Genomic DNA, 44,793 nt, shown 5'->3' with positions numbered 1-44,793 from the left:
AGATCATGACAAACCCCCAAAATATAACCCACAGGGGATTCTTTTTCCAGATTATAAATAAATCACTTCACAATTGCCTCTAACCTAATATTCTTAAAGAAGAAAAAATTATTTAGGACAGCATTGATATCTGGTCGGCCAGTATTTGCATTCTTGTTGTTCAACTGCATTTCGGGTCATGCCATGCTTTTCCACAAAAGCTTACTGGCAAAGGCTATCCCCTTTCCAGCTGTTGGTTTTTACGACCAATGGCTTGCTTTGAATGCTGCTGCTATGGGTCAAATCGAAAATACCAAAGAAGTCTTGGTTAGGTATAGACAGCATGCCAACAATCAGACAGATTTGGAAGGCAAGAGAAGGCGGATTACAGGTTTCCAGCGGGCGAAAATGAGGATTTCAAGAGAAAACATTTGGCTAATTGCTTGCAAACCGATATTTCAAAATCAAAAAGCTGAGTGTTTTCCAAAAATAATCGACTTGGCAAACTCAAGGGAAAACAGCTATTTTTCTTTTGGTTTTGGTCTGGAGATATGGAGAAATAGAAACCTTTACCTATCAATAACAAGCAAAGGCTTTTTTTCGGATTTAGCTTTTGCTAGTAGGTACAGCTGGGGATTAAAACTAAAAAAATTATTTCATGTTTAGATAATTGAAAAATCAGGAAATCAGATCAGCAAGCTAAACGCTGCTGATCCTTAAATATATCTATACCCAAATCTTTACCAAATCCAGTCTTGAAAAGATATTTTTCTTTTTGGGATTGGAACTTTAGCAAAAAATTTTATTGAGCTATGAGCAATAACCAACCGCTTGTTTCTGTAATTATTCCTTGTTTCAACCATCAAAATTATATTGTTGAAACAGTAAATTCTGTCTTGGGTTCAATACATAAAAACCTCGAAATTATAATTGTCAATGATGGGTCTGAGGACAATTCATGGGACATTATCCAGTCACTTGAAAAAATGGATAAGCGCATCAAAGGGATAAACCAAAACAACCAAGGCCCTTCCAATGCAAGAAACAATGGGATTTCTAGTGCCAAAGGTGAAATCATTTTGCCACTCGATGGGGATGACTTAATTTCCGAAAACTATATATCCGAGGCGGTAGCTGTGCTTCAAGGCTCAAATGACGTCAAGCTTGTCTATTGCTTAGCAGAAAAATTCGGCATGAAGAGTGGTTTTTGGAAACTTAAGCCTTTTTCTCTCTCATCCCTAGCAAAAGATAACATGATCTTTATCAGTGCAATCTTTAGAAAAGAAGACTGGAAAGCTGTTGGAGGGTTTGATGCCAATATGAGCAAAGGTTGGGAAGACTGGGAATTCTGGATCTCACTTTTGAAAAATGGAGGTAACGTAGTCCAGCTGCCTTTCATAGGATTCTATTACAGAATATTAGCACAATCAAGAAGGAAATGTTTTAGAAAGAGTGACAAGTATTTAATGATAGATTACTTGAATTCAAAGCACTATGATTTCTTTAAAAAATACCATGGCGGACCCTTACACTACCAAAGGGGCTTGTCAAAACTTATCAATCGATGGGCAGGTATCTTTAAAATGAAACTTTCCTTTTTTTAATGTAGGCTTTGGTCAATGAATAATACATTTTCAAGTAGGTAAAATAATCATACTCCTTTAAGACAGTCATCTTCAATATTTTGACAGCAGTGCTTATTGGAAGTCTTGTACTGCAAAATTTTGCCAGAAACCTAAAGCTTCCTTTTTACAACATGACCAATTTGGCTCTAAGCATAATTTATTTCCTTTGAATTTTGTAGACCAATGCAATGTCATTTGGGAAGTCTGCTGGGGGCTCAATGCTTAGCATATTGTCACTAATTTTCCACTTTACTTTTTCGGAACTTCCCAAAAGTTCAACTTTTTTGATTTTTCCAAAACCAGAAGCACGAGATCCCAAGCTTTTGATTTGGACAGTTTCAGATGGAAGGCCTAAAATAGTAGCATAAAGTAGCTTTCCCTTTTGGTTGAATCTGATATCTTTCTCGGTAAACTTCATTTTACCTTCATTGAAACCTTGGGCATTGATGGGGTTTTTGATTTCGACAGATGGTCCTTCGCCGAATACTTCCCAAGGTCTGGTAGAGAAAATACTTTCTTTGTTGATTTCCATCCATTTGCCTATATTTTCTACGATTTGGATTTCCTTATCATCTATACTTCCATCTCCCTTGATCGGAACGTTCAACAAAAGGTTGCCATTTTTACTGACCACATCCACAAGCATATGAATGACATCGTTGGCAGACTTATATCTATCCTGATTGTAGACATCTTCACTATAATGCCAATTTCCAATACATGTACATGTTTGCCATGGTTTTTGTTGCAGTTCTGCAGGAGCACCTCTTTCCACATCCCAAACGAGTGCTTCCTTTTGGCTCTCAGAAAGAATCTTTCCAAATAATACTGCTTCCAGTTTCCCATCATTATTTGCCATATTGCTATTGTAAAAATGCGCGGCTATCTTCAGTCCTGCATCAGATATTGGGTAAAGTGGCAATCCGGTATCATCAAAATACAACAAATCGGGATTGAATTTATTGATCAGATCTATAGACCTGTTGTAAAAGTTTTCACTATACTCTACAGATGGCACTTCAGCACCATTTTCCCAATCCCACTGGGAATGGATTTTATTGATATCCTCACTTCCTTCACTCAGCTTATGATTTTGTGCATAGAGATTTTGGGGATCCAGTCCCTCCCACCATTTCCCTTTGCCATCTTCCTTTTTCAAGTTTCCATCATATGGCACACCTTTGAAAGGCCCATTTTCATCAGCTAACTGAGAGGATTCATACCATCTCCAAGCATGGGCTGAATGCACACTTAATCCCAAAGGAAGCTTATTTGCTTTAGCTGCATTAGCCCACTCCAAAATAATGTTTCGCTTAGGGCCTACACTTACTGAATTCCACTCATGATGTTCACTGTCCCACAAATCCAAATTGTCATGGTGGTTGGCCATAGCGAAAAAATACTGGGCACCAGCTTTTTTGTAGAGGGCCACCAACTTTTCAGGATCCCATCTTTCCGCTTTCCAGCTGCGGATTACTTCCATGAAACCAGCTTCTGAAGGGTGTCCATAGTTGTCAACATGCCAATTGTAAGTTTTACTTCCTTCATCATACATATTTCTAGCATACCAATCACCCTGCCCAGGTTGACATTGAGGCCCCCAATGTGCCCATATTCCAAATTTTGCATCTCGAAACCACTCTGGAGTATTGTATTGGCTGAGGGATTCCCAGTTTGGCTCAAACTTCCCTGTGTGTTGGGGTTCATTATTGGGTCCTATAGGTGATAAAAATTCTTCTTGACCAAAAGAATACATATTTAGGCATAAACTGAGCGACATGCCAAACAGAATCGATTTAGTGACAGTTTTCATTTATTTTGGTGTTTAGTTAATTTTCTTTAAGTATTTCTCCTTTTTTAGAAGCAATTGCGACAAGACAACCCCGCGATCGAAAGTCACATATCACTATTTGATTCATCATGTGAAGACAAATGAAAAATCCTATCCATTAGTACCCACTTTTGACCTTCTTTTGCCCAAGGAAGTCTCTTTTGATACTTGTCCATCAAAGTCTCCCATTCTTGAACTTTGGGGTTTGAAGCGTCCATTCTTGATTTTTGGTCAAAGCTAAAATCCTCACCTACTTCCATGACCATCAAGAGTCTATTTCCTGTCCTGTAAATCTCCATTCCGATTATTCCAGCATTAAATATGCTTTCTTTGATTTCCGGCCAGACGTTTTGATGCCATTTTTCATAGGATGCTATAGATTCCATTTGCTCTACAAGATCAAGAACCAAATAATATGTATTCATTCTATCAATTTTACCAAAGGTAATGTTAGCTTTTATTTATATTAAATTCCAGTCAAACGTTTGCCTAATAGTTGAAAGTCATCCCTTTTGGGAAAAATGCTTTAGCATCATATCAACCTGATTTTAAAGATGAAATAGAGAGGGTTTCATACCTTTGAAATATGCGTTTTGGATGAATTTCGGATGAAATGATATAGGCAAAGGTAAAAACACACCATCCACTATGGGAACAAATTGAATAGATGGGGTAATGTTTGTACCTTGAGACGTGAATAGATTATGAAAAAGAAAAAAGTAAGTATCACTGATTTGGCAAAAGAGCTCAATGTAACACCTTCAACGGTCTCTAGAGCTCTGAATGGATTGGGAAATATCAGCACGAAGCGTAAGGAGCAAATTGTCAATCTTGCACAAAAATATGGCTATAGACCAAACCACATTGCAAAAAGTATGGTATCAAATAAGACTTTCAACATTGGTCTTATTCTACCTGAGTTTACCCATAATTATTTCAACAATATTTTAGCAGGAATAGAAAGCATCACCTACCAAAAAGGCTATCAGCTCTTGATATGTACTTCGGATGCTCTGAAAGAGAAAGAAGAAAAATCATGTATGACACTTCTGGATGCAAGGGTAGATGGAATTTTGGCCGCAGCCGGAAATAGTTCGGACAATCTAGATCATTTTTCCAAAATCATAGATTATGGTACGCCATTGGTCTTACTAGACAGAATATGCGAAGACCTCAATACCTCTTACGTAATCACAAATGACTTTGATGGTGCCTTTGAAGCAGTTCAATACTTGATAGATAGCGGTTGTCACAACATAGTTCATATCAAAGGCCCTGATTACATCTCTACAAGCTTCAACAGATTTCTGGGGTATCAGCAAGCACTAAAAAAAAACAGCCTAAATTATCGAGAAGAATTGGTAATTGCCGGAGATAGTGAATTTTTTCTGGATGATGTAAATAATATTTTGAATACATTTCCAATAGATGGCTTTTTCGCTTTTAGCGATTACAATGCCTATGAAGTAGTGAAAGTTCTGAAACAAAGGGATTGCAAAATCCCAGAGGATATTTCTGTGATTGGATATGCAGATGAACCATTGGCTCAATATATCAGCCCGCAGCTATCCACAGTCAAACAGCCTGCCTACGAAATAGGAAAACGTGCAGCAGAAATTTTATTGAAAATCATTGAAGAAAATATTGAAGTGCCCATGACTGAGCAACTCAAAACTTCATTGGTACATCGAGAAACAACGAAAAATAAATTTATTTCAATCTAGAATTTGCAACCAGAGGCTTCGCCCATATTCCTATCGATAGAATAAAAGCAAGTGGCAAAACAAGCACAAGTAAACTATATCTCAGGCCAACTTGATCTGCTAACTGACCAATGATCAATGGAAATATTGCCCCTCCGATAATCCCACTACACAATATTCCTGCAAACGTACCATGGGCATATGAAAGGGAATTGAGCGCTAAAGAGATAATAACAGACCACATTACAGATAAAAAAAATCCTGTCATGGGAAATGCGTACAAGGCCATCTCTTGACTTCCGTTCAATGCAAGGACTAATGATACAATTGCCCCAATGCTAAAAACAACCAATACTAGTTTGCTATCCAAAACCTTTAACAGTAAGAGCCCAAGCAAACAACCTATGGTCAACAATCCCCAAAAATATGAAATCGTCAAGGCTCCAGTCGTGGCTGGATCCACATAATGATAGTCATAAAGGAATTTTGATAGCCAATTTGCAATACCTTGCTCACATCCCACGTAACAAAAAACGCCAAGAAAGTACAGCCAAACGATTTTTGTTTTGAGTAACTTTTTCAGGTTATAGCCCAACTGAATTTTTTCAGCTTCTTTTAGAGCAACTTTGGAGAACTTGAAAAAAGAAATTATGCATATCATTAAAATCGCAATGAAGGCAAAAACCCAATAAACCGAGATCCAAGTGAGCTCTTTTGGTACTATTGTATTCATCCATTCCAATTGTCCATTTCCTGAATCAGTATGGATATTTCTTACCAAATAACTATACAATTGTGGACTCAAGAAAGATGCCGCTCCAAAAGCAAATTGTCCCAAAACTGAATAAAAAGCAAAGTTTTCTTCTCCTCCTGTCGTCCTTAACAATGGATTAATCACTACTTGTAGCATAGCCATACCTATCCCAATGATAAACAGAGAAATCAATGCTGTGGTAAATGTTGTATTAATTGCAAAAATCAATGCACCAAAAGCAGCCAATCCAAATGATAAAACCAAGATATTCTTTTCCCTATATTTCTCCACCAACAACCCCGCGGGCAAAGACATAACCCCATAGGCTACAAAAAAAGAAAATGGAAGAAATCCTGCCAATCCCATGCTGAGCGAAAAACTATTAATAATGGCTGGGATTATTGGCCCCAAAATATTGGTAAGCAAGGATATAACAAAAAATATTAAGAAAATAAGGATAAGTATTAGACGATTCTTGTTCATTTTGAGCTTTACTTCTTTTTAAACATCGTTTTGGAAATATTCCCAAAACTGGATCATATTTATATTTTCGGGATTGACCGCTTGAACTGAACAGCTGTTTCGTCGATTTCATAATTATGCTTGTTCAACAATGAAATCATTTCAGCTCCTGCCAACATCACTGGACCATAACTATGAGCTGCATATAGATTGGTAGGTCGATGATAGTAGAACGCAGGATCGAATCCCATACCTGTACCTACACAGGTTCCTTCAACCTGCCCTCTTTCGTTGACCTTACTGGCCACCGCGTTCCAAGCCAAAAGTGTCAATGGAGCATAAACCCTATAGTCTAGCCACCCTTCATTGATCCCTTTTGCAAACCCATATGTGAAAATTGCCGTTGCAGAAGTTTCTAAATAAGAATCGCTACGATCCAACAGCTGATGCCAAAAACCAGTATTGGATTGAAAAGAAGACAAGCCAGCAGCATGTGCTTGATAGAGAGACAATACCTTTGTGTATTCTGGGTGATTTTTTGGCAAAACAGACAAGAGTTCAACCATCGCCATAAATGCCCATCCATTTGCCCTTGCCCAATGATAACTCGGAGCATTTCCAGAATTTTCTACCCATCCATGACGAAAAATCCCAGTTTGTGTATTAAACATTCTCTCCGAAAAATGCAAAACTTGCGAAACTGCATCGTCCATGTATTTGGTATCTCCTGATTGATCAGCATATAATGCCAAAGCTGGAACACTCATAAATAAATCATCCAACCAAAGTGTGTTTTTCAATGGTCTGTTTCTTGCAAAAGTACCATCATCCAACCGATACTCACGAGAATATATGTATGAAACAAAATTTTCAATAATTGGATCTAATTCAGATTGAAACCCTGATTTTTGGGCTTTAATCATCGCTGCACATAAAGCTCCTGCATCATCCAAAGCATGGGGACTAATCATCGATTTCAGAGGAAAATCAGCTTGGGGATCTTTCATGAAAACCCCTTTTGATTCAGGAAAAAGACCAGAAAGAAATCCCAACCTTTCGTATGTATAATCAGCAAATCGAACATCCCCAGTGGATTGTGTAGCAAGCATCATACCTGCATAAGTCACACCCCATTCGTAACTAGTGAGTCTAAAATCACCCTTTTCAAATCTCGTTTGGCCGTCAGCTAACTGAGATGGCTTGAGTGGTGATCCAGAAGCTTTATCCACCAATCTTGGCGGTGTTACTTCGTTGAGGTACTGATAGACTTTTTCCAACACACCTTCAATATCATTGATTTGAGTGAGCCCATAAGGAATTGGATAATCAGGCTGTAACAAATGCAATGGCGTATTGGAATCTGTAATTTTGTTTTGAGCAGTTACTTGAGAAAAACCCAAAAGGAGAAACAACGAAAAGAGCAAATACCTTGTAAGCATAATTTTTTAATTCAAAACTGTGATTTTCACTTCTGCACCTAAACCTTCAGCAATTGTTTTTAGATAATTTTTAAAATACAATTCATCTCTAAAATTTTCATCAGCAAGCTCCCACGCTGCTACAGCAAAGTATGACAATTGATGATCATTATTGATTATCATTCTAGCTAAGTAAGTATTTGAAAGAGATCCTTCAGTAGGCGCTTCGATATATCCCAAGTATTTGTCCTTAGGGACTATTAGGGCAAGACCCAAATACCATTCTTTTTCATAAGTCTGAAGGTCATGTGTGTACAATACTTGAAAATTACCAATTTCAAATGTTGCAAGAGGCTTGTCAGTTCTGGAGTTTACCAATCCTATCACCAATTCTTCATCACCTTTGATCCCAGTGACACGAACCTCATTTTGGTATCCATGGATTCCTGGCCAAATCGATGTATGTTCCTGAACTTGATAAGTTCGATCCAAGACTTCAGGTTTCCAATCATGATAATCAAATCGCATCAATCCTCGAATAAATCCATTGGAAAGAATGGTATAGTCTGTTTCCGAAACATTGTTTAATGAATCTTGCTCTGTAACCCCCAATCGAGCCAAGGTATCACCAACCTTCAAACCAAACCCTCCTATTCCTACAGAATTGCCAACTGACAAAATATCCCGACCCCAATCCTCCATCACATGATAATCGTCTTCAGTCACTCCCTCATCATTGATACCAACATTATCTGGAGACATGTATTTCACCTTTTTTCCAAATACATCTTTTGAATTCCTACCGTCCAAATAATGTCTAAATCCAACACAATCATTCTCCCAAGAAGGGCCATCCGTCTGATAAGGCTGATAACCCATCACTCCTGGAAGTTGGTGTGGATAAAATGTATGGCTAGTAGCAGGTTTAACGATGTCATTTTCTGAAGCACGTACACCGAACCTAATATTGACTCGTTTCTCAAAATCTATCTTTTTGTCTAAAAGCACCAAGCTACAGTTGATCAGCTCACCCGATTTTATGTTTGCAAGAAAAAACAACTCATCCCAAACACCATCACCGTTTTTATCATCAAATTGTACTGGTAATGTGTCATTTTGATCTGTAACGATTATAGGATAAAAATCCCCTTCGGTTATTTCAGAAAATTCACTTCGCTGCAATATCACAGCCTTATCAGAAAGATCTCTACTTCCCAAATTTTCAATCCGAAATTCAACACTCTTGAATTGACCTGGTGTTTGACAAGAGGCAAATCCAATGGTAAAAATTAAGGATGATATTACTAAGATTTTTGAAAGATTCATGGTTGGAAAATGTTTACTGGAGAGAAAGCGTATGTTTAAAAGGAGTAATTCCAGTAAGGTATACATGGTCCCCATCAGTCCTCAATGTTCCAAAGTGAACGGTGTACATTTCACCATCTAGCCGATAGATACTCTCATGCTTCTTGATTCCTGGCCCAAATGAAATTTCGTCATTACCAACTTTGTATTTTCCCACCCCATTTTCCAAAAACCTGTTCCCATTAGAATCTACAGGCTCTCCAACACCATCAAATTCTCCACCAGCTGCAAAACATAGTTCCACTGTCACAGGTACTCCTTCCAAGCCAGTGACTTCTATAGACAAATCAGCTTTCCCATCATTTTCTACAATTGTAATTTTACTTTCTAGGCTTTTTACATTGCTTACCGGTCGATCTGCAAAAGTCATTTTACTCCAGAATCTTCCATCCACACTAGGGCTCAGTTGATAATCACCAGCTTCATTTCGGAGGTTTTGAGGAAGTGGTTGGTAATATGGAGCTTGCAGTTTTTTGTATAAAATATACTTTCCATCTTTTACTTCCAGTCCTTCACTTCTAAAATGTCCCATGCTGAAAAAAGAAGAAGACATTCTGATATGTTTCAGTACAGCCGTCCCTTTCCTATAAGAAAAGAAATTGGGACTGATCGACCTTCCAGAAGCAATAATCAGAGGCCAATCAACCCCACCAAAAATCGTCATTGTGGTGTCATTCATCCTGATTCTAGCCAGACTGCTTGTTGGAAACACCTTCTTATATTCCTTAGGAAGTGGTGCTGAAAGTGGCATTTCGTTTTGGAGAATCTCATGTTCCATGAAATAGTATAACCCTCCACTTACTATCTTCTCTACAAAACCTTCAAATCCTTCTATTTCCCTAGCTATACCTGCAAACAATGAATTCTTATCTTTGATTGACAAGTATCGATAGTTTAAATATTGTGCTACGATATTATGTTGGGAATATTGATCTTGACGTCTAGAATCGAAGGTGACCAAATCACCATTTGGTTCCATATAATAGTAAGTCATTTCAAGATTTTTCCTTACCGGAACTAGAAGCTCTTCTTTATCCAAGAGCTTGGCCATGGTGATAAACGCTTCATTTTCCACGGCTGAATAATTCATACTCCGCTCAGGATAATGTCCATCTTCATCAATAAAGATCCCCTCTCCCAACCAGTCATTCACACGGTTCACATATCTTTGATCAGGATATACATGGTTGATCTTGGCTAAGGCTGCACTCAGAACCCATCGGTGGTTTGGCGTGTGGATCCCTCCTGTGACCAAAGCTTCTCCAGCACTGACGACAAATCTCTTGAGATCTGTTTTCACATTTTCCAAAGCAGGGTTTTTGTGATCAATCAAGATCTTGGCAGCAGCACAAAGCGGCTCCATTACAAAGGCTGTATCCGGTGGTGATTCAAGGTTGCCTGTATTCATGGTACCGTCAGAACGCTGTTGTGACAAGAGAAAAACCATAAGGCTTTCCATTCTTTGCAAGACCTTCTCACTATTGTGAAAAGTAGATTCCTGATGACAATAACTTGCCGAAAGCACCGCAAAATCATATCCTTGTTGTCGAATGTAAAATTTCGGATTACTGTTTTCAGGTAAGAGAAGCTTAATGACAAGTTCATCATTTGCTTTGATTAACCGCTTCAATATTTTGGAATCTTTGAAGCCGTTTTTTGATCCCACTGCCCATACATGCGCTGTGAACGGTATCATTGCGGTCATTAAGCCCAAACTAGCCGATTGTTTGATAAATGTTTTTCTCGAGATCTTTTTCATTTCTGATTAAATTTTATTGGATTACCCACTTCATTTCCAGCAAACTCAAGTACTAGTATAAATTTTGGCATTTGATCAATATCTACAAATATCTAATATCAACCATTATCAAAATAAATCCGGAAGTAGGAAAATATAATACTAATGGTATCATTCTGTATAAAACAAAATTTTATCTAACGATTGTGGTATCATATAGAACCTCACCTGAATGGGAAATAGCAAAAACCTGTATTTTTTGGGAAGTAACGGAAAAGACCAAGAAACCAAAAGCTTGTGCAGCAAATTTGGTAAATGGAAGCATCCCAACTTCTGTGGCTTCCGAAGCCGATCCAGATACAAAATGATGCATGCCACCTTCTGGCAACAAATGTTGCAAACTATGATCATGACCAGCTATGTAAGCATCTACTTTGTGGGATTCCAATATTCCTCTCAAACTACTCCTGATTGACCGTGTATCATAACCTTCCCTTCTTTTTTCACTACCAGTAAACATCGGGTGGTGTCCGACTACCAATTTCCAAGCTTTATCATCTCTTGATATTGTTTCTTTCAACCATCCTATCTGGGCAACCGTGTCTTGTGTCATGACATTTGGCCCATACTCCTTGTTGTTGTAAAACTCAGGAATCAGTGGATTGGTATCGATAAAGGTAATCTGGAGTAGTTCATCTTGACCTTTGAGTTTGAAATCTTTGGTATAATATCTACCCGGCATTACCCAACGCCTACTGATGTTGGTGTATTCTACTTGTGCATCTGGATTCCCCATATAATCATGGTTTCCCAAGATTCCATACCACTCTTTTTGATGTGCAAAATCCTTATAAATATCTTCAAAGGAATAATGCCAATGTGCATCATGAATACTCGCCACTCCTTTGGGATAAAAATTATCCCCTACACTGATAAAAAACTGGGCATGGATTTCCTTTGAGGTTTTTGCAAGTTGCTGTGCCACTTGTAGCTGATGATCATCTCCATACCTTCCCCAATCACCCAAGACGATAAAGTTGAGTGCATCTGGAGATAATTTGCTGCTTAGATTTTCATTTTGAGCCAATGATCCACTGACAAAACCCAAGGAGACAAAAAGAGTTATTAATTTGTATTTCAAATAGTTATATTTGATAATTCTAGCGAAACTTACTTTTTTTCTTTTGAAATGCATGCGTTGTTTAAATTAGATAAAATGGCTAGCCACTTTCTTGCATAAAGCCAAACAATAGATTATTAGATAAACGAATTCAAGTCCTGTTGACTACGTCACAGCGCAGAAGTATGGGCTGTTGTCTACGTCTCAGGCGTTCAAGCTGGTGACAAATGTCCGTAATAATCAAGACCACATGTAACCCGATGTGCCACATTTCGGATACTCAAATTAGATAAAGTGAATTTATCCCGCATTTAGATAAGATCCCAAACACAGAATAAATTCACATTTTTCCCAAACTCAAAACTCAAAACTTAAATTAATTGTATTGAGGGTTTTGTTCCAAGACACCACCAGTCACATCTATTTCGCTTTGAGGTATAGGCCTAAGAAGGTGAAATGGTCTGATGGCATTGTTCAGTGCTGCGTGGGGATTATGTGCAAGCACTCTTTCAATCAATCTGCCTGTTCTTTTGAGATCCATCCAGCGACTTACTTCCCCAGCAAGCTCTTTTGCACTTTCGTCCAAGATCAAATCAATTGTAACTTGAGCAGGGGTAATTGGCTGAATGAGCCCTGCTCGTAATCTAATTGCATTCAAGTGTTCTGCAGCTTTGGCAGCATTGTTTAGCTGTAAATATGCTTCAGCAGCCAAAAGTCTTGTTTCACCTGATCTCATGATTATAGCGTCTCTTTCACCGTCAGGATTGATTCCGGGATTGGTATAAGGTACACCTGGGTCATCAAATTTCTTGAACATAGGATACTGAACTTGTGTAAATCCATTTGGAATAAAATAGTTTGAAGGGTTCACAACCACATAAGGCTTGCTTTCGATCATACTAGCACTCCATGCAGATTTGGGGAAAAACACAGAAGTATCTCCTGATACGATACCCGCTGAAGCATTGCTTACCTCTGCCAATAACAACCTCCTAACGGTGGCTGCTTCTCTTTGGTCATTTTCCTGAAACAGGCTAAAGAAATATGGTGTCGGAGCTGGCCCAAGACCTCGATGGTACAAGGTAGATCTCGTTTGCCCCGGATACACATCATAGACAAATTTGAACAACAAATGTCTGCTGTTTCCCACGCCCCTTGAGACTGGATTGGAACCGTAAAGGATCGAAAACACAACCTCACTGTTTCTTTGATTTTCTTTTGAAACAAGCGTAGAATAGTTATTAACTAATGGATGGGCAGCAATTACCGTTTCAGCCAAAGATGCTGCTTGGGTGAAGTCTTCAGAAGAACCAAAATCCTTGTAGCCTCTTGTCAGCAAAACTTTGGAATAAAGGTGTCTTACCGCGTTTTTGGAAACCCTACCATATACAGTGGGAGTTTCAGGAGCGCCGTTCAAAGCATCTGTCAAATCTAAAACAATCTGATTGTAAACCTCTGCTTCTGTATTCCTGGTGAAATCTACAGTCGAAGTTCTCAATTCATTCAAGACCAAAGGTACTCCTCCAAAATGTTCTACCAAGTTAAAGTATGCATAAGCCCTAAAGAATTTTGCTTCCGCAAGTCCGATTTGCTTTGCAGCATCAGTTAGGCCCATAATCTCATTAGATCTATCGATTGCTGCATTGGAAGCGGCAATTACTCTATAATTGACAAACCACTGATTGGACACTGATCCATTGACCGGTCTTAGATTCACATAATCGTTTATTTCGTTTATCCCTGCGATGATATCGCCCCTAGTGAAAATATCCGTTCCCAAAAAATCCAGATCATATGAAGAAGTTACTGCCCGCATCCGGTTGTAAACCTCTGCTACCAATTGGTCAAAAAAAGCAGGGTTTGAACTTGCCACAATATCCGTTTCCCTAGACTTATTTTCTTCTTCAAGAAAATCACTACATCCTAGCACCGCAAAGGAAAGCAAAGCGATGCAAAGCAAATTGAAATTTTTATATATAGTTTTCATCTTTAATTCAATTAAAATTTGACATTAATTCCACCCATCAAGATTCTAGAAAGATTGGCAGATCCCCAGCTGTTTCTAGCAGCAGTTTCTGGATCCCAACCATCATATGAAGTGAATGTGAATGGATTTTGGGCAGTAAAATACACTCTTAGACTACTCACTTTCAAAGGGTCAATAATCGATTTTCCAAAATTATAGCCAAGTGTAATGTAACCAACTTTGACAAAAGACACATCTCTATAAACCAATGGTTCTGCAAATGGTCCATCATTGCTAGGCTGGTGCCATTCATTGGAGGGGTTGTCAGGAGTCCAATAGTTAGTTTTCAAGCTATTGAATCTGGCCAATACATTGTAATAACCCGAATGCGAAATATGGAAATAACTTGCTGATTTGGCCCCTTGTAGGGTATGGACAAAGAAAGTAAAGTCGAAATTCCTGTAGTTGAAAGTATTGGAGATTCCTCCTGTCCATTTTGGGAGATTATTTCCTATGACATCTCTATCATCTGCATCTATCACACCGTCATTATTGATGTCTTTTACTTTCACTTGACCAGGAAGCTGTCCAAAAGCTTGAGCTTGCTCCAACTCATCGAGTTGCCAAATCCCATCGAAAACCCAAGTATAGATAGACCCTATGGATTCCCCTACTCTGTGAATATAAGAACCTGCCTGTACACCAAACAAAATCTCGTCCGTTTGACCAGTGAGTTTGGTAATCCTATTTCTATTGCTGGCAAAGTTGAGTGAGGAACTCCATTTGAAATTTCCGTTATCAAAATTCACTGAGTTTAGAGTTAATTCTATACCTCTGTTAGTTGCATTACCAATATTTTCATAAACACCAGTGTAGCCAGTCAAAATTGGGGTAGGTCTGAAAAATATGATCCCCGTATTTTGTCTTTCATACAAATCCAAAGAACCATACAACCTATTTTTGAAAAACCCAAAATCAAGACCTAAGTTAAACTCTTTTGTCCTTTCCCAAGTCAAGTCTCTATTGATAAGACTGGTCATAAAAGCAGACTGAACAGGTTGGTCACCCAAATTGACGAAATTGGAATTGTTTACAAGTGATTGAGCTAATAAAGGACCCAGACCTCCACCAGAACCATTATTGCCTGTTTCACCATAACTAAGTCTCATCTTAAGATCTTCCACTAGTGACTGTCCTTTCATAAATGACTCATCAGAAATCCTCCAACCAATAGCCGCAGAAGGGAAAAATGCCCATTTATTGCCATCTGCAAGAATGGACGCACCATCATATCTCCCTGTCAATGTTAACAAGTATTTATCTTTCAAATTATAATTTACCCTGGCAGTGTAAGACTCAAGTGTTTGTTTCGACAATCCACTGGTGACATCACGAATATCTGGACCAGCTTGCATATTGTAGAATAAAAATTGATCTGTAGAATATCCTCTTCTTTGCATTCTGTAATTTTCGTATCTATCAGAAAACATGGAATAGACGAAGGTAGCATTGAACACATGATCCTTACCAAATTGAGTATTGTAATTGATGATATTATCCCATGTATATGAAATCCTATTTCCGTTAGTGACGTCAGCTCTTGTATTTTGGATGATGCCATTGGTAGATTTATTGAACCTACCCCTGTATTCTCCGAATCTCATAAATTCTATATTTGGAGAAAAATTTGAGGTAAATTTTAAGTTTTTTATTGGACTTACAGAAAGGGAAAGATTACTCAAATAATTGAGCGTCCTAGTCTCCATGGTCATTGACTCAGGTTCAAATAATGGATTCGTGATAAATGTTTCTCCTTCTATTGGGAAAAATTTAGGTTCGCCATTCTCTTCAAAAGGAGAGCCTGTTGGTCTTAATCTGTAAGCACTCCTTAAACCTTCTCTACTGCCTTCATTCCTAATTGCAAAAGAAGCATAATTACTAAATCCAAGGGATACATGCTTTGATAAATTCGTGTTGACATTAGCTCTTAGATTGAATCTTTCAAAATCTTCACCCGCGAAAGTACCTTGATCTTTGGTATATGCCATACCAAATCCATAGATGGAATTATCATTTCCTCCACTAAGATTTACTGTGTGATTTTGTTGCGCACCAGTGGTAGTCACTAAATCTAGCCAATTTGTAAATCTACCTGCTTCTATATTTGCAAGTTCATTTGGCCTCATAAAATCACTCAAGTCAACATCACTTACAGTAAAATCCCTGTTTCCTCCAGCCCACTGATTTCCTACAACAGCATCTTTAAAATATTGAACAAACTCCTCCCCCTGAAACATTTCTGGAACGTTGTATGCCTGTCTTACACCAATATAGTTATCATATTGTACAGTAAGTTTGCCTTTTGCTCCTTTTCTTGTTTCAATTATAACTACCCCATTACTCCCACGAGAGCCGTAAATAGCTGTAGCAGAAGCATCTTTGAGGACATCCATTCGTTCAATGTCTGATGGATTCAAGAAAGAAATGTCATTTACAAAAATCCCATCTACAATGAATAAGGGGTTTTGACCTGCACTAAATCCACCTTGATCTACTGTTTCGTTCGCATTGATCGTATTCGCTCCCCGAATCCTAACATTGAAACCTCCTCCTGGTTTATTATCAGCAGCTTGGATATTCACACCAGCAACTTGACCCTGCAAAGCTTGAAAAGCATTTACCTTGTTGGTTTCTTTGATATTGTCAGAGTTCATAGAACCTACAGCGCCTGTAAGGTCTCTCCTTTTACTTTCTCCATAGCCGATTACCACCACCTCATCAAGCTGGGAGACATCAGGCTCTATAGTCACCTCTATAAAACTTCTGTTGTTCAAAGCTACTTCTTGTGTTGTAAACCCTATAAAAGAGAATACCAAAGTAGCATTTGATGCATCTGCGACATTGATCGAGAAAGCCCCATCCATATCCGTAACAGCTCCATTGGATGTTCCTTTTACCATCACAGTCACTCCTGGAAAAGGCAGATTATCCTCACCGGATATTACCACACCTGTAACGGTAGAGCTCTGTGCATAAACAGACATTGCGCTAAGCAATAGAAAACTACAGATGAGATAAAGTAATGTGAGATTTGGAAATAGTCGAAATTTCATCTCGAAATTTGCTATCCGATTTAATTTGGTAAGGGTTTTTTTCATTTTGATTTGGTTTATTGTAATTGTCGATTCTTAGTTCAAATCATGAATCCAGAAAAACTAATTTTAAGTTTTAGAGTCGTTCACGAATTTTTTCTTTAGGGTTTAGGCAGTAATCTTCCATTGATTGATTTTTCTCTAAATCAACCGTATAGTTAGTTATAAATTATTTTGCTTAATTTTTCGGGAGACTAAACTATAATAATTAGGTTTTTGGGCTATTTTTTCATTTTACTTTGAGACTTAAAAGAGTAACTCTATCACAATCTAAATCTCAACCATTAAGACATCTATTTCTACCTTTCTCCTTTTATATATACCATCTATATTGGCTAATGCCTATGCTATATTAACAACAATTTTCATCTGTAACAAACCCGATTTATGCAAAGGTTTGCATGACACTTATTCCTAATATATTTACTTTCAAAAACAGCATTACTTGACAATAATTTGCTCAGAATATTCAGCACCTACTTTTTCTTCCGAAATTTCCCTAATTGTAATAGGCTTGTTTTTTATAACTGACTGCTGGGCAGCAAGTGCGATCAACATTGCTTTGAGCCCGTCAACACCTGAGATCGGAAATGGCTGATCATCCAATAGGGCATCGACAAATTTTTGCATTTCTACCTTGTAAGACATGGTATATCTTTCCATAAAGAAATTCAAAGGCAATGCTCCATGCGCTCCATTTTGATTGTAAAGAATATGTGTATCAGGTTTATTGTTATCGACTTTTGCCATTCCCTTAGACCCAAAAATCTCCAGCCTTTGATCGTACCCGTAGATAGCCTTGCGACTGTTGTCTATCACTGCCATCGTACCATCTTCATACTTCAATGTAATCACAGCTGTATCGACATCTCCAGCCAACACGACATCTTCCGAGACAAAAGCTCCTGCAACTGCAAATACCTCAACCACTTCTTTTCCCATGATAAATCTTGCCATATCAAAATCATGAATAGTCATGTCCAAAAACATTCCTCCAGAACTTTTTAAGTATTCTAAAGAAGGTGGCGCAGGATCTCTACTTGTAATCTTTAGCAGATGCACATCTCCAATTTCACCTGCCTGAACCAATGACCTTATTTTTTGGAAATTTGGATCAAATCTTCTATTAAAGCCCAACATAAGTTTCACTTCTGAATCTCTTACTTCCTGCAATGTTTCCAAAACCCTGGTGATAGACAAATCATGTGGTTTTTCACAAAACACATGCTTACCCGCTTTGGCACATAAAGAGATATAGTCAGCATGTGTATCCGTAGGAGAACAAATAATCACAGCTTCAATATCCTTGTGCTGAATTAATTCTTCAGAACTAATATTGGGAACACCTACATTTTTTGTAAAAAAAGGATCTGAGATTGCCAGCACTTCTACATGCTCGATTTGATTTTTGAGGTTATCGAAATGAATCTTTCCAATCCTTCCCATTCCGATCACTCCTACTTTTATATTTTTCATGACTTTTTTGACTTTAATGATTTATTGAGACTTAAATTTGGTTTGTGAAGACACTTACTTTGGTATTTGGTGTCACTAACATTGGTCTGAGGGGACACAACTTTGGTCTATGAGGACAGCACCTTGGTCTATAAGGACACAGACCAAGGGGGTTGTGTACTTTATAGACCTAGATTTTGGAGATATTTCCGATTGTGTTCCGCGCAAAGCAAAGGACTACCCATCCCAGGTAAGACATCTTGCTCCACTACAATCCAGCCTGCATATCCATTATTTTGAAGCATTTCTATGATAGTAGCAAAATCAACAGCACCTTCTCCCAACTTACAGAAAACCCCCTGCTTTACAGATTCAAAGTAATCCCACTGTTTTAAACTACTCTTCTCTCCAATTTTAGGATCATAATCTTTGAAATGCACATGCCATATCCTTTTGTAGTGGTTTTTGAGTACACGAACTGGATCTCCTCCTCCAAACATGCAATGTCCCATATCCAAACAAAGCCCCAACAAATCAGGATCGGTCATTTCCATCAACAAGTCTATCTCTTCTTCTGTCTCTACATAGCCTGCGCAGTGGTGATGGAAAACAGTCCTCAAACCATATTTTTCCTTCACTTCTTTTGCAATTCTATTCGCACCTTTGGCAAATACCGACCACTCTTCTGTGCTCAATCCCATCTCTTCTTCTATTCTACCTGCATTTTGAGTTCGACTTGGAATAGAGCCGTTTTCATCCGCCAAGACAATAAATGCATCTTCAAAACCTGCTTCTACCAATAGTTTTGCCACCTGTAATGCCTTTTCGACACCTCCCGAGTGCGCTTCTTCCTTGGCCAATGCTACTGGAACAAAAGCCCCTGGTATCCAAAATCCTTTTTCAGAAATGACTTTTTGGAGCTCCTGAGGGTCTGTAGGCATAAAACCCCAATCTCCTAGCTCAGTACCGACATATCCCGAAGTCTTCATTTCTGTCAAAACTTCTGCATATCCTTTGGATTGTCCTTCAAGGTCAAATTCCAAAGCTCCCCATGAACACGGGGCATTTGCTACTTTTATCATGTTATATAAATGTTTAGAATTTTCTAGTCCACTCACGAGGCCAACGTTCTATAACTACTTTTGTCTGAGTAAAAAACTCAATCCCATGTCTTCCCTGACCATGTAAATCCCCAAAAAAACTATCATTCCATCCACTAAAAGGGAATTGTGCCATTGGTGCAGCTACACCAATATTGATTCCTATATTGCCCGCATCTGCTTCATTCCTGAATTTCCTAGCACTCGCACCACTGCTTGTAAAGAGACATGCCATATTTCCATAATTGTTTGAATTGATAAAGGAAATAGCTTGTTCAATATTCTTCATCGACAATAGGCTCATCACAGGGCCAAAAATCTCGGTCTTCACCAACTCCCCTCCAAGAGGAAGACCTTCCAGAATAGTAGGGGCTATAAAGTTTCCTTTTTGATATCCTGAAACCTGATATCCCCGTCCATCTAAGAGTAAATTCGCCCCTTCTCCAATCCCTTGTTCTATCAACATTTCGACCCTTGATTTGCTTTGAGAAGAAATGACAGGTCCCATCTCTACTGCCTCATCCAAGCCAAAGCCAGTGACTTTTTTCTTGGCAGCTTCATAAAGGCTTTCCTTGATTTTTCCTTTGTCATCTCCGACAGTAATAATGTTTGATGCTGCAAGGCATCTTTGTCCAGCACATCCATATACACTATCGGCAATGATATTTGCTGTTACATCCAAGTCTGCATCAGGCATGATGACTACAGGATTTTTTGCTCCTCCCTGAGCTTGGACACGCTTACCATTGGCGGCTCCTTTGCTGTAAATGTATCTGGCTATATTCGTAGAACCGACAAAACTCACAGCCTTTACTTTGGGATGCTCCAACATCGCATCTACTGTCTCCTTGCCACCATGGACAAGGTTTACTAACCCGTCTGGAAGCCCGATATTATCCATCAATTCAAAAACCTTTATCATAGTCAAGGGAACCTTTTCGGAAGGCTTGAGAATAAAAGAATTGCCACAAGCAATTGCATAAGGCAAAAACCAAAAAGGAATCATGCCGGGGAAATTGAAAGGTGCGATACAAACGCAAACCCCCAAAGGCTGCCGAATCATAAATTCATCCACACCCCTAGCTATGTTTTCCGAAAACTCACTTTGAATCAAAGTTGGTGTAGCACATGCTGTCTCCACATTTTCTATAGCACGCTGCAATTCGGCCCTGGATTCAACAATCGTCTTACCACATTCCAAGGTTATGATTTTTGAAATTTCTTCTTGATTTTGCTCCAAAAGCGCCTTAAGCTTGTATAGTGGCTGAACCCGCTGCATGACAGGTACATTTCTCCATTCCAAATAAGCCTCATTGGCGTGTTTTACAGCTTCGTCCAAATCCTTTGCTGTACCTATTCCCAAAGGAACTTGCCCTAAGACTTCCTGAGTAGCGGGATTGACGACAGAAGAGGACTGATCGGCTGCACTCTCTACCCATCGGCCATTGATATAGTTTTTAAGTTTTTCCATTCTATTTTTTAAAATTTAAATTGAACCAAATATGATATAGACAGCAATGGTAATGATCACCAAAATGGAAGACACCAATCCTGCATATTTCCACCCTTGCATTTTGAAGTTTCCAAGAGGGTATTTTTTCACAATAATTTTTGGTGAAGGGATCAGGTAGGATATCACAAACATGATAGTACAATTGAGCAAAAACTCTATCCCCCACACATGCACAAAATGAATATCTGACTTCAAAACAAAAGTGACCATGATATAGAAAGCCAAACCAATGACTAAGGCAACTTTTGCAGCTAAAGCAGTCACTTTTTTGGTCAGAAAGCCCGCCAACATGATCGATGCAATCGGTATAAAGAAAATCCCATTGAGCTGTTGCAGTAACTGAAACAATCCTTCAGGGGCATTGGAAACCATCGGAGCTGCCACAATTGCTATGGCAGCGAGTACTGTGGCAGACACCTTCCCTGCCCTAACTAAGTTCTTATCTGAAACTTTTGGAAAAATAATCCTCTTGTATATATCTATGCTGAAAATGGTCGAAGCACTATTCAAAACACTATTGAAAGTGCTCAAAACAGCCCCCATCAAAACTGCTGCAAAGATTCCTGTAAAACCAACTGGAAGGACTTTCTTGACCAATGCAGGATAAACTAGATCTTGATTGTCCATCAAAGAATCGCCGAAATAATAAAACCCAATAACCCCTGGCAAAACGATAATGAATGGAACAAATAACTTCAGAGCTCCCGTTAGCAATAGTCCTTTTTGGGCTTCTTCTAAGCTTTTTGCACCCAAAGCACGCTGTAAAATCGTTTGATTCATACACCAGAAATAAATCTGATTGATGATCAAACCTGTGAATAATGTTTCAAAAGGCAATACAGAGTCAGAATCCCCAATTACGCTGAACTTTTCCGGTGAATGTTCAAAAACTTTTACAATACCATCTACAGGATTCCCTTCCCCGATAAAGACCAAGGCAATCAGGGGTATCAAAATCCCCCCTAGCAAAAGACCATAGCCGTTGATTGTATCTGAAACAGCAACTGCCTTGAGCCCCCCAAAAATTGCGTAGATAGACCCTAAAACACCTACAAACAAAACTGTGATCCAAATTCCTTCCTGATGACTCACTCCCAATAATTCTGAGATTTCGAAGAGACTTTCAAGGTTAATTGCCCCTGTATAAAGAACAATCGGCAATAATGTGACAGCAAATGAAACCAGAAGAAAAAATGCAACCAGAGACCTGGTGGAAGCATCAAATCGCTCTTCCAAATATTGGGGAATCGTGATAAGTCCCATCTTGAGATATTTCGGCACAAAATACAAGGCAGCCAAAATCAAAGCCAAAGCAGAAGTCACTTCCCAAGCAACGATGATAAAACCATTTTTATAAGAAGACCCATTCATCCCAACCAAATGTTCGGTGGAAATATTAGTCATGATCATAGATCCAGCTATGACTACTCCGGTAAGGCTTTTTCCACCTAGAAAATATCCTTCCTGTGTTGATAGATTTTCATTCCTGGTTTTGTACCAAGAATAAAAAGCCACAAAAAGGGTAAAGCCTACAAAACTGACGATGGTAAGTACCATTGGATGATTTTTTGGGTTAGTTTGTTAAGGGTATTTTGATCAGATCAATTAAAATATCTCTGCTTCTTTTGGTTTTCCTTCATTTTGCCAAAGGCAACTTTCACAGAATCTATTTCAGAAACTTCCGACACTGGCACTTCCCACCAGGCATGTCCGTATCCAGCAAGTTTTCTTTCGGGTTTGGTTTCTACATAGATCACAGTTGTCTTGCTATATTCTTTGGCTTGCTTCAAAGCGTCCTTGAGGCTATGAATGTTCTCAGCTTTAATTAATTCTGCTCCCAAGCTTCGGACATTTTCTGCCAAATCAACTGGCAAAAAGCCACCGTCAAGCTGTTCTGATTCAGGATTTCTATATTGATAGGAAGTGCCAAAACCTTCTGTTCCAAGTGATTTTGATAAGCCTCCAATACTTGCATAGCCATTGTTATTGATCAAAATAATCGTCAGCTTGTAGCCTTCCTGAATGGAAGTGACGATTTCTGTTCCCATCATCAAGTAGCTTCCGTCTCCTACCATCACATATATCTCCCGCTCTGGGCAAGCCATCTTTGCACCAAGACCTCCCGCTATTTCATAACCCATACAAGAAAAACCATATTCAAGGTGAAAACCTTTGGGATCACGCGTTCTCCAAAGCTTATGAAGATCGCCAGGTAAGCTTCCCGCAGCACATAGAACTACGTCTTTGGGATCAGAGAAATCATTTACTGCTCCTATGACTTCAGATTGATACATCAAACCCTCGGAATTTGGTAGATAAGCCTCGCTTACTTTTTCATCCCAACTAATATTGAATTCCTCAGCTTTGTTTCTATAAGAAATATCTGTTTCAAAGCTTTCCAAAAGCTTTGAAAGTGCTTCAAGAGTGGCTCGTGCATCCCCTGTCAGAGACAATGCACCATGCTTGAATGCATCAAAAGCAGCGATATTGATATTGATAAATTTGACTTCCTTGTTTTGGAAAGCTGTTTTGGAAGCTGTCGTAAAATCACTGTACCTAGTTCCTATACCAATGATCAAGTCAGCTTCTGTGCTATGTAAGTTGGCACCTTCAGTTCCCGTAGCACCTGTAGCCCCCAAATTCAAAGGATGATCAAAAGGTAAAGCACCTTTTCCAGCAAAAGTCTCCCCCACAGGTATTCCTGTTTGCTCAATGAAACTTTTTAATTCTTCTGTTGCCTCACTGTAGATTACTCCACCTCCCGCGATGATCATCGGTTTTTTGGAATTCCGGATCAGTTCAGCAGCACGCTTCAATAGCTCAAATTCAGGAACTGGCCTTGGGATATACCATATTTTTTCTTCAAAAAACGACTCTGGAAAATCAAAAGATTCTGCCTGAACATCTTGAGGAAGGCAGATCGTAACTGCACCTGTTTCATCCTGAGATGTAAGAACCCGCATTGCTGCTGGCAGAGAATTGATCAATTGTTCAGGCCTATTGATTCTATCCCAGTACTTTGAAATTGGTTTGAAGCAATCATTAACCGATATATCTTGTGTATAGGAAGCTTCCAACTGTTGCAAAACCGGATCGACTTTTCTTGTTGAAAATATATCCCCAGGTAATAGTAGCACAGGAATCCTATTGATGGTAGCTCCAGCAGCAGCGGTAAGCATATTTGTAGCACCTGGCCCAATGGAAGAAGTGCAAGCAAATGTTGAAAGTCTATTTTTCATTTTGGCAAAAGCAGCAGCAGTGTGTACCATTGCTTGTTCATTTCTGCTTTGGTAGTATTTGAAATCAGGCATTTGGTGCAAAGCCTGTCCAATTCCGCCAACATTTCCATGACCAAATATTCCAAAACAACCAGCGAAAAATGGTTGTACGACACCATCCCTTTCCACTTTTTGCATCGTAAGAAATCTGATCAAAGCTTGGGCTACCGTTAGTTTTATTGTGTTCATTGATATTTTCTTCAGTTGGTTAGATAGAGTTATTTTTCAAAAACCTCCATGGGACTTTATAAAGTCCATAGATTCATCCAAAGTGGGCATAAAGTTGGCACAACCTGATTGCAGCACTACTTGAGCTCCACTAGCATTTCCCATCCTACATGCTTTGTACAAAGACCATCCTTGCAAATAACCATAGATAAATCCTGAGGCAAAGGCATCCCCTGCTCCAAGGACATTAAGTGGCTCAACTGGGAATCCAGGAACTTCTATTATTTCACCTTTTGAAGTATATACCGTCACTCCCTGAGCACCTCTTTTGACCAAGAGGACTTCTACCCCTGTCTCTAATATGGATTTAATAGCTTGATTGACATCCCCGGTGATTTTTGGTGCGGAAATCTGTTGATGCTCGATCGTGATCTGGCTTTGGTCTTTGAGCATGGCAGCCAAAATCTCCTCTTCAGTTCCAATTGCAATTTTCACTTTTGGCAAAATTGCCCTGACATTGAGCCCAAATGCTCTCACATCATGCCATTGATCTGCCCTGAAGTCAATATCCAAAACCACAGGAACATTTTCAGAATAAGCCTTTTCTACAGAGAAAAAAACTGTTGACTTACTCGGTTCTTTACTCAAAGCGGTAGCTGAGATTTCCACCAATCTGTAGTCTTCAAAAGCTATTTGCAAAGCATGATCGATAGTGATTTGAATATCTGCACAATTATCTCTGTAGTAGACCAATGGAAACCTATCAGGTGGCTGAATCCCCAATACTACAGCACTGCTTCTGGCACCTGGAATCCTCGGTACGTGACTGGTGTCTATCTTTTCCTTTTCCAAAAAATTCAAAATAAAATCCCCTACCTTATCCTGCCCAACGCCAGTAAACAAAGAACAAGTCAACCCCAACCTGGAGCATCCAGTAGCAATATTCAAGGGTGAACCACCAACAAAAGCATCAAAGCCTTTGATATCTACAAAATCAGCCCCTACCTGTTGGCTGTAAAGGTCAATAGAAGAGCGACCGATTGTTAGTACATCTTTTTGCTTATCCATTTTTACCGTTCATTTCAGCAGTGACCATTGGGATTCTAGCATCCTTACCTTTCCATGAATCAAAGATCCAAGTATGGTCTCGATCTGGTGTATTGGCAAGCGACTGATCACTGCCTGTAAGGAAATTCAGATAATAAACATTGTAACCGTGTCCAGCTACAACCGGATGGTAACCTTTTGGGACCAACACAACGTCATTATTTTTAGCTACAGCGATCTCGTCCAAACTTCTATCTTGGGTATAAATCTGCTGAATTGCATAGCCTTGGGGCTTGTCAATCTTATAGAAATAAGTTTCTTCCAACCTTGCTTCCAACAAGTTCCCATCCTTATCAAGAATCCTTTCGTCGTGTTTGTGTGCTGGGAAAGAACTCCAATTCCCTGAAGGTGTATAAACTTCTACCGCTACTAGTCGATGACATGGCGCACCAGGCCCCAAAAGGTCATTGATCTGTCTGGTGGCATTATCGCCACCCCTGATTTCGATTTGAACCATTTCGGGGGTTTTGAAATAAGGTGAAAAATCCCTATCAGTCTCACACCATCCATAAGCAATATCAAGAAAATCAGAATCGGCTTTCAATTCGAAATGTGTGTTTCGAGGAAGATAAAGTGTATGGGCTATTCCAGAAAAAACATCTTTTCTACCGTTTTCCGTCTGCCATGAACCTTTGTCAGAATCTACACTGAAATCCCCTGAAAGTAGAACAATCGCGTATTCATTTTCCCCTGTAAAACCTTTCCAAACTTCAGCCTTTTTCATCAATCGGGCTTCAAAGTTCAAAAACTCCCAATTTCCATCCTCCTTGGCAATCTTTTGATAGATTCCTTGGGTCGCTATGGGTTTTGACAACAGTGGGTATTTCTCGTCTCTTTTCATTGGGTATATTGTTAATATTTCTGGATTTTCGGTTTCAATTGAAATTCTTTGCTTTTCCTGTGGAACCCAGCAGATCAAACTTCCTTAAAACCGACTCAATCAATTCATTTCTGTAAATTTTACCTGGAATAATGGGATCAAATAAATCAGGCTTTTGGTGGAAAAATTCCCTATGAACACCAGTCCAAAGTACCCTGAGGTCTGTAGCAATGTTCACTTTGCACACCCCAAGCCGGATTGCTTGTTTTATTTCTTCGTCAGAAACTCCCCTGCTTCCAGTTTTGATATTGCCACCGAATTTGTTGATCCTCTGTACTTCATTTTGATTGACAGATGAACCTCCATGCAGAACCAAAGGAAATCTTGGTAGTAGTGATTGTATTTTTTCTAAAATATCGAAGCGAATCCCTTGATTTCCTGAAAATTTATAAGCTCCGTGACTAGTACCTACTGCTATGGCCAAGCTGTCACATTTTGTCTTGGCCACAAAATCCAACACTTCTTCCGGCTTGGTATATTTGGCAAGAGAATCCTCTATCTCCATATCATCCTCTATCCCACTGAGCACACCCAACTCCGCTTCCACAGGAATACCCATTGCATGGGCTTTTGAAACCACTTCGGAAGTTCTTCTGACATTTATTGAAAAAATATCGTGGGAGGCATCGATCATAACGGAAGAATACTCCCCAGAATCAAGGGAAGCTTCAATGTGCGCTTCGTTTCCATGGTCTAAGTGTAGGGAATAAACTACTTTTGGAAACATCCCAGAGGCAATTGCTATCATAGAAAGGATCATTTCCGCACCAGCATATTCTCTAGCGACGGGAGTGGTCTGAATGATCACAGGAGATTCCGCTTTTTCAGCTGCTTCAAAAACCGCCAAAACCTGCTCCATCGTAAAAACATTGATGGCAGCCAAAGCATATTTGCCATAGCAATCGTTGAATAAATCTTGAGTAATGACTTTCATTATTTTGGGTGGAATTTGTGTTACAATACAACATGAAAATCCGCGAAAAAGAAAGGTTACAACCAAATAGTATCATGCAAAGGTTTGCATAAACAAAAGTTTATTTCCTATAAATTAAGTATTATATTATGAATATTGGAAAATTGGAAAGGAAGGTGATAGGTTCGCTATTGCAAGTGGAGTTTCTTGCAAAAAATTGAAAGTGGAGTTTCTTGCAAAAAATTGAAAGTGTTCCGTCCTGAAATTACTTGACACTTTTTCTTACAAATAGTAGAGTTCAACCCGCTTCGGGGTTGTTGCTCTTAATCATCCTCGTTATTCCCCGCATTTCATACGGGGTTATTGAAGGTTTAACCCCTTCGGGGTTGTGTTTTCTGGATCATCATTAATCCCCGGGTAGCGACCCTGGGCTATTTAAAGTTTAACCTCCCGTGCCGATAGTTATTGGCAGGGTATAGGCACTTCGTGGTTTTCATCTCGTATTACATCTTACTTGTCTCAAATCTCAGTTCTAGAACTTCACTTTTCTTATCAAATAATTTTCCTTGAAGACTCTCTGATTACCAATTCTGGTTTGAGGACTTCAAAGCGGTAGTTGGGATTCTCTTTTTCCATTTCAAGGTTGTCTAAAAGGATTTTTGCAGATAAAAGACCAAGATCGTAGATGGGTTGCCAAACCGATGTAAGTGATGGCTTGAAGTATGAGCTATAGGGTTCATCGTCGAATCCTACCAGAGAGATTTGATCAGGGATTTCGATTCCTCTTTCCCGAATCACCGACATTGCACCAATGGCAATGGCATCATTGTAACAAAAAACTGCATCTGGAATCTGCCGAAGATCCAAAAGTTTTTGCATGCAAGCAACACCACTTTCCGAGGAAGAATCATCTCCAATCACAATCAAGTCCTCTAAAATTGGAAAATTGTTATTTTGCAATGCATCCAAATATCCTTTTCTTCTATGTTGTGTGGTGGAAAGATTGGTAGAACCTGTAATATGAGCAATTCGCTGGCAACCTGTTTGAATAAGATATTCTACTGCTTGAAATGCACCTGAGTAATCATCTACAACCACTTTGTCAGCTTCAAGCCCTACACAATCCCTATCAAAAATTACTAATGGAAAACCTGAGTCTTTAATTTTTTCAAAATGGTCGTAATTCAACGTATTCGAAGATGGGGAAATCAAAAATCCATCTACCCTAACTAGGGCCATCGCTTCCATCAACCTGATTTCCTCTTCAAAAGATTCGTTGGACTGACTGATCATCAACTTGTAGCCACTACTTCCCACTTTATCTTGAATTCCATTGATGGCTGTCGAAAAATAGTAACTGGTAATTTCAGGAACAACAACCCCAAGAATCTTTGTCCTTTTATTCAGAAGACTCAGTGCTAGCTGATTTGGGCTGTAGTTCATTTTTTTTGCAAGCTCCAAAATCACTTTCTTTCTTTCTTCACTAATAAAAGGACTGTTGTTCAAGGCCCTTGATACAGTAGATGGAGAAACGTTCAATTCTCTTGCTAAGTCAGTGATTGTAACTTGATCTTTCTTCATTCCTTATAAAAAACTACACAGGATTAATTATCTACTTTCATGATTCCCCAAAGCTAGTTAGATATTTTTTATGTCAATAAAAATAAAAACCAAAAATGTTTGTAGAGGAATAAATGTTTGTAACCTTCCCATTTTTTGCAAATTAATTCATGAATTTATCTGATAAAAGCTTTCAATGGCATTATTGAATGCTTACTCAAACGAACTAAAGTGAGTTAAATTAAGCAGTGAAAAAATGAAGTTTTAAATTAGTTTTTGGAAATCAAGTCATTTTTGGAAGTTAAGTTTAGAATTAATACATGGATATACGGAAATCTGCCTCAAAATTAAAAAAAACTAAATTAGCTTAGATCTGATAATTATTGATTTTAGATACTCTTGGATATTGCATATAAGCAAGCAACCAAATATGAAATATTAGCTACTTACGTAGAAGCGTAAAATCATTAATTAATATTTGAGAATGGATGGTTCACGAAAATTGCAGCTGTGATTGGACTTTAGCTTTTCCATTTCAACTACGAAAAACAGCCATTCTTCCATCCCCTTTTCTACAAATAAAAAATACTTAGTGAGAAATTAGCATCCCGATACCACACTAATAACCATACTATAAGAAGAAACCTTAAAATCAATCTATCACAACTGAACAGAGAAATTCGAGAGTAGCTAAAATTTAAAAAAAACTGAGTAATCTAAGCTTTCTTAAAAGCAATTTTCAAATTTTGAATACCCTGTGACATTAGTCACCAATCAATTTATATTATTGGGATAATTTTGTCATCATGGTTCTAAGCCAATCCAAATACAACATTTATATAGTAGCTGTATTAACCATTCTGCTGGTAATACCCTGTTCTATTAAAAAGAACGTGAAAAGTATTTTCGTCGAAAAAAGCAGCCATTCTATTTCTCAAAATCCAAAAACAAGCTGTCAAAGCTTTTATCAACTTAATCCAACTTCAAAACAAAAGTCTGAAGAGAGTAAATCGATAACCAAATCAAGAAACTTTCTTACACTTTTTGATTCTTTCCCAATTGTACCTGGGGTATTTTCCAAATATTCCAAATTTAAATTTCTAGGATTTCATCAAAAAATCCCGCCATACTTACGTCACGGCCGATTTCTGATTTGATAAATACACGCTGTGTTTAAGTGTACTTTATCATTTCAAAAATCAAAAAATGAACAAAAACTATGTCGTGAGCGGTATTTCCGTTCTTGTTTTACGCATATGTCTGAGTGGCATATTCATTACCGCTGGCACTCACCATTTGGTATCGCCTGCAAATGTTGTCGAACGTATCCAATCAGCCCCATTTGGTGAGTTTGCCAGTTTATTTGGAAACAGCTATTTTCTTGCTCTTAGTTCAGGGTATGGATTGATACTAGGCGGATTAGGCTTATTGCTTGGAATATTCAATAGATGGTCGGCAACCCTATTATTTCTCATTCTGATCCCAATCACCATCACCATCCAAACCGGAAGTGGTATCGGGCATGGACCACTTTGGAAAAACATTGCTCTTTTTGGTGGTCTTCTATTTTTTATGATCAATAATCCAAAGGTTTACAGCGTGTATACCAAATAGGTTAAAATAACCTCTATTACCATATTCCTTGTTAAAAAATGAATCCAAATATCACATCTAATTACATGTGATTTAATTAAAACCAATATTTATATCTAAAAATATGAAACATTACATAAAAATAACATTGATTGTTTTTGCATTCACTTTGACTTTTAAGGTTCAGGCCCAAAATTCAGATTCATTACAAAAAAACGAACAGTCCATCAATAAGCGTGGCGACTATGCCATGATGGTAATGAAAGTTCAGCACCTCAAGGCAGCCATTCAGACAGCAAAAGAATTAAAAGAAAAAATTCCAAACATTGATTTTCAAATTGTGACTTGCGGTGAGTTGGTAAAGGATATAGCAAAGGACAAAATCCTGCAAAATTTTATTATACAGACTCAAAGTGATATGGGACTCAAAATTATTATTTGCCGATTATCAATCAAACAGTTGAATATCAATAAAAGTCAAATATCTCCTGAAATTCCACAAGTAGAAAATGGCTTGACATACATGTTCGGATTACAGGAACAGGGATATAACACAATCATACTTTAAGAAAACTATGGAAAATCTAATTATCGCAATAATTGCAATATTGTCAGCAACAATAAACACCAAAGAACATCAGTCTACTGATATTGAAATTATCACTGTATTGCAAACAGCGGATATTCATGCATACCTAAATCCTCACAGTGAACTTTATGTAGAAAATGACAGCATTATATTCAGAAATGCTGGTGGTTTGGCAACTATCAAAAGCATGGTTGATGAAATAAAGAAAGAAAACCCTATGGGAACTTTATTGATTGATGGCGGGGATTTTATCCAAGGTAGTGGAGCGAGTGTTCGTTCCAAAGGCAATATTTTCCCATCTATTGTCAAAGCTATGAATTATGATTTGCTTATACCTGGAAACTGGGAAGTAATCTATGGCAAAGAAGTGATGTTGAATATCATGAATAGTTACCAAACGCAAGTCATAGCTGCCAATATGTTTGATGAGCAAGATCAATCTACACTCTTTCCTCCCTATTGGGTCAAGACAATCAAGGGGGTAAGGATAGGATTCATCGCTTATAATGATCCCGAAATTCCAGAAAGACAAAACCCGGGGTATAGTAAGAGTATGAAGTTTACCCCAGTAGAGCAAAACCTCAAATCTTTGGTAACAAAAGTTAAAAACGAAGAAAAGGTCGACATCCTTTTCTTGGTCACCCATTTGGGAATATCGAAGCAACTTTTGCTGGCAGACAACCCTGCTGTGAAAGGTGTTGATTTTATTTTGGGAAATGATACACACGAACGTATCCGAAAACCAATTGAAGGGAAATATACCAAGGTAGTAGAACCTGGTGCATTTGGATCTTTTTTGGGAAAGCTTGATCTAGAAATTAAGGATAAAAAAATGATCGGATACAATTATGAATTATTGGATGTTTCACCTGAAAAATATCCTGAGGACACTTCACTTCAGGAGATTATAGACCATGAACTAGCACCCTATGAAGAAGAAATGCAAACTATCTTAGGATTTACTTCAAAACCTATCTACAGATATTTAGTAGTAGAAAACCCTATGGATAATTTTATAACTGATGCTCTACTTTGGAAAACGGGAGTAGATTTCGCAACATCAAATGGGTTTAGGTTTGGCGTACCTATAGTGCCTGATACCAGTGGAAAGGCAGCAATAACCAAAGGGGATTTGTGGCGGATGCTACCTGTTGATGAGCATATGAAAATCGGAAAAGTAACAGGTCATCAAGTGAAAGATTGGTTGGAAAATGAAATTAACAATGTCTTTGCGACAGATTATCAAGAAAGGTTCGGTGGTTGGTTGGTTCGGTTTTCAGGTTTGACGATGCAATTCGACAGTTCCAAAGAAAAAGGAAACCGAATAATGGCAATTACTATTCAGGGTGAACCGCTTGAATTAGACAAAGTCTATAAAATGGCTTCTTGTAATCGAACTGGGGAGCCAATATCTACCATGTGTAGGCTCAAAGATGCTACTGAGGTGAGCATCCAAGACTACAGCTTACATGATGCAGTTTCTGAGTACCTGAAAGAGAAAAAGATTGTGAACCCTACGTTGGATGGTCGTTCGGTTGCTGTTGACTTAGGTACCAATGCATTCTCTCAAATGGAGGAGGGTAATTACAAGTTTAGATAACAACATACATTTACTCAATCGTGATTTTGTCACACAATCATCTTAACAACAATGATCTGTGACTTAAATTACTTTTTGGTCGAAAAGTCAGACTTACTTTTGCATCATGACAAAAACACTTCCAGCCTATATACTATTATGAGCTTTGAAAAACTTATTCGAGTGAAAAATTTATTGTTTATGATTTTTATCGTCTTTGGCTCTTCAGTTTATGCACAACAAAAACATGTACACAAGGACAGCACCATCAGTTCAAGTAAGTCACTGGGGGACTGGTTAAGAGAGGGTGAAACTGAAATGCATATCAGATCATTTTATATGAATACCCAAAATCGAGGTCTACTTTTGGATTACTCGACTTTGGCTTTTGGTGGCGGTTTGGGTTACTCCTCCCCTTCTTACAAGGGATTTCATTTTGGTTTCAGTGGTTTTTTTGTTTTTCAATTACATGAACAAAATATCAGGATTCCCGACCCCAGCACAGGGAATGTCAACCGATATGAAATCCTGCTATATGACATGAACGATTTCGAAAATACCCGTGATTTAGACAGGTTGGAACATCTATACCTTTCTTATGAACACAAAGGTTTTGAATTGGTATTTGGCAGACAACGAATTAATTCCCCATTGCTCAATGAACAGGACAACCGAATGCGACCTAATACTTTCAGCGGGCTAACTTTTCAATTTGAAAGCAATGATTGGCAACTTTTTGCAGGGTTGTTGAGCCATGTTACGATGCGGGGAACAGTCGATTGGTATTCTATAGAAAACTCATTTGGTGTCTATCCTTTTGGAAGAAATCCACTGGGGGAACCCTTAGCGTACAAAGACAATATCGAAAGCAAAGGGATAGCAATGGCTGGGATCAAAAAAAACCACAATTTTGGAAGCTACCAACTCTGGAATTACTATTCAGAAAATGTGTTCAACACAGTTTTTAGCCAAAGTGATGTGAGCATAGTTTTCCCAGGTTTCAATTTGGATTTAGGAATTCAAGCATTCTATCAGACACCACTGAATCATGGTGGCAATGAAAACCCAGCAATGGCATATATGCTCAAAAAAGAAAACACATATGGTGTGGGAGGAAAAATTGGATTGCATCGTGGGAGCAGATCATTCAGTCTAAACTATTTGGGGATTTCTGATAGAGGCAGGTTCCTATTTCCACGGGAATGGGGGCGAGAAAGATTCTATGCCAGCTTACCTAGGGAAAGATTTGAAGGCAACGGTGGAGTAATGGCGCTTACAGCATGGTACAACTGGAAACCAGAAATAAGTTCTTGGAAGGGTTCCTTTGGAGCAAGTACAGTTTCAAATCCTGACATTTCAAATATTAATTTGAATAAATACGGGGTTCCCTCCTATTTTCACATAATGGGAGAATTGGCCCATAGTTTCAAAGATGATCTCGAAGGATTGGAACTAAGATTATTATTGGTAAATAAAATCGCAAAAAATCCAAATACTGTTCCTGATCAATTTAGAATCAATAGAGTTGATATGTGGAACATTAATTTGATAGTAGATTATAAGTTTTAATCTAAGCAGAAAAACTTTTGAATGAATGGTATTAATATGTTTTAAATTTTTTCCTGAAGGATTATTTTTATCTATAGAGAAGGACATATCCAAGCTAATGGATAGGGCATCAATTTGGTATCTGAGGAAGTAGAAAACTATCCAAAGACATTTATGGAACAGAATTGGCAGCCTTTTAGGATAAAACGTATCAATTCAAAATCGTAATGCAAGTTAGGCAATTTACCCAATCAAGCTTAGTCAGTAACTTCTACCGATAGTTTTTGTCCAAAAATAATTTTAGTTTCATTGACTTTAATGTAACCAATGTCACGGATTACGAATTTTGTATGTAGTAATTTTAAAATACTAATTTAAAACCAAAGAAGCTTATGTTTTTCGAACATGTATATGATAAAACCCTAGCACAAGCTAGTTATATAATTGGCTGTCAAAAGACGGGGGAATCCATTGTAATCGATCCAAAAAGGGATATTGACACTTACCTTGAAATAGCAAAACAAAACAACTTAAAAATCACGCACATAGCTGAAACACACATCCATGCTGATTTTCTCGCTGGAACAAGAGAATTGGCAGAGGTGACAGGAGCCAAAATGTTCCTTTCGGACGAAGGTGGTGAAGATTGGCAATATGAATTTGCGCACGAGGGAGTCAAAAATGGCGATACCATAAAGGTTGGCAATGTGACACTAAAAGTAATTCACACACCTGGACATACACCAGAAAGTATCAGTTTCCTTTTGACAGACCATCCTGCATCAGACAAACCTGTAATGCTATTTACAGGTGATTTTGTTTTCGTGGGAGATGTGGGAAGACCAGATCTTTTGGAAAAATCGGCAGGCAAAAAGGGATCGCAGCTACAAGGTGCAGAGGACATGTTTAAGTCACTGCCATTGTTTAGCAATCAGCCTGAATATGTACAGGTATGGCCTGGCCATGGAGCTGGTTCTGCTTGCGGAAAATCCTTGGGATCCGTACCAAATAGCACTGTAGGCTATGAATTGATAAGAAACTGGGCATTCCAATTTGGAGAAGATAAAGAGGCTTTTGTAAATACACTTCTCGATGGACAGCCAGAGGCTCCAAAGTATTTTTCGATGATGAAAAAGCTAAACAAAGTAGAAAGAAAACTGATCACTACTGTGCCACAGCATAAGTCCTTATCAACTGAAGCTATAAAATCAGCTTTGGAAAACAATTTACCAATCATAGATACAAGAAGTAGGGAAGAATTTGCAAAAGGGCACTTGCCAAACAGCATTCACATAGAAGGAAACAAATCTTTTCCAAACTGGGCAGGATGGCTCATTAGCTATGACACACCATTTATCTTAGTATCAGAGTCCGAAAAAATGGAGGATTTGACAAGAAAGCTCATGAGAATAGGCCTAGATGATGTAATTGGCTACATAGCTGATATTAATATAGCTCAAACCGAACTGGAAACTTCCGAAATAATTTCGAAAGAGGAATTCAAATCATACCTCAAGAAGGAAGATACACAGTTCTTTGACGTACGAAATGTGTCTGAATATAAAAATGGTCATATCAAAGGCGTAGAAAACTTATTCTTGGGAACGATTACAGACAATCTTGGACGAGTGGATAAGAATAAAAAAACAGTCATCCATTGTCAAAGTGGAGCCAGAGCATCAATAGCCGAGTCCGTGTTAGCTAAAAATGGCTTTAAAAATGTTTTGATATACGCAGGAGGATTTCAAGAATGGACAGGTGATAACGAACCCGTTGTGAAGTCTTAAAAAAAATCAAACCAAGGCACTAGTCAATCCACTTGCCTCTCACGACATGACTACGCAAGAATAGCAAAGGTGCAGTAAGGAAAAACATTTGGCTTTTGCTTGTTTCCCTAAAGTATTGTCTGAAAGTTTGATTTTAATTGAAAGGATAATAGCATGATTGATCCATATGTACATCCGCTTTCACACCAGTGCCATTTATAACAATGTTTGAAGTTCATTTCAATCAACTGGGGTCGCCTGTAGAAGATTGACGATTATTCGCATGCTAATACACGAAATATTTACCTTCTGAATTCATTGCGAAAAGTCATATTGATTAATCTCTGATTATCAAATAAGAACAAGAAGTAAGTCACTGATCCCTGGATGTTTAATCTAGGGATTTTTCAATTTACAAAGCGCACTTTTTTGCATCATCCTGAAATTTTATTGTGACTTTTATCACCCTATTTTCTTATATTTTTACATAAGTTGCCATTGACAATAAACCAAAACAAAATCATATGAGCAAGCATCAGAAAATTGTGATAATAGGTGGAGGTACAGCAGGAATAATGACTGCTGCCAGTTTATCAAAACAAAAGCTAAAGATAGATATCCTACTTATTGAGCCATCAGAAAACCACTACTATCAACCTGCTTGGACGCTGGTCGGAGCTGGAACTTATGATTTTGAAAAGACAGTAAGGCCTATGGAAAATGTGATTCCAGACGGTGTAAATTGGCTAAAAGATAGTGTGGTAGGGTTTGAACCCGAAAACAATTGTATTGTAACTAAATTCAGTGGCAAGGTAGACTATGACTTTCTAGTGGTGGCACCAGGCCTTGTATATGACTTTAGTCTAGTTCCTGGTCTTGGTGAAGCTATCGACAAAGGTGTGGTTTGCAGCAATTATACCGACCCGATTCATACTTGGAAAGTCATTCAGGAATTCAAAGGTGGAACTGCCTTGTTTACACAACCTACGACTCCAATAAAATGTGGGGGAGCTCCACAAAAAATCATGTACTTAGCTGAAAATCATTTTAGAAATAAAAGAATTTCTGATAAATCTAAAATTGTATTCGCTACACCTGGTGGGGTCATTTTTGGTGTCAAACCTATCGCAGAAACTTTAATGAAAGTGAATGAGAGGAAAGATATCAACCTAAGGTTTGGACATCAACTTGTAAAGATTGATGCAAAAAACCAAATCGCTTGGTATGCATTGGCTCCAAACATGACAGAGGTCAACCCTAAGGAGTTAGAGATTTCAACAAATGAAGGTCTTGTTGGAATACATTATGATATGTTACATACAGCTCCTCCTTCGGTTGCTCCAAAATTCATTCAAGATTCTCCTTTGGCAAATCAAGAAAAATGGTTGGATGTAAATCTACATACTTTACAACATACTAGGTATCAAAATATATTTGGGCTTGGTGATGCAGCGGGTATTCCAACGGCCAAGACTGGTGCTGCCATAAGAAAACAAGTACCTGTCGTAGTCAACAATATTTCCGAAATGATAACTTCCAATACGATAGGTGATAAAGTTTACAATGGTTATTCTTCTTGCCCTTTGGTGACGGATTACGGAAAAATGGTTTTGGCAGAATTTGATTACCAAAACAATTTCACACCAGATCCCAAACTAAAGCAAATGTTGATCTTTGATAGTTCAAAAGAACACTGGAGACTATGGATGCTCAAAAAATATGGACTTCCATATTTATATTGGAACAAAATGTTAAAAGGAATAGACGTATGATTCAATAGCTTTGGAATGCAAAAACCCCTTTAAAGTTAATAAGAGTTTACTAACATTAAAGGGGTTACACTTGATGCATTCCAATTCAAGTTGTTAAACCAGACAGGCCTAAATCTCAATGTGGAAGTTTCGTCCTCAAAAGCCCATATGTGAATGTCCCAAGTAGAGCACTGGCCAAAACTACAACTATGACAGCGTAGCCATTTCCTATTAATGTGTAAATAGGACCTGGGCAAGCACCTGCCATAGCCCATCCTAGACCGAATATAGTACCCCCAATAAGATAGCGTGGAATAGACATTTCTTTTGGCTGCAAAGCCAAATCTGATCCATCGACACTTTTTACATTGTATTTTTTGAACAGTGCAATAAGGACAACCCCCAATGCAACAGCCGAACCAATGATTCCATACATATGAAAGGAATCAAATTGAAACATTTCATAAATCCTAAACCATGAAATTGCCTGTGATTTGGTCATGACAATTCCAAAAAATGTACCTATAGCTAAATATGCAAAGTATTTCATGTATTTTGAGTTTTATAGTGTGAGAAGAGAAGGCAATATAAAATAGGTCATAATAAGTCCGCCAATAAAGAACCCAATGACCGCTATTAAGGATGGGAGCTGTAGATTGCTCAGTCCAGTGATAGCATGTCCAGATGTACAGCCACCGGCATATCTGGCTCCAAACCCAATCAAGAACCCTCCTATTACCATCATAACAAATCCACGGACAGTCACAAAACCTTCCCAACTAAATATTTCTTCTGGGAGAAAATTCTCTCCTGCATTCTGAATTCCAAGAGCTTGAAGCTTATCAACAGTATCTGGTGACAAAGCTATTGCCTCTGGTTGCTGCAATATGGTGGATGCTATCAAACCTCCTAAAATCGCCCCAATTACAAAAACAATGTTCCAAAGTTGATCTTTCCAATCAATTTTGAAGAATTCGCTTACTTTCCCAGCCCCTCCGATTGCACATGTTGTCCTTAGGGTATCTGAAACCCCAAAAGTTTTGCCTGCTAACAATAACAATCCCATCACTAATACTATTGCAGGTCCTGACACATACCAGGGCCAAGGTTGACTAATAAATTCAATCATACTTTTCTTTTTATAATTTATGTTAATTCAATTTTTTGTTTAAAATATAGGTGTATCCGCTTTCTTGCAAGTAGCCAATCAATAGAATGTTTGATGAACGATTTGAGGTTATGTTGACGGTTGACGAGAATCCGCAAGATATAAAGCCTCTTCTTACCCAACGTGCAAAATTGTGGATACTCATATCATAATAATTTACAACATTTATTTCCAAAGCAACTTTTGAAATCTTGGATAAGTAGCATTTATTCAAACTGATTTATTGCTATACTTGAATGAATTGAATACTTTAACCAATCTGTGGATAAATGCTTATTTGCCAGTTGATTCAGTTTATAAGCTAATTGATTGTTTGAAACCAATTTCTAACATTATTCTATATCATTCAATACCTGATTTATCACAAATGAAGGTTTTAGTATCATTTACGACAAAGTTACATGTACCTTCAATTCGTTGAGACATTAGTCTAACATCAAAAGAAAATTTCTGTTCCAAGGATATAAATAGCCATCACTAGGACAAACCAGCCAAAACCACTTTTGAGATATTTACCATCAATTTTGGTCGATATCCAACTGCCTATAAATATTCCAACCACAGAAAATGATCCGAAGGTCAATATAAATGTCCAATAAATTTCTTGTTGACTTACATCACCCAAAAAACCGATTAGTGACTTCACCGCAATTATCAACAGTGATGTACCTACAGCTAGCTTCATTGGAAGTCGGGCAAAAAGAACCAATGCAGGAATAATCAAAAAACCACCTCCAGCTCCCACTATACCTGTTATAGTTCCTACGAGAGCCCCTTCCAAGCCAATCATTGGATAATTGAATTGAACTTCCTTTGAACCTTCGCGGTGTTTTACCAATTTTTCTTTCCTATCCCTGATCATAGAATAAGAGGCCGCCAACATTATCAATGCAAAAAACACCATTATTCCTATGTCTTTTGTCATTTCAAACGAACCATAACTGAATAATATAGGAGGAATCGCTGGGATTAGAAACTGTCTGGTCAAATACACAGCTATAAAAGAGGGAACTGCAAAAACAGCTGCCGTTTTGTAATCCACCAATCCTCTTTTCATAAAGGAAACTGAACCTACAAGTGATGTCAACCCAACTACAAACAATGAGTACGCGGTAGCAAGTACTGGGCTAATTCCAAGTAAATATACCAAAACAGGTACTGTCAAAATAGACCCTCCACCACCTATCAATCCCAAGCTGATTCCAATAACCATAGCTCCGAAATACCCTACCAAACTAATAATATCCATATTGTTTTAAATATTTATACAAAAGTAGAGTTTGTATTTTGGCTATTAAGTGACCTTTATTACATTGAAAAAATTTAATTGGATAAAATTTTCAGCTATGTATGAAACATAAATTTTAAAATGATTATCCGCTTGTGTACAAGTACGTATATTAAAACACATAAATCATGCTGATAATCGTCAACATACAACAGTTTACGGTCAACTGCTGATGGATTTAAACTGAATACATTATTTTAAGTGGCTACTTGTATGTAGGCGGATATTCATAAATTTTAATCACAGAAGTACTTTGGTAAGTAGCTTAAGATTGCGCTTTATTTTTCAATTTTCCGATCATTATCTGCTTTCTTTTCTTGTTTTACTTTCCAGATTCTTTTTCTGAAGATTAAAAATGCTATGATAATAATGGCGGGTATTATCACAAAAATAACAATGTTACTTGTTTGCGAAAAGTCAATCGGCCCTCTTGGTTTGGGAATATTAGGTTGGTTTTGAGCGAAAGACAAAGCTGGCAAAAAAAAGAAAGCAAATATGAAAAATGAAACGGTCGCAAAATGTTTACTGAATTTGTTCATGATGATTTTTGATTAGTTTTAGGTGACTATTCTCTTTCTTGAACGTAGCAAACCACTAATGGTTAGATCAAAGAGTTGGAACGTATCCTAAGACAAAACAAAAAAGTGTGATACCTGCTACATCCGAAGCTTAAAAATTGCAGACAATTTGCTCTTCATCTTAAATCCTTTGGAACCCAAAATTGTATCGTAGAGACGTCATGACACAATAATTCTTATTTTATCATTTCAAAAATCTCATCTGCTATGATTTTTGCTCCTTTTGGAGCCCAGTGAGAATCGTCATAATAATATATGTCTCGTTCATCAGGTAATTTACTTGAAAAGACACCGTAGATATCAATATTTTTATAAAACTTTTCAGCATTCTGATAGGTAGAAAAAAATGTGGGTTCTTTATATTTCGATTTATCCTTTATATATGGATAGTATAAATCGTATTTATCTGGACTGATTAGTACAATTAATTCAATGTTTTTATTTGAAAGTAACTCACTGACCTTATTCAATACATTGACGCTATTTACTATCGATAAAGAATCGTTTTTTATCGCTAAATTTCGAAAGTCTCTCTTATAAAACAATAGATTGTTTGGACTATTTGAGAACAGACTTTGGGTAGTTGTTTTTACTTTATATGTATTGGATGTAATCGGTTTGTCCATAAATAAATACTGAAGGTAGTTTAAAGGCATTTTTATGGTAGCATCAGAAAAAAATTGCAGCGAATAGTATGAATCCTGTGCATTGACTTCATTATTGCTATTTACTGAAGAATCAGAATCTTCAGGAATATAAAAGTTGATATTCTCCAATTTTTCATTAAAATCAACATTTCTAGTTCTTTGATTAATTTCTCTTTCTATGGATTGAAGTACCACATATTTGGGTTTGACTACTTCAAAAAAATCAGAATTCATCATGGAAACCAATGTCTGTATGGGATTGCTACCTGAAATGTGCCTATCCACGTGCAGCACGGATACTCCTGCATTTCCTAGGAAATTTTTGTACCCTAAATTATCTTGCTCCGAAAAAGAATCACCTATGGTCATTACTTCAAACTCTCTATGAGCAAAAGGATTGGTTTCTGTAAGAAGGGAATACATTATTGGCATGTCATACCGATCTTTTATTGTACTCATCGGCAAAGGGTTTGAATAAAAATAAGCCATTCTTACCAAATCACCATCTACTCTACTTGGACCATTATGTAGTATTCGAATACCAAATAAAACCAAAAATGGAATTATGAAAAAGCTGGATTTTAAAATAAATTTTTTCATAAATTAAAATTGAAAGTAAATAAATTGCTGCTTATTTTGCCCATGCCAAAAGAGCATAATAATGATGAGTGCATACATTGCATATCTTATTGGACTCCTCCATTTCAACCCCAACTTTTCTATCGCAAACTGCTCCGATCGTCCTTTCCATTCAATTCCAAAAAACAAAAGTACAATCAGGAAAAACCTAAATGCAGGACCTATATCTCTAAAAGACGGAACTGTAAATAGGGATGGTGAAAAGATCTCAGAAATATACTGGATGGCATGATTGATATTTGCAGCTCTAAAAAAAATCCATGCAAATACCGTCAACCCAAAAGTTGTGATTATTTTGGTCAACTCCTTAAGGCTTGGCAAATATTTCCCTTGAGCTACGACATCCAAATTACTTCTATTTTTCTTGGCAAGTAATAGCGGTAAGAAGTAAACTGCATTCAGGGCTCCCCATACTACAAATGTCCAATTCGCTCCATGCCAAAAACCGCTTATGATAAAAATCGCAAAGGTATTTCTCACTTGCATCCACTTACTGCCACGGCTTCCTCCTAGCGGTATGTAAACATAATCCCTAAACCATGTCGATAAAGAAATATGCCATCTTCTCCAGAATTCTGCCATATCTCTTGAGAAATAAGGAAATGCAAAATTTTGTTTTAAGTCAAAACCAAATAATCTGGATGTGCCTATGGCGATATCAGAGTACCCTGAAAAATCTCCATAGATCTGAAAAGTGAAAAAGATAGCGCCAAAAACCAATGTACTCCCAGAATAATCCGATGAATTATTGAAAATCAAATCTGCAAATTCCGCACTGTTGTCTGCAATGACTATCTTCTTGAATAGCCCCCAAAGTATCTGACGCATTCCATCGACTGCCTTGGAGTACTCAAATTTGCGTTTTCTATAAAATTGAGGGAGAAGATTGGTAGCTCTTTCTATGGGTCCAGCCACGAGTTGGGGGAAAAAACTAACAAATGCCGAAAAAGCTATCAAGTCTTTTGTAGGTTCTAACTTTCTCTTATAAACATCTATCGTATAGCTCAATGTCTGGAAAGTATAAAAACTGATACCAACAGGAAGAATAATCTGCAATGAATTGGCCCGTATTTCTGTACCGAAAAACGAGAATGCAGTTATAAAATTTTCAAGAAAGAAATTGTGATACTTAAAAAACCCAAGAAACCCAAGATTAACCACAATGCTTGTCCAAAGCAAAATCTTCCGTTTTACTTTATTTTCTTCTTCACCGAGCCTGTATCCAATAGAATAATCTACAAATGTGCTGAAAAGTATCAATGATAGAAATCTCCAATCCCACCAACCATAAAAAAACAAACTAGCCGCTACAATTAGGCTATTCTGAAGTTTTAAATTTTTGTTTGCAACAAACCAGTATAATATGAAAACTATTGGAAGGAATATTGCAAAATCTATTGAATTAAAAAGCATCTATTAAAAATTAATAATATTTAGTAATCAAATTAATTGTTTCCATTAAATTGTAAAATAACCAAAACAAAATCTGGCTATTTATTAGATAGTTTGCAAGGTGATTTCTCATGTTTTTCACGAACATTTCCAAGCAATAATTATTTGATCGGAGGTGATTTGAGATGGCGTGAAGAATGATTGATACCTGAAGCTCTAACAGCAGGCAAATATCTAAAATCTTTTTGAATTTGGCATCTTTGCTTTTGGTTAAAATTGTACTTATGACTCCTCTCGTGTAATTCTAAAGACAAGGGTCACGAAATTATATAAACTTATCATTTGACAAACACAAGCTTTAGCACAGTCAGTAATCACATTTAATCGGCTACAAAATTTGATTCAGTTGCTGTCAACAGGCAATAGCCTCCACACTAATAAATATGAAAACTCACATTCTGGAGTAATTTTTTTGACAAAATTTGGCAATAATATTTTTTAGGTCTAATAATTGGATAGTTTAGTTTTTACAAAAAACCAACAAGACCATGAATAAGAAAACTTCAGATTCGGAATTAGAGCATTCTACAGATACTCAAACCACAGCCAACAGAGAATTTTCTATCTTTTCAAGGATCTTCCGCTTCATTATGAGACTTTACATCAAAATTTTAAAGTACACGATCCTAGCTTTTATAGAAATTTTCAAAGAAATATTGCGTATTCCATTCGGTAAAAAAACTAAGAAGTCAAAAAAAGTAAAGACTCCAAAATCTTAATCTGGAGTTGAAAGAAATTAGCATATACCTACTGATAATTTTGTAATACTAAACAAAACAAACTAAACACCTGTTTTTTTCTTAGAATTTAATCAAATTAATTATCATTCGAAGTAATCGAATTATTTCCCAACCTATAAAGTAAAGGAATTAAAATTGATGACATAATCAATTTCACCCTTTATACTTGTGGAATAAAATACCCGTTTCATGCAACAGTTTGAGTAAAATATACTCAATACAAAACATCAATGGTATATTATTGCTTTAATAATCACCATATAAGCACCTCTTTTTTGTCTGACCTTATGTTTTTCCTGAATAGTGGAATCACCGCCAAAAACTCATGGGTAGTGTTTGGCAAAAGGTAGGATTTGTTCATTGGCAAT

At 37.7% G+C, this 44,793-nt stretch carries 33 protein-coding genes; 10 read left to right on the top strand and 23 right to left on the bottom strand.

Features of this window, described 5'->3' with window-relative positions; genetic code table 11:
* Positions 1–183: 183 nt before the first annotated feature.
* Both MM236_RS18860 and MM236_RS18855 read left to right on the top strand, forming a co-directional pair.
* Positions 184–645: a glycosyltransferase family protein gene (locus MM236_RS18860; protein WP_241276555.1), complete on the top strand. Its 462-nt coding sequence runs from the start codon at positions 184–186 to the stop codon at positions 643–645.
* A 146-nt stretch (positions 646–791) separates the two neighbouring features.
* Positions 792–1,583 (top strand): glycosyltransferase family 2 protein, encoded by a 792-nt coding sequence (locus MM236_RS18855; protein WP_241276554.1) that lies wholly within the window; start codon positions 792–794, stop codon positions 1,581–1,583.
* 178 nt (positions 1,584–1,761) lie between these two features.
* Here the strand turns inward: MM236_RS18855 and MM236_RS18850 are convergent, their stop codons facing one another.
* Together MM236_RS18850 and MM236_RS18845 are read right to left on the bottom strand one after the other, a co-directional pair.
* On the bottom strand, positions 1,762–3,417 hold the full coding sequence (locus MM236_RS18850) for an alpha-L-fucosidase (RefSeq protein ID WP_241276553.1): 1,656 nt from the start codon (positions 3,415–3,417) through the stop codon (positions 1,762–1,764).
* An 83-nt stretch (positions 3,418–3,500) separates the two neighbouring features.
* Positions 3,501–3,860 (bottom strand): L-rhamnose mutarotase, encoded by a 360-nt coding sequence (locus MM236_RS18845; RefSeq protein ID WP_241276552.1) that lies wholly within the window; start codon positions 3,858–3,860, stop codon positions 3,501–3,503.
* Positions 3,861–4,139: 279 nt separating this feature from the next.
* On the opposite strand from MM236_RS18845, the gene MM236_RS18840 reads away from it, so the two are divergent.
* Positions 4,140–5,159, top strand: a complete 1,020-nt coding sequence (locus MM236_RS18840; RefSeq protein ID WP_241276551.1) for a LacI family DNA-binding transcriptional regulator — start codon at positions 4,140–4,142, stop codon at positions 5,157–5,159.
* On the opposite strand, the gene MM236_RS18835 is transcribed toward MM236_RS18840, so the two are convergent.
* The 16 genes from MM236_RS18835 to MM236_RS18760 form a co-directional block, all read right to left on the bottom strand.
* The gene (locus tag MM236_RS18835) at positions 5,146–6,375 is read right to left on the bottom strand and encodes an MFS transporter (protein WP_241276550.1); all 1,230 of its coding nucleotides are present in this window, start codon (positions 6,373–6,375) and stop codon (positions 5,146–5,148) included. The genes MM236_RS18840 and MM236_RS18835 overlap by 14 nt on opposite strands.
* Before the next feature lie 59 nt (positions 6,376–6,434).
* Positions 6,435–7,793, bottom strand: coding sequence for a glycoside hydrolase family 88/105 protein (locus tag MM236_RS18830; protein WP_241276549.1), 1,359 nt, complete (start codon positions 7,791–7,793; stop codon positions 6,435–6,437).
* A 6-nt stretch (positions 7,794–7,799) separates the two neighbouring features.
* Positions 7,800–9,098: a DUF4861 domain-containing protein gene (locus MM236_RS18825; RefSeq protein WP_241276548.1), complete on the bottom strand. Its 1,299-nt coding sequence runs from the start codon at positions 9,096–9,098 to the stop codon at positions 7,800–7,802.
* A gap of 13 nt (positions 9,099–9,111) precedes the next feature.
* Positions 9,112–10,896, bottom strand: a complete 1,785-nt coding sequence (locus MM236_RS18820; protein WP_241276547.1) for a hypothetical protein — start codon at positions 10,894–10,896, stop codon at positions 9,112–9,114.
* 172 nt (positions 10,897–11,068) lie between these two features.
* Entirely contained in the window at positions 11,069–12,016 is a 948-nt protein-coding gene (locus MM236_RS18815) for a metallophosphoesterase (protein ID WP_241276546.1), read from the bottom strand.
* 355 nt (positions 12,017–12,371) lie between these two features.
* Positions 12,372–13,982, bottom strand: a complete 1,611-nt coding sequence (locus MM236_RS18810) for a RagB/SusD family nutrient uptake outer membrane protein (protein ID WP_241276545.1) — start codon at positions 13,980–13,982, stop codon at positions 12,372–12,374.
* An 11-nt stretch (positions 13,983–13,993) separates the two neighbouring features.
* Positions 13,994–17,119, bottom strand: coding sequence for a SusC/RagA family TonB-linked outer membrane protein (locus MM236_RS18805; protein ID WP_241276544.1), 3,126 nt, complete (start codon positions 17,117–17,119; stop codon positions 13,994–13,996).
* Between the two features lie 435 nt (positions 17,120–17,554).
* Positions 17,555–18,589, bottom strand: a complete 1,035-nt coding sequence (gene iolG, locus MM236_RS18800) for an inositol 2-dehydrogenase (RefSeq protein ID WP_241276543.1) — start codon at positions 18,587–18,589, stop codon at positions 17,555–17,557.
* 161 nt (positions 18,590–18,750) lie between these two features.
* Positions 18,751–19,650, bottom strand: coding sequence for a sugar phosphate isomerase/epimerase family protein (locus MM236_RS18795; RefSeq protein ID WP_241276542.1), 900 nt, complete (start codon positions 19,648–19,650; stop codon positions 18,751–18,753).
* A 13-nt stretch (positions 19,651–19,663) separates the two neighbouring features.
* Complete coding sequence (locus MM236_RS18790; RefSeq protein WP_241276541.1) at positions 19,664–21,139, bottom strand: CoA-acylating methylmalonate-semialdehyde dehydrogenase; 1,476 nt, start codon at positions 21,137–21,139, stop codon at positions 19,664–19,666.
* Between the two features lie 15 nt (positions 21,140–21,154).
* Entirely contained in the window at positions 21,155–22,738 is a 1,584-nt protein-coding gene (locus MM236_RS18785) for a solute:sodium symporter family transporter (RefSeq protein WP_241276540.1), read from the bottom strand.
* Between the two features lie 44 nt (positions 22,739–22,782).
* The gene (iolD, locus tag MM236_RS18780) at positions 22,783–24,648 is read right to left on the bottom strand and encodes a 3D-(3,5/4)-trihydroxycyclohexane-1,2-dione acylhydrolase (decyclizing) (RefSeq protein ID WP_241276539.1); all 1,866 of its coding nucleotides are present in this window, start codon (positions 24,646–24,648) and stop codon (positions 22,783–22,785) included.
* A 36-nt stretch (positions 24,649–24,684) separates the two neighbouring features.
* Positions 24,685–25,695, bottom strand: a complete 1,011-nt coding sequence (gene iolC / locus MM236_RS18775; RefSeq protein WP_241276538.1) for a 5-dehydro-2-deoxygluconokinase — start codon at positions 25,693–25,695, stop codon at positions 24,685–24,687.
* Positions 25,688–26,575, bottom strand: coding sequence for a 5-deoxy-glucuronate isomerase (iolB, locus tag MM236_RS18770; RefSeq protein ID WP_241276537.1), 888 nt, complete (start codon positions 26,573–26,575; stop codon positions 25,688–25,690). The genes iolC and iolB overlap by 8 nt, the downstream gene beginning before the upstream one ends.
* A 34-nt stretch (positions 26,576–26,609) precedes the next feature.
* Positions 26,610–27,548 (bottom strand): class II fructose-bisphosphate aldolase, encoded by a 939-nt coding sequence (locus MM236_RS18765; RefSeq protein ID WP_241276536.1) that lies wholly within the window; start codon positions 27,546–27,548, stop codon positions 26,610–26,612.
* 531 nt (positions 27,549–28,079) lie between these two features.
* Positions 28,080–29,108, bottom strand: a complete 1,029-nt coding sequence (locus MM236_RS18760) for a LacI family DNA-binding transcriptional regulator (protein WP_241276535.1) — start codon at positions 29,106–29,108, stop codon at positions 28,080–28,082.
* A gap of 1,185 nt (positions 29,109–30,293) precedes the next feature.
* On the opposite strand from MM236_RS18760, the gene MM236_RS18755 reads away from it, so the two are divergent.
* The 6 genes from MM236_RS18755 (at position 30,294) to MM236_RS18730 (ending at position 37,934) form a co-directional block, all read left to right on the top strand.
* On the top strand, positions 30,294–30,701 hold the full coding sequence (locus tag MM236_RS18755) for a DoxX family membrane protein (protein WP_241276534.1): 408 nt from the start codon (positions 30,294–30,296) through the stop codon (positions 30,699–30,701).
* Between the two features lie 103 nt (positions 30,702–30,804).
* Positions 30,805–31,248: a hypothetical protein gene (locus tag MM236_RS18750; protein WP_241276533.1), complete on the top strand. Its 444-nt coding sequence runs from the start codon at positions 30,805–30,807 to the stop codon at positions 31,246–31,248.
* Between the two features lie 7 nt (positions 31,249–31,255).
* On the top strand, positions 31,256–32,869 hold the full coding sequence (locus tag MM236_RS18745; RefSeq protein WP_241276532.1) for a bifunctional metallophosphatase/5'-nucleotidase: 1,614 nt from the start codon (positions 31,256–31,258) through the stop codon (positions 32,867–32,869).
* 51 nt (positions 32,870–32,920) lie between these two features.
* Positions 32,921–34,417 (top strand): hypothetical protein, encoded by a 1,497-nt coding sequence (locus tag MM236_RS18740; protein ID WP_241276531.1) that lies wholly within the window; start codon positions 32,921–32,923, stop codon positions 34,415–34,417.
* Positions 34,418–34,788: 371 nt separating this feature from the next.
* The gene (locus tag MM236_RS18735) at positions 34,789–36,183 is read left to right on the top strand and encodes an MBL fold metallo-hydrolase (protein ID WP_241276530.1); all 1,395 of its coding nucleotides are present in this window, start codon (positions 34,789–34,791) and stop codon (positions 36,181–36,183) included.
* A 503-nt stretch (positions 36,184–36,686) separates the two neighbouring features.
* Positions 36,687–37,934, top strand: coding sequence for an NAD(P)/FAD-dependent oxidoreductase (locus MM236_RS18730; RefSeq protein WP_241276529.1), 1,248 nt, complete (start codon positions 36,687–36,689; stop codon positions 37,932–37,934).
* Positions 37,935–38,049: 115 nt separating this feature from the next.
* On the opposite strand, the gene MM236_RS18725 is transcribed toward MM236_RS18730, so the two are convergent.
* The 5 genes from MM236_RS18725 to MM236_RS18705 form a co-directional block, all read right to left on the bottom strand.
* Positions 38,050–38,463 (bottom strand): YeeE/YedE family protein, encoded by a 414-nt coding sequence (locus MM236_RS18725; RefSeq protein ID WP_241276528.1) that lies wholly within the window; start codon positions 38,461–38,463, stop codon positions 38,050–38,052.
* Positions 38,464–38,475: 12 nt separating this feature from the next.
* A complete protein-coding gene (locus tag MM236_RS18720) occupies positions 38,476–39,042 on the bottom strand; it encodes a YeeE/YedE family protein (RefSeq protein WP_241276527.1) in 567 nt (188 codons plus the stop codon).
* 475 nt (positions 39,043–39,517) lie between these two features.
* Positions 39,518–40,330: a sulfite exporter TauE/SafE family protein gene (locus MM236_RS18715; protein WP_241276526.1), complete on the bottom strand. Its 813-nt coding sequence runs from the start codon at positions 40,328–40,330 to the stop codon at positions 39,518–39,520.
* 793 nt (positions 40,331–41,123) lie between these two features.
* A complete protein-coding gene (locus tag MM236_RS18710) occupies positions 41,124–42,194 on the bottom strand; it encodes an alginate O-acetyltransferase AlgX-related protein (RefSeq protein WP_241276525.1) in 1,071 nt (356 codons plus the stop codon).
* Positions 42,195–42,197: 3 nt separating this feature from the next.
* Positions 42,198–43,646, bottom strand: coding sequence for an MBOAT family O-acyltransferase (locus MM236_RS18705; protein ID WP_241276524.1), 1,449 nt, complete (start codon positions 43,644–43,646; stop codon positions 42,198–42,200).
* 527 nt (positions 43,647–44,173) lie between these two features.
* Between MM236_RS18705 and MM236_RS18700 the strand changes: the two genes are divergently transcribed.
* Entirely contained in the window at positions 44,174–44,404 is a 231-nt protein-coding gene (locus tag MM236_RS18700) for a hypothetical protein (protein ID WP_241276523.1), read from the top strand.
* Positions 44,405–44,793: the final 389 nt, after the last annotated feature.

The organism is Belliella calami (assembly GCF_022549695.1).
GTDB lineage: Bacteria > Bacteroidota > Bacteroidia > Cytophagales > Cyclobacteriaceae > Belliella > Belliella calami.
This window is presented reverse-complemented; position numbering and strand designations above follow the sequence as displayed.

What these genes read in the sequence shown, in the direction of transcription:
- MM236_RS18725 (WP_241276528.1), bottom strand. Translation starts at nt 38,463, where the DNA reads ATGAAATACTTTGCATATTTAGCTATAGGTACATTTTTTGGAATTGTC.
- MM236_RS18700 (WP_241276523.1), top strand. Translation starts at nt 44,174, where the DNA reads ATGAATAAGAAAACTTCAGATTCGGAATTAGAGCATTCTACAGATACT.
- MM236_RS18705 (WP_241276524.1), bottom strand. Translation starts at nt 43,646, where the DNA reads ATGCTTTTTAATTCAATAGATTTTGCAATATTCCTTCCAATAGTTTTC.
- MM236_RS18830 (WP_241276549.1), bottom strand. Translation starts at nt 7,793, where the DNA reads ATGCTTACAAGGTATTTGCTCTTTTCGTTGTTTCTCCTTTTGGGTTTT.
- MM236_RS18845 (WP_241276552.1), bottom strand. Translation starts at nt 3,860, where the DNA reads ATGAATACATATTATTTGGTTCTTGATCTTGTAGAGCAAATGGAATCT.
- MM236_RS18835 (WP_241276550.1), bottom strand. Translation starts at nt 6,375, where the DNA reads ATGAACAAGAATCGTCTAATACTTATCCTTATTTTCTTAATATTTTTT.
- MM236_RS18795 (WP_241276542.1), bottom strand. Translation starts at nt 19,650, where the DNA reads ATGATAAAAGTAGCAAATGCCCCGTGTTCATGGGGAGCTTTGGAATTT.
- MM236_RS18825 (WP_241276548.1), bottom strand. Translation starts at nt 9,098, where the DNA reads ATGAATCTTTCAAAAATCTTAGTAATATCATCCTTAATTTTTACCATT.
- MM236_RS18790 (WP_241276541.1), bottom strand. Translation starts at nt 21,139, where the DNA reads ATGGAAAAACTTAAAAACTATATCAATGGCCGATGGGTAGAGAGTGCA.
- MM236_RS18740 (WP_241276531.1), top strand. Translation starts at nt 32,921, where the DNA reads ATGATCTGTGACTTAAATTACTTTTTGGTCGAAAAGTCAGACTTACTT.
- iolG (WP_241276543.1), bottom strand. Translation starts at nt 18,589, where the DNA reads ATGAAAAATATAAAAGTAGGAGTGATCGGAATGGGAAGGATTGGAAAG.
- MM236_RS18860 (WP_241276555.1), top strand. Translation starts at nt 184, where the DNA reads ATGCTTTTCCACAAAAGCTTACTGGCAAAGGCTATCCCCTTTCCAGCT.
- MM236_RS18810 (WP_241276545.1), bottom strand. Translation starts at nt 13,982, where the DNA reads ATGAAAACTATATATAAAAATTTCAATTTGCTTTGCATCGCTTTGCTT.
- MM236_RS18760 (WP_241276535.1), bottom strand. Translation starts at nt 29,108, where the DNA reads ATGAAGAAAGATCAAGTTACAATCACTGACTTAGCAAGAGAATTGAAC.
- MM236_RS18785 (WP_241276540.1), bottom strand. Translation starts at nt 22,738, where the DNA reads ATGGTACTTACCATCGTCAGTTTTGTAGGCTTTACCCTTTTTGTGGCT.
- MM236_RS18720 (WP_241276527.1), bottom strand. Translation starts at nt 39,042, where the DNA reads ATGATTGAATTTATTAGTCAACCTTGGCCCTGGTATGTGTCAGGACCT.
- iolC (WP_241276538.1), bottom strand. Translation starts at nt 25,695, where the DNA reads ATGGATAAGCAAAAAGATGTACTAACAATCGGTCGCTCTTCTATTGAC.
- MM236_RS18735 (WP_241276530.1), top strand. Translation starts at nt 34,789, where the DNA reads ATGTTTTTCGAACATGTATATGATAAAACCCTAGCACAAGCTAGTTAT.
- iolD (WP_241276539.1), bottom strand. Translation starts at nt 24,648, where the DNA reads ATGAACACAATAAAACTAACGGTAGCCCAAGCTTTGATCAGATTTCTT.
- MM236_RS18710 (WP_241276525.1), bottom strand. Translation starts at nt 42,194, where the DNA reads ATGAAAAAATTTATTTTAAAATCCAGCTTTTTCATAATTCCATTTTTG.
- MM236_RS18765 (WP_241276536.1), bottom strand. Translation starts at nt 27,548, where the DNA reads ATGAAAGTCATTACTCAAGATTTATTCAACGATTGCTATGGCAAATAT.
- MM236_RS18715 (WP_241276526.1), bottom strand. Translation starts at nt 40,330, where the DNA reads ATGGATATTATTAGTTTGGTAGGGTATTTCGGAGCTATGGTTATTGGA.
- MM236_RS18805 (WP_241276544.1), bottom strand. Translation starts at nt 17,119, where the DNA reads ATGAAAAAAACCCTTACCAAATTAAATCGGATAGCAAATTTCGAGATG.
- iolB (WP_241276537.1), bottom strand. Translation starts at nt 26,575, where the DNA reads ATGAAAAGAGACGAGAAATACCCACTGTTGTCAAAACCCATAGCGACC.
- MM236_RS18755 (WP_241276534.1), top strand. Translation starts at nt 30,294, where the DNA reads ATGAACAAAAACTATGTCGTGAGCGGTATTTCCGTTCTTGTTTTACGC.
- MM236_RS18730 (WP_241276529.1), top strand. Translation starts at nt 36,687, where the DNA reads ATGAGCAAGCATCAGAAAATTGTGATAATAGGTGGAGGTACAGCAGGA.
- MM236_RS18840 (WP_241276551.1), top strand. Translation starts at nt 4,140, where the DNA reads ATGAAAAAGAAAAAAGTAAGTATCACTGATTTGGCAAAAGAGCTCAAT.
- MM236_RS18855 (WP_241276554.1), top strand. Translation starts at nt 792, where the DNA reads ATGAGCAATAACCAACCGCTTGTTTCTGTAATTATTCCTTGTTTCAAC.
- MM236_RS18820 (WP_241276547.1), bottom strand. Translation starts at nt 10,896, where the DNA reads ATGAAAAAGATCTCGAGAAAAACATTTATCAAACAATCGGCTAGTTTG.
- MM236_RS18745 (WP_241276532.1), top strand. Translation starts at nt 31,256, where the DNA reads ATGGAAAATCTAATTATCGCAATAATTGCAATATTGTCAGCAACAATA.
- MM236_RS18850 (WP_241276553.1), bottom strand. Translation starts at nt 3,417, where the DNA reads ATGAAAACTGTCACTAAATCGATTCTGTTTGGCATGTCGCTCAGTTTA.
- MM236_RS18750 (WP_241276533.1), top strand. Translation starts at nt 30,805, where the DNA reads ATGAAACATTACATAAAAATAACATTGATTGTTTTTGCATTCACTTTG.